The following is a 57532-nucleotide window of genomic DNA, read 5'->3' on the forward strand; positions in this document are numbered from 1 at the left end:
CCCTTCGGGTAGCCGACACCGGTATCATGCTTCTGAACGCCGCCAATGGCGTTGAAGTAGGTACCGATATCATCTGGAGCTACACCGAAGACTTCAGAACGCCCATGATCTTTGCTGTTAACAAACTGGACGACGACAATGCCGATTTCGATACTACTGTTGAAGAAGCCAAAACCCATTTCGGCAGTAAAGTGGTAGTGGTGCAGTATCCGCAGCAGGTAGGCGTGGGCTTTCATGCCATCATCGATGTGCTGCGCATGACCATGTATAAGTTCAGGGACGCCGGTGGCAAACCGGAGAAACTGCCTATTCCCGCAGAAGAAAAAGAGAGAGCCGATCTGCTGCACCGGGAACTGGTGGAAGCCATTGCCAGCAACGATGAATCGCTGATGGAAAAGTATTTCGAGAAAGGCGAACTCGATGAGGACGAGATGAAAGAAGGCATGAAGAAAGCCATGATCAATCATGATCTCTTCCCGCTTTTCTGCCTGTCTGCCGAAAGGAATATGGGCAGCGGAAGACTGATGGGCTTCGTAGATAATGTTTGTCCATCTGCCAATGAAATGCCCCCGCAGACCACACGCAAAGGAGACCAGCTTCCCTGCGATGCAAAAGGCCCTGCCTGCATTTTCGTGTACAAAACAGTCTCGGAGCCGCATGTAGGCGAACTCAGTTTTTTCAAGGTGTACAGTGGTTGCATTAAAAGCGGCATGGAACTCGTAAATGAAACCACCGGTGTTTCGGAAAAGCTCAACCAGTTATTTGTGGTGGAAGGAAATAAACGCAGCAATGTGAATGAACTTTGTGCAGGTGATATCGGCGCCACCCTGAAACTGCGGAACACGCATGTGAACAATACCCTGCACGAAAAAGGAAAGCATATCGAACTGGAGTCTATCATATTCCCCGGATCGAATATGAGCATGGCCATCGAATCCATCCGCAAGGGCGAGGAAGAGAAATTATCGGTGGCCTTGCACCAGTTACTGGAAGAAGATCCCACCGTGAAGATCGAATTTTCGCAGGAGTTAAAACAGACCATCATCCATTGCATGGGAGAACTGCACCTGAGCGTGATCCGCTGGAAGCTGGAACACCTGCACAATGTGGAAGTGAAATTTGTGCGGCCACGGATCCCGTATCGTGAAACCATCCGTAAGATGGCAGAAAGCAATTACCGTCATAAGAAGCAGTCGGGTGGGGCGGGGCAGTTCGGAGAAGTGTTCATGCGCATAGAGCCCTGGCACGATGGAATGCCCGATCCTAAAGGCCTGAATGTTAGAGCCCGTGAAGAGTATCCGCTCGACTGGGGCGGCAAACTCGTATTCTTCAATTGCATCGTTGGCGGCGCTATCGACACACGATTCCTGCCATCCATCCTGAAAGGTGTGATGGAAAAAATGCATGAAGGCCCCCTTACCGGTTCTTACGTGCGCGATGTACGTGTGAGCGTTTATGATGGAAAGATGCACCCCGTGGACTCCAATGATATTTCTTTCAAGATCGCCGGACTGATGGCCTTCAAACAGGCATTCCAGCAGGCTGATCCGCAGATCATGGAACCCATCTGGCATGTTGAAGTGCTCTGCCCTGAAGACCTTACAGGATCTGTGATCGGCGACCTGCAAACACGCCGCGCCATTGTGGAAGGCATGGAATCAGAAGGGCATTTCACAAAGGTGATCGCCAATGTTCCCTTGTCGGAAATGCATGATTATTCATCCTCGCTGAGGAGCATCACGCAGGGGCGCGCAAAATTTTCAATGAGGTTCAAAGAATACGCAACAGTACCCTTCGATATACAAAAGAAACTGCAGGAAGATTATATGAAACTGGCAAGGGAAGAAGTATAATCAATTCTGCATGCTGCTAGTTTTCATTCTGTATGTAGGGCTCTTTGGCGAGCGTAAAGAAGAAAGTGCTTCCTATGCCTGGCGTAGACTCCACCCAGATCTCACCGCCATGCAGTTCTACGATCTTTTTGCAATGGGCAAGACCGATACCTGAACCTTCATAGTCCTTCCTGTTATGCAAACGCTGGAAGATGATGAAGATCCTGTCCCGGTGCTGTTGATCTATCCCTATGCCATTATCGCTCACTGCAAATTTCCAGTAGTGGGGATATTCAGTATAAGTGATGCTGATCTCAGGCCTGATACCGGGCTTGCGGAACTTGATGGCATTGCTGATGAGGTTCTGGAAAAGTAATTTCAGTTCTGTTGGATAGGCGTACACAACAGGAAGTACTTCGGGAACGATATGCGCATTATTCTCCCTGATATTGTTACCCATATCCGCCAGTACTTCATGCAGCAGCACATTGCAGTCTGAACGCACAAATGCGATGGCCCTGCCTATGCGTGAATAATCCAGCAGATCCTTGATGAGCGTTTTCATCCGGTCGGATGCCTGCAGGATGAAGTCGAGATACTTATCCGCATTCTCATCCATCTTTCCCTTGTACTGTTTATTGAGGAGGCCAACAAAACCTGATACCGTTTTGAGCGGTTCCTGCAGATCGTGTGAAGCCACATACGCGAATTGCTCCAGCTCAGCATTCTTCCTGTCGAGGTCGATGGTGCGCAGCTCCACTTTTTTTTCCAGGTCTGCATTGGCTTCTTTGATCTCTTTCTGTAGTTTTTCCTGTTCGGAGGCCATGGCATTGAAATCATTGGCCAATGTGCCGATCTCATCTTTGGAGTAAACTTTAGCCTTCACGGTGAAGTCGCCCTTGCCTACAGCCCTGGCGGAAACCAGGATGGCATCGATGCCTTTGGAGATCCCGCGGCTTACTACGATGGCCAGAATGAGGCCTGTGAACTCAACGGTGATGGCGATGCCCAGCAGGATGCGGAGAATGAGTTTTTCCAACCACCGGGAGCCGTCGCCCAGTTGTTTGCTGAATTCATCCTCCAGGATAGTGACATGCGTATTGAGATGTTCAATATAGCGCATGACTTCGTTTATCCGTTCGGGTGATTTATCAGCACGGAAAATTTCTTTATGTAACTGCTCACCACCTGCAATGATATGTGAAAGTATGCTGTCTGCCTTGATCCAGGCAACGATAGCATTATTGATATAATGATTGGAATTGAAACGGCTGAAGAGGTTGATCATGCCCTGCGCATCATCGGGGTGGTTGCGGCCCTTGGCAAATCCTGCTTTGATGAGATCGTCATTCCTTTCATTTTCCGGTTTGCTGAATTCTACCAGCGCCTCGTGGTCCCCGAGCGGCACGGCCAGCTGTTTTTTGAATTTCAGGTAATCTTCTTCATCGTGGGTACGTGCATAGGCGGAAAGCTGGTACATAGCGTCTTTCTGGGCCTTGGACCAGAGTGCTTCGCCATTTACATAAGCACGAACAGAGGAAAGCGTGTGGATAGAGAAGGCAAGCGCGACCAGTTCCACTGCAATCAGAGCGGCCATAATCCCCACTGTGAAATACAGTTTTGTTTTGATCGATACATCCCTGAACCACCTGCCAAGCGAAAATTTTGCCATGGATAATCGTTGTTTAAACCCGGGTGGACAGAAAGGTATGGAAATTAAACGAAATGCCCAATCCTGCAAAAGAAAACCCGCTGCAAGAGCGGGTCTTCAATAGCGTATGTTTGACGCGCTTAATATTTAGCGCATTCCTGCATTTCTTTTTCCGTGTAGGCCACTCCGTATTGCTTGAGCACATCATCCGGAACGCCATTCCACTGGTTAGGCGCATTGCCTGCATAACCAACGTCTTTCACCCCGATCTCCGTGGTATAGAAACCGCTGGCAGTGAGGTTACGCATGAGGTTGAAGAAGGCCACGCCCTGTGCAAATTCAGGCTTTGCTTTGGCAGGGTAGGCGATATCATCAACGATCTGGATCCGCTGTTTTTCATCAGCATCCGCAAATGACTTCTCAAAGCGGGTGAGGCTCTGCATATCCAGCCATCGCAGACCGCCACGCATGGGCGTCTGGTGCTCGGGCATATCTTTCACAATGAATTCGATCCATTCAGGGACCTTCGCATCGGAAGCGCTGCCGCTCACTTCATCGCGTGGAATGATGATGTCCGCAAGAATTGTGATGGTAGCCATTTCATGTGCCGTGAAGAAGGTCTTTGAGATCACTTCTTTATAATGTGCCTCCTCTTCCTTCATACGGTCGAGGTTTTGCGCTACTGCTCCATTCGAAGGGGTGGTTTCAGCAGGCTTATCTGTTGTCTTTCCATCCTTACAGGCTTCCAGCAGAACGCCGGTGGCCAGAGAACCGATGGCAAGGGCTTTGAGTGATTTTCTTCTATCCATACAAAATCGTTTGTTGATAGTGGTGAGATGATGTATTTACAGTTGCTGCTTTTTCATTTCGTCCATAATGTATTCACTGGCGCGCATGGAGAGTGCCAGGATGGTCCAGGTGATATTCTTGTCGGCTTGGCTGGTGAACTGACCGCCATCCACACAGAATACGTTCTTACAATCATGCGCCTGGCTCCACTTGTTGAGGGCACTGCTTTTTGGATCGTTACCCATACGAACGGTTCCTGCTTCGTGGATGATACGTCCGGGAGTCTCAAGGCCGTAATTGCTTTCTTTGCCTGCAATGCCCCAGGTGATCACAGCGCCCATTTCATGCATGATCTCCTGGAAGGTCTCCTGCATATGTTTGGCCTGTTTGATCTCGTGCTCGCTCCATTTCACATCGAAGCGAAGAACAGGGATCCCGTATTTGTCCACAACATTGGGATCGATCTCACATTTGTTATGTTCGAAGGAGATGGCTTCTCCACGTCCTGCCATACCTACGCTGGCGCCGTAGAAGAAACGGAAATCCTCTTTGAGTGATTTACCATAACCACCAGCTTCTTTCTGCTGACCGTTAATGGTGTATTTGCCATTAAGGCTTTCCACGCCCCAGCCGAAACCGTATGCCGGCTGGCCCATGCCACCCCAGTATTCGATATGGTATCCGCGGGGGAAATCAAGTTTTTTATTGTCGAGCCACCAGGGGGAGTATACGTGCATACCACCCACACCGTCTTCGTTGTAGCGTTTGCGGCCGAAGAGCTGTGGCAATACGCCGCCCATGGCTACGCCGGTGGAATCGTGCAGGTATTTGCCCACTACATTGCTGCTGTTGGCGATACCGTTCGGATGGCGGCTGGATTTTGAATTGAGGAGGAGACGGGCCGATTCGCAGGCGCTGGCAGCCAGGATCACCACGCGGCCGCTCACCTGGTACTCACTCAGGTCGTCTTTGCTGACATAGGAAACGCCGGTAGCCAGACCTTCCTGGTTAGTGAGCACTTCGCGGGCCATGGCATTGGCAAATACATCCACATTGCCGGTAGCAAGGGCTGGTTTTACCAGTACGGAGCTGGAAGAGAAATCCGCATACATGGTACTGCAGGCCCTTGCGCACTGACCACAGTAGATACAAACACCGCGTTCGGGATTGCCCTCGATGGGCTTGGTAAGGATGCTGAGCCTGGAAGGGATCACGGGAACCCCTGCATTCTGTGCGGCCTTTTTGGTGAAGATCTCGTGCAGCCTGGGTTTGGGAGGAGGGAGGAAGAATCCGTCGGGATCATTTTCAAGCCCTTCATTGGTGCCGAAAACACCTATCAGTTTATCTACGCGGTCGTAGAAAGGTTTTACATCTTCATAACCGATGGGCCAGTCTTCACCGAGGCCATCGATGCTTTTACGCTTGAAATCTTTGGGGCCGAAGCGGAGTGAAATACGTCCCCAGTGATTGGTACGGCCACCCAGCATCCTGGCGCGGAACCAGTCCCATTGAGTACCGCTGGCCTTAGTGTAAGGCTCTCCTTCGATTTCCCATCCGCAATAGCAGGCGTCGAAATCACCGAAAGGGCGGAACTTGGTGCCGGCGCCTCTGCGGGGGGAGTCCCACGGATTTTTGAACTGGGTTACATTCGTTTTCGGGTCATACATCGGACCAGCTTCGATCAGGGCTACTTTCAGTCCGGCTTTGGCCAACATATAAGTTGCCATCCCGCCGCCTGCACCTGAACCCACAATCACTACATCGTATTTCTTTGCGCTTTTTTTGATCTGCAGATCTCCCATAATTGCAATTTGTTTGGGGGTATAATGTCCTTAAACTAACATGAGGGAGTAAATATAAAGGAAAAGGTTTTAAAATGCTGTAAAGCACGTACTAAATCCATTTAGCAGGCTCTGTTCCGTCCTTTGCGGAGTAGTACAGATCCATTGTTTTACTCCTGCGGATCCAATCCGGATCAGTAGTACAGCAGGGCTTCCGCCGGGTAAGGGGAAAAGCGGAAGAATTTGTGTTAAAAATATCATCAGAATTTGACAGAAAAATATCAGGCGTCAGGAAAATAAAATCAGCCGTTAACGGAATGGGACGGAGGTGGGATTCCGGCCTTTAAGCTACAATTTTTAATACAGATGATACAGGTAAACAATTTTATTTCAACCGGATCGTTGTAAATCAAGTCCCATATCTATTGAAAACCCAATGACCCTATGACCCCGTTTACCCAAAACGACCAGGACTACCTGGCTGAGCGATTTCAGATACTGGAAAACCATATCGTTCACTCCAGTAAGATTGCGTTATTGAAAATTCAGAGCTGGAAATTTGCCATGCGTACCCCCGAGGTGGGCAGCAATTACCAGCAGGCAGCCGAAGCGATGGTGCGTGAGTCGCTGCTGTCAGTTGTTCCCAATTCATTTGTATTGTGCGAAGAGGGCTATTACATGAGCCCCACGGATAACTGATCCGTATGAACCTTATTTGCTTCTGGCCGCTGTGGCCCTGTCCAAACCTTGTCCTATAAAATAGCCTGCAACTGCGCCCAGCAGTGCTCCACCAGCAAGCCAAACCGTATCGGCTCCTGCGGAGAGAAAGGCTATTCCCGTTCCGAAAATAGCCAGGAGCACCACCATAATGGTAACGGCGCTTTTCCTGGGAGCTGTTCTGGTTTTGACCGGGGCAAGTGTTTCTTTTTTCGCATGCACCTTCCTGTTAGGATGATACTGGTGCCCGTGCTTGTGCCTTGTTTTGCTGATAGGCATAGGTTTGGTTTTCTTATAAGTTACGAAAAAATATTGTCTTTTTTTAGTGTGTTGTGGCCACCCGCCTCCGGGGTGGCTTTTTTGCCTGCCCGCTTTGATGGAAAAGTTCCACAGCCGGAGGCAGGCAGGATTTTGGTATGTATACCGGCAAACAAACCTTTCAGTTATGAATCCCATCAAATCGATGTCTGACGATACACAGGAAGAATACAATGATAACGAGCGGATGGAAAACGTGATCAACGTAGGGGATACCGAGCGCGTTGTCTCAGGCGTTGTGGGCGGAGTGCTGCTGTACAATGGATTGACCAGCCTGGGCAAACATCCTTTAGGCGGATTGCTGAAGACCCTGATCGGCGGTTACCTGTTGTACCGGGGGGCATCCGGCACCTGTCCATTGTACAAGGCCCTGGGCAAAACGGACCACGTGACCAGAACGCCCACCGTGAGAATGCGGACTTCCATTGTGGTGGAAAAACCCAGGGAAGAAGTATATGCTTTCTGGCGGAAACTGGAAAACCTGCCGCTGTTTATAAAACACCTGCAAAGGGTACAGGAGCATGATGAGATGCACAGCACCTGGACGGCCGATCTGCCTGGTTATGGCCTGTTGCAGTGGAACGCTGAAATTGTAAAAGAAATCGACGGACATTTTCTCGGGTGGCAATCCGTGGAAGGAGCTCCTGTTGAAAACGCGGGAAAAGTGGAATTCCTGGATTTCGGGCCGGGGCGGACTGAACTGAAAGTGGTGATCGCCTACAGACCACCGGCAGGCGACCTCGGCGTGCTCATTGCAAAAGCGCTCAATCCCGCATTTACAAAACTGATAGAGAGCGATATTCATAGTTTCAAGGAAAGAATGGAAACGATGACCTGGTGACCGGTTTCTTTAAATTCAGGGGAGCAATACCAGACTGATCTTCCGGTCAATTGTAAAGGGCATGGTGTGCTGGCAACCGGTGTAATCCTTTTCGCAATTGAGTTTCAGGGTCAGGAAAAGAGTGTTGGTCATATAAGCTGACTGCAGTTTACCATCTTTTGAGCTGATGGTGCTGTTGATGTTGAATTTCTCACTTCCGTAAAAAAGGTTCACTTTATCATTGGCTGAAACCCGTACCATCTGGAAATTATTGATGGTTTCACCGGCAACCGGCTTTGTCATTTCCTGTGAGAGATATTGCAGGCATGGAACTGACGGTGGCATGAAATCGGTTTGAACAACCGCCTGGTCCCTGGTGCTTCTTTGTAAAACCGCGGTGACTTCCAGGCAGTCTTCTCCTTTCAGGATATCTTTTCCATTCGCAAAATTTCCTTTTACATTTTCCGGTTTAGTGAAATTGTCATGCGGCTTATGCAATTGCCCGATACCCAACTTTGGGCTGATGGCCACAAAAAAAGTATTGAGATCTGTGATCTCGCCCGTCATCCCGGACTCCTGGATCGGAGGGATATCCAGTTTGCCGTCGGGATGAAGAGAGATCCTGTATGGCGACGTATTCTTTATTTCTTCAGGATACTCGGTGCTGTCTTTTGCTTTGATCACTTTTTTGGAAATCCACTTTATTTCATCATAGGGAATTTTATTACTGTCCAGCACCACTTTCAGTTCGCAAACAGCAATGATAGTGCTTTGCCATTTATCATTATGTACCACATTGGTGGTCATGCGATACCTGTATACATCGCCTACTTTATATTTCCTGGTAAGATGAAGATTGTTTTGCTGGCCAGTTGATGAGCCAGGTATGATTAAGATCAGCCATAGCAGCATCCTTTACTTTTTCATCCGGATGAGGTTTAGGTTTTCACCAAATCTACACAAAGAATCGATAGCTTGCAGGTATGAAACCTGTTATCCCATCCAACATTTCCATCCGTCATGAGCTGCGTCCCGGCGATATCGGAACCGTAGTTCACCTGCATGGCGCTATCTACTCCAGTGAGTTCAATTACGGCATTGCTTTCGAATCTTATGTAGCGTCCGGGCTGGCTGAATTCCACCAGCATTACGATCCACAACTCGATAAAATATGGATAGTGGAAGATGAAGGAAAGATGGTTGGTTTTGTGTTGCTGATGCACAGGACTGAACGCACCGCGCAACTCCGGTACTACCTGTTAATGCCTGCTTATCGCGGAATGGGACTGGGTAAAAAACTCATGGAAGATTTCATGCAAAGCCTCGATGAAAAAGGATACGGCCATTGTTATCTGTGGACCACCGATGAATTGCCCGCAGCCGCTTCCTTATACAAACGCTATGGCTTCAACCTCACGGAGGAAAAGCAATCGGATGAATTCGGAAAAAGGGTGGTGGAGCAGCGGTACGACTGGTACCTTTCACCTGGCTACTGATTCCTCTATTTTTCACTAACAACTGTTAGCGGAATTGATTATCTTTGATCCTTCCGGACTTAATCGTAAACCTTCAAAAGCATTTATAAAGCTCTGTATATGAACAAACGTGAAGTATATATCATTGCTGCGGTACGTACTCCTATAGGCAGTTTCGGCGGAAAACTAAAAGACTTTACAGCTACCCAGCTCGGCGCCTTTGCCATCAAGGGAGCCCTGGAACGTGCTGGCGTAAAACCAGAACAGGTACAGGATGTACTGATGGGCTCTGTGATCCAGGCTAATCTTGGACAGGCGCCTGCCCGTCAGGCTGCAAAATTTGCCGGCCTTCCCAATGAAGTGAACTGCACTACCGTCAATAAAGTTTGCGCCAGTGGTATGAAAGCCATTTCCCAGGCTGCACAGAGCATCGCCCTCGGTGATGCCGATATCGTAGTGGCCGGCGGCATGGAAAGCATGAGCAATGTGCCTTTCTATGTTGACTCCATGCGCTGGGGAAACAAATACGGAAACACTTCCCTGATCGACGGTCTCGCAAAAGATGGTCTCACCGATGTATACGATGGTAAAGCCATGGGCAATGCCGCTGAATTGTGCGCACGTGAATGTGGTATCAGCCGCGCTGACCAGGACAATTTTGCCATCGAAAGCTACAAGCGTTCACAGGCAGCCTGGACTGAAGGACGATTCAATGACGAGATCGTTCCTGTTTCCATTCCTTCGCGTAAGGGAGATCCTGAGATCTTTGCAAAAGACGAAGAGCCATTCAATGTGAAATTCGATAAGATCCCTGATCTGAAACCTGCCTTCCAGAAAGATGGTACCGTAACTGCAGCCAACGCATCCACCATGAATGATGGTGCAGCAGCACTGGTGCTCATGAGCAAAGAAAAAGCAGAGGAACTGGGATTGAAACCTATTGCCAAAGTAGTGTCATATGCAGATGCAGAACAGGCTCCTGAATGGTTCACCACTACTCCTGCCATTGCGGTTCCCAAAGCAGTTGCCAAGGCCGGACTTACCATGGAAGATATCAGTTATTTTGAGCTGAACGAAGCATTTGCTGTGGTTGGTATAGAAAACACCAAACGTATGAAGCTGGATCCGTCCAAAGTGAATGTAAACGGTGGTGCAGTGAGCGTTGGTCACCCGCTGGGAGCCAGTGGCGCAAGGATCATTGTAACGCTGATCAATGTGCTGAAACAGAACAAAGCCAGATACGGTGCAGCCGGTATCTGTAATGGCGGCGGCGGCGCAAGCGCGATGGTGATTGAAAATGTATAAGAAAGATATACCAGATAAATGGAAATGGCCCCGGATTGGGGCCATTTCCATTAAAAGAAGTTACTCTTAATGGCTATAAGGATTTCCACTTCCGGTTACCAGCAGCTTCACCAGGCTGGCGAAAAATGAATTCCATCCAGCATTGCAGACCTCATAACACTCCACTTCCGGCGTAAGCCCTTCATGCGTCATGGTGATGATAGTGCCACTGTCCGTTGCCTCTGTGTTCCACACCATTCTTGTTCCGATCCATTCTTTCTTATTCTGCAGCTCAGGCAGATTGATGAACGCATCCGTGCATTCCCATATTACCTGTTTGCCTGCATCCAGCTTCACGATCTTCATTGTTTTATATGACTGATCATGCGTTCCGAAACGAACTGTAAATGATTCACCTTCTTTATTACCAGCTCCCTCGAATTTCCGGCTCCACCAATCCGCGATACGATCTGTTATGGCGCTAAAAGCCTCTTCAGGGCTGTTTTTTACAGTGGCATTGATGCTATAATCTGTTGTAGTCATATATTTCAGTTTGTTGTTTGATGGTATAAAATTACAGTTCGTATTAATTAATGACAGGGTGTAATACAGACTTTCGAATGGTGTGTTTTGGACAATCCATAAATTGTAATTTTATACAAATCAGTGAGCATGCGATCCCTTACTATCGTTATTCCGGCCGGACAGAACAATATCAGCAGTGTTGTAGGCCCTTACAAGTTTTTCACACTGGCCAACAGGCATTATGTAAAACAGGGCAAAGCACCCGTATTTGATGTGAAACTGGCTGGGGTAAAGGAGCAGGAACTGGCACACGACGGATTATTTTCCATCACACCACATCTTCATTTCAGGGAGATCCGTAAAACAGATTTCATTATCATTCCTGCATCTTCCCTGGAAAAGATCCAGGGAATAGTGAGTGAGAACCAGGAGCTGGTGCAATGGATCGGAGATCAGTACAGGGGAGGGGCGGAGGTGGCCAGTCTCTGTACAGGCGCATTCCTGCTGGCTTCCACGGGGCTGCTCAATGGAAGGATCTGCTCCACGCACTGGAATGCCGGTCATCTTTTCAGGCAGCAGTATCCGGAGGTGATCCTCCAAACGGACAAGCTTATTACAGATGAACAGGGAATTTACACCAATGGTGGTGCGTATTCATTTCTCAACCTCATGCTCTACCTGGTGGAAAAATTCTACGACAGGGAAACAGCGCTTGTGTGTGCAAAGGTTTTCCAGGTAGATATAGAAAGAAGCAGCCAGAGCCCTTTCACCATCTTCAACGGACAGAAAGATCATTCGGACGAAGTGATCCGCAATGCACAACTTTATATTGAACAGAATATCCTCCGCAAATTCTCCATGGAGGAACTGGCCACGCAATTCGCCCTGAGCCGTCGCAACTTCGACAGGCGCTTTATACAGGCAACGGGCAATACACCGCTTGAATACCAGCAACGAGTGCGGATAGAGCAGGCCAAGAAAATGCTCGAATCCGGAAGGCATGCAGTGGCGGATGTGATGTATGAAACAGGTTATTCGGATCAGAAAGCATTCCGTGCAGTATTCAAAAAGATCACAGGACTTACTCCGGCCGGTTATCGGAGCAAATTCAACAAGGATGCAGAAGTGTTGACAGATCAATAAAACAATTATCCTATTAGAAGCCAGCGCCGGTTGATAGGGTGATGCTGAACATTCATCCATTCTTTCCGGTAGCCCCGGTTGTAATCATGCCCTGAAATGCGCGCGGTAGCTGTATTTTCCGTAGATTCGGAATAACTTCACCGCTTCTGGTAAAAACTGATGTATTGTATGTCCGATATTTTTATTCGTTACGCAAAACGTGAGGATGCGCCTCTAATAGCTGCAATCAGCAGAGACACCTTCTATAGCACTTTCGCGGCGCAGAATAAGGAGGAAGACATGGAGAAGTTCATGTCGGAGCAATTCAGCACCCAGCGCCTGATGGACCAGGTGGGGACGCCGGGCAATACATTCCTGTTGGCGTACATCGAAAATAAACTGGCAGGGTATGTACGGTTACTGGAAGGTTTTCCGCCCCGCGAATTGCAGGAATATCCTACCATCGAAATTGCCAGGATCTATGCTGTAACCGATGTGATAGGTAAAGGGGTAGGGAGTGCTTTGATGCAACGTTGTATCGGGATTGCCGGGGAAAAGAAAAAGCGGAGCATCTGGTTAGGAGTCTGGGAAGAGAACCACAGGGCCATTGCATTTTATACGAAGTGGGGATTTGAGAAATTCGGGGAACATGATTTTGTACTGGGGAATGATGTGCAGCGGGACTGGATGATGAGAAAGTTATTATAACGATAAGAAAAATAATCTTCTATATTTACACTACCTCATCGCTCACCATTCCATTGAACCTTCCGATAATTCACGTTTTCGATCACAGATCAGGACTCCGTATTGCCCGAAATAAAACTATACAACGAGAAACAATTACTGCTGCAAATTGCTGCCGGAGATGCTGCCGCATACGCCAACATCTTCGATTTCTATTCAAAGCACGTGTATGTGCTCTCGCTCAAATTCACCAAGGATCCGGCCATGGCTGAAGACCTTACCCAGGAAATCTTCACACGCCTCTGGGTCAACCGCCAAAAACTTGCTGAGGTCCATAATTTCAAAGCTTTTCTCAATACCGTTTCCAGGAACCTGCTCAGGAATTACCTGCGTAAAAAAGTATTGTCGCCCGAAAACGAGACCTACCTCGCTGGTTATTTCCGGGAATCCTCCGCCAATGCCCAGGACCGCCTGGAGTTCAAAGAGCTGGAAGCTGCGCTGAATCAGGCTATCGGCACTTTGCCTGAACAACTGAAAAAAGTCTTTACCCTGAGCAGGGTGGAAGGGCTCAGTCATGAAGAGATCGCCAACCGCCTGGGCATTTCCAGGATCTCCGTTAAAAGTTACATCTTCCGCGCCCTGCTGATCATCCGGGAACATCTCGGCCGCAGGCATCCTTTCCTTCTCCATGTGCTCCTGGTTTTTCTCGGCTCAAAATAAATTTTGATTTTACTGCATACCAATTCACTTTTTATGTGTCCGTATGAATGCAGGGCAATGCCCGCCACTAAACCATATGGAAAAAGAACAATTTGCTGAATTATACCAGTCCTTCCTGGAAGACAGGATCGGACCCGCAGAACTGGAACAGTTCCGGGAACTCTCCGGTCAGCAGCCTTATGAACAATGGCTGGATGTGTTACTGGATCAAACCGTCACCCTTCAGTTCACGGAACAGGACGCCAACGAAATAGACCTTAGCCGGATGCGCAGCCATCTTCTTGAGAATGTGGTTGGCATCAAGCCAAAACGAACGCCTGTGAAATACTACTATGCTGCAGCTGCATCCCTGCTGGTGTTGCTGGCTGCGGCATTTTACATCTGGTTAACGCCGGGTAAAACAGAACAAACGGCAGGCAATGAACCTTCACCGGTGCAGCAGATCCTTCCCGCAAAGGATATCGCTACACTCACCCTGGCCGATGGTACAACCTTACTGCTCGACAGCGCCGGATTATCAAAACTGAAAAACAGTGCAAACCTGCCGGTAACCACTGATGCGGATGGAAGCCTGGTGTACCATGCCGGTAAACAGGCAGGCAACAGCATCGCAATGAACACGCTCTCAACACCCCGTGGTGGCCAGTTCCGCATCACGCTTCCTGATGGCAGCCGGCTCTGGTTGAATGCAGCATCCTCCGTAACCTTTCCTACATCATTCAATGCTCAAAACAGAAATATAAAACTCACCGGGGAAGCCTATCTCGAAGTGAGCAGTAACCAACGTCAGCCATTCAGCGTGGAGCTCCATAACAGCTCCATCGATGTACTTGGCACCAGCTTCAATGTGCAGGCCTATGCAGATGACAAGAATATTACCACCACCTTGCTGGAAGGAAGTATCAGGATGAACTCCGTTGTGATGAGACCCGGCCAACAGGCGATTCTCAGTAATGAAGCAACAGACAAAACCCCGGAAGTATTGAATGGCGCTGATCTTCAGAAAGTGATGGCCTGGAAGAACGGCTTCTTCAATTTCGATAATGTGCCGCTTAAAGATGTGATGAAACAAGTTGAACGTTGGTATGATATCGACGTAATATATGAAGGCGCCCCACCGGCTGTTGTATTCAAAGGGGGAATGGACAGAGGCGTACAGCTTTCCGGCATCATCCGGTTCCTGCAGAATTTCGGGATCACTGCAACCATGAACGGAAGAAAAATGATTATCTCAAAAAAATAAATACCTCTTCAACATCATGAACACATAAACTGCATGGAGCGGTCAGAAAAAAAGACCGGAAATGCTGGACACATTTCCGGTTGAACATTCGGGCCGATCCCATAAACAATCATTCTGACAGAACTCTGCTTATTACATCAACCCAAACTACTGTAAAGTTATGGATTACATCGTTATGCCCCTAAGGGCCGGTGCCGGATTGCGAACACACCGGGAAAGGATGCGCCGGCTGATCATCAAAACCCTATTAGTGATGAAGCTCACTGTAGTTCTCCTGACTGTTTTTCTGCTGCAGGCCAGCGCTGAAGGCCTGGGTCAGCAGGTAACTGTGAATGCCCGGAACACTTCGCTGCCGGCCATTTTCAGGCAGGTGGAGAAACAAACGGGTTATATCTTCCTGTATACTGATCAGACATTGCAAGGTGCGAAGCCTGCCACCATCAATGTGGTGAATATGCCGCTGCCGGATTTCCTCCGGAAATTACTGGAACAGCAGCCACTGCAATTCATGATCGAAAGCAAAACCATCATCATTGCCGTAAAGCCATTCGGCACAAAAACCAGTGAGGATATCAATTTCCTGCAATTGCTCTATGCCGCCATCACCGGTAAGGTTACTGACAATAACGGGCAGCCACTTTCAGACATCAACGTACTGATCAAAGGCACCAAAACAGGAACTGCCACCGATGCTGCAGGCAGCTTTTCCATCAATGCAAAAAAGGGAGATATCCTGGTCTTTTCCGGTATCGGATATGAAACACAGGAGATCACCGTGAAGGAAGAGAATATTCAGACAGTGATGACCATTGCCGAAACAAGTCTGCAGGAAGTAGTGGTCAACAAAGGGTATTATACCGATAACAAAAGAACAAGCACAGGTAACGTATCGAAAGTTTCAGGAGATGATATTGCCCGGCAGCCTGTATCGAATCCGCTTGCTGCGCTGAGCGGCCGTGTACCCGGCATGTTCATTTCACAGAACTCCGGCGCACCCGGAAATGCTTTCCAGGTGCAGATCCGCGGCATCAACAGTATTGCCAACGGAAATGATCCGCTCTATGTGATCGATGGCGTTCCGTTCTCTATCGCCCCTGAATTACAGAACAACAATAACATGAACCCCGCAGGCGGTAATCCGCTCAACCTCATCAATCCGAATGATATCAGCAGTATCGAGGTACTCAAAGATGCCGATGCCACTGCCATCTATGGAAGCAGGGGAGCCAATGGCGTTGTGCTGATCACTACCCGCAAGGGAAAATCGGGCAAAGCAAAAGTAGACCTGAACTTTTATCAGGGCATTGCCAAAGTAACCAACCAGGTGAAATACCTGAGTACTGAACAATACCTCGAAATGAGAAGGGAAGCCTTCAAAAATGACGGTGCAGTTCCTGATCCGGCAATCGACCTGGATATACTGGGTGGCAGCACCTGGGAACCCAACCGGTATACCAACTGGCAGGACCAGCTGATCGGGAACACTGCTCAGTACACAGATGCGCAGGCTTCCGTTTCAGGAGGATCCGATATGATGCAATACAAGATCGGTGGTGGCTACCATCGGGAAACCACGGTGTATCCGGGAAAGAACGCCATGGAAAAAGCTTCCATGCACCTCAGTCTCTCCGGCGGCTCCAAAGACCAGCGACTGAAATTCAATTTCACGGGAACCTATGTGAGCGACAATACAACTTTGCCTGTTACCGATCCCACATCCGTGATGAGTTATTTTGCACCCAATGCGCCACGCGCCTTCAACGAAGACGGTACCCTGAACTGGGCCGATGGCACCTGGCTGCAAGGCAATCCATATGCCTTTCTGCTGCAACCTTACAAGGGCAGGGCTACCAACCTGCTGGCAAACCTGATGCTCACCTACAGGATCATGGATGGCCTGGACTTCAAAACCAGCCTGGGTTACACCAACGTAAACATGAACCAGCGCAAACTGATCCCATTCTCCACCATCGATCCCCTCAAAGGAGAGACCTCCGGCACCAGCAGTTTCAACAATGCCGATACCCGGTCATGGATCGCAGAGCCACAGATCGATTACCGCCGCAATATCGGACGCGGCAAACTGTCCGCGCTAGCAGGTCTTAGCTTTCAGCAAAGCCGTAACCAGGGCACTCGCCTGAACGCAAGAGGTTTCAGTTCCGACCTGCTGCTGGAAAATATTCAGGCAGCATCTGCCATCACGGTTGACAGGCTCACCGATATCTTTTACAAATACAATGCGGCATTCGGCCGTATCAATTACAGCCATGAAGAAAAGTACATTCTGAACGTAACAGCCAGGCGGGATGGCAGCAGCCGTTTCGGTCCCGGTAAACAATTCGCGAACTTCTATGCAGCAGGCGCGGCCTGGGTCTTCTCAAAAGAATCCTGGACAGAAGAGCAACTGCCATTCCTCAGCTTCGGCAAACTGCGCGTCAGCTACGGCACTTCCGGTAACGACCAGGTGGCTGATTACAGTTACCTCGACCGCTACAATTCCACCATCAATACCTATGGCGGATCACAGGGGCTCTCGCCAGTGAGCTTCTTCAATCCCATGCTTGCCTGGGAACAGAACAAAAAGCTGGAAGGCGCGCTGGAACTGGGTTTCCTGAACGACATGATCAACCTTTCCATCAGCTACTATACCAACCGTTCAGGTAACCAACTGGTGGAATCTCCATTATCTGTGGTCACAGGCTTTCCATCCATTTCGGAGAACCTGCCCGCCGTTGTACAGAACAGGGGCCTGGAGCTTGCATTCAATTCAGTGAATATCCGTAACGCGAAACTGAAATGGACTTCTTCTTTCAACATTACATTCCCGAAGAACAAACTGGTGTCATTCCCCAATTTTGAAGCCTCCGGATATAGTGAAAGACTGATCATCGGTCAGCCGCTTACCGCTGCTAAAACATACAAGTATGCAGGCGTGGATCCCGAGACCGGTCTCTATCTCTTCATGGGCCGTGATGGCAAACCCACCATTAACCCCATTCCATTGGTGGATGATATCGCCTTACTTGACTTCGGCCCGAAATTCTACGGAGGTCTACAAAACAGTGTGAGTTATGGAAATGTCAGTCTTGATTTTCTCTTCCAGTTTGTAAAGCAGCAAGGCATGAACTACTACTATGAACATGTAGGTGGATTACCGGGAACATTCAGTGCCAACCAACCGGTGGATGTACTCAACAGGTGGCAGAAAGAAGGAGATATCGCTAAGTTCCAGCGTTACAACCAGGACTATAGCACTATCGAATCTTCCAATAATGCAGTGAACAGTGATCTTCAATATGGCGATGCCTCTTATATCAGGCTGAAGAATGTTTCACTGTCGTACACTTTACCGGCAAGATGGCTCAGCCGCCTGTACATGCAGAATGCAAGGGTTTATTTCCAGGGACAGAACCTCATTACCATCACCAATTACAAAGGATACGATCCTGAGAACAGGAATTACCTGGTGCTTCCTCCTTTGAAAGTTTTCACCCTTGGTTGTCAATTCACCTTCTAAAAAGCTTACTATGTTATCAATCATATCCAACATAAACAGGAAGATGGCAGCAGCTGCTGTAGCTGGCTCCTGCATTGCATTTCAGGCCTGCAAGAAAGCGGTGGAAGTACCGCCGCCCACTAACAGCCTGGTAGGATCAACGGTCTTCGCTAACGACAAAACAGCTACAGCAGTAATGACTGGTCTGTACAATACCATGCACTCCGCAGCAAATATTGCGGATGGCACCTGGAGCATCGGTAAATTCATGGCCACTGCTGCCGATGAGCTCAACAATCATTTCATTGGTGTGGCGGCCACCCAGTTTTACAGGAATGATCTGTCGTCAAACCCGGGAACTTATTTCTGGGGACATTTCTTCAAATACATCTATATTTCCAATTCAACCCTGGAAGGAGTGGAGCAATCCACCACTTTAAAACCTGCCGTTAAACAACAGTTGCAGGGAGAAGCCAGGTTCATGCGTGCCTTCATAAATTTTTATGCAGTGAACCTGTATGGAAATATTCCGATCGTCACCACTACCGATTACAAGATCAATAACAGGCTGGAACGCAGTCCACAAGCGGAAGTGTACAAGCTTATCGTGGAGGATCTGCTGGAAGCAAAGAAGCTGCTCAGGGAAGAATATATGGACGCCAACAACCTGGTGACAACTGAAAAGATCAGACCGAACAGGGCTGCCGCCACAGCCATGCTGGCGCGGGTCTATCTATACCTGCAGGACTGGAGGAACGCAGAGCTTCAGGCAACCGAACTCATCGGCAACGCATCCTATGAGCTGTTACCCCTGAACAGGGTGTTCCTGAAGAACAGCGCGGAAGCCATCTGGCAGCTGGCAAGTTCAAATCCCATCTACACCAACACCATGGACGGATACTTTTATACCCTTCGTACAACGCCTGGCATATCCTTTCATAACAGCATGACCAACTGGTTGTTCAATGCGTTTGAAACAGGTGATGCCCGCAAAACCGGATGGGTGGGGAGTTACAATACAGGTACTACCATTTACAATTTCGCTTCCAAATACAAGAACAGTGAAAGAAGTTCAGCAGTGACAGAATATTTCATGGTGCTGAGACTGGCAGAACAATACCTGATCCGTGCGGAAGCTCGTGCACAGCAGGACAAGGCAACAGCCCTGGATGACCTCAACGAGATCCGCGACAGGGCTAACCTTGATGATTACAACGGTCCAACTGATAAGAACTCCGTACTGAAAGCCATTCAGCACGAACGCCAGGTTGAGCTCTTCACAGAATGGGGACATCGCTGGTTCGATCTCAAACGTACAGGCGCACTGGATGCCCTGATGAGTGGTGCAACAGGTATCACTGCGCAGAAAGGAGGTAACTGGAATAAGAATGACACTATTCTTCCGCTCCCTCTCACCGAAATAGCTGTCAACCCCAAACTGACGCAGAACAATGGATACGACCCACAATAAATTATAAGCCATGAGATTGCCGATAATAATAATGCTGTGTGTTACATGGTATAACAGTAATGCACAAACGAAACCATTTATATTGAAGGGTAAGATCGGAGCATTGAATTCGCCTGCAAAAGTATACCTCCGGTATGCTACACAGGATGGGCCGGTTATCGATTCCGTTACCCTGAAAAAAGGAAATTTCCAGTTCAAAGGCCGGGTGACAGAACCATTGATGGCTTCTCTTTTTCTCAGCAGGGATGGAAACCCTATTAAATGGCCTTACGACGAACTGATGTTTTATATCGATCCCGGTACTGTTTTGTTCAGCAGTAAGGATTCCATGAAAAATGCGGTCACATCAGGATCAGTACTGAATACTGATTTACAGCATTACGATGCGCTGATGCAGCCTTTGCGTGCTAAAGCCATGCAACAGGCAGAAACCCTGCCTGACAGATCAGACAGGAAACAGGATCCCCAAATGACTTCACTGAAGAAGGAAATGGCAGCAGCAAACCAACGTTTCATTAAAGAACATCCTGCTTCCCTGGTTAGCCTTAATGCCATCCGGTATATGGGAAATGAAACAGAAACAGTTAAAGGCTTCGATTCTTTATTGATGCTATTCAGTGGACTGGAAGCCGGATTGCGGAATAGTAAGAAAGGAGAGGAGTTGCTGAATTCCCTGAACAAAAAGCGCATGCTCCTGCCTGGTATGTTGGCGCCTGATTTCAGTCAGCCGGACAGCAGCGGAAAGGAATACAGTCTTTCCTCCCTGCGCGGTCGTTATGTGCTGGTTGATTTCTGGGCATCCTGGTGCAAACCCTGCCGGGCAGACAATAAAGAGCTGGTTCGTTTGTATGCTGATCTGAAAGACAGGAATTTCACTATTCTCGGAGTATCGGTAGATACCAAACGGGATGCATGGCTGAAAGCGGTGCATGACGATAAGCTAAGCTGGTTGCAGGTTTCGGATCTGAAAAAGAAGAACCCAGCCGCAGATCTGTACCAGATCACCGGCGTACCAACAACCTATCTGCTGGATCCCAATGGGGTGATTATTGCGAAGAATATCCATGGAAAAGAATTGGAGAAATTGCTGGAAGGGATTTTGAGATAAAACAGGGGGTAACAAAAAACGGTGTGCAATTTCCACTGCACACCGTTTCCATTTTATTCAATCTCCGCTTACCTCGTAAACGAATAATTAATATAAACCGTTTTCCCCTCAAAATTCACCGCACTCTGCAACATCATGGAATTTGCTGTCAGGGATTTCAGCTCCAGCCTGTACCCATCTGTTACTTTGTTCGGTTTAACACCTGTTCCCAGGTTCTTGAACTGGAAATATTTCACACCACCAATGGTCTGAACGCTCCAGTAAATATTTCTTTGTCCACCCGTGCACTCTGATCCCGCCGGAACAGTATAAGAACCATTTCCATTAGGCACCAGGTTCCACTGACTGCCTACATAACAGGTGTAAGGCGCATCATCAAATACAGTTACTTTAAATCCGGTCTTGGAAACACCATCCAGGTCAATATTGCTCACCGTCCAGGTACCTTTCAGGTCTACCTTGGCTCCATCAGGACTTGCTACCTTACTGGGGGAACAGGCTGTGAAGAACAGAACCAGGCTCAGGGAGGCTGCGGCTAACAACTTAAATCTTTTCATAGTCGTCTTGTTTTTGTGATTAAATGAGATGCAAATCTGATACCAGTTCTACTGGACATTACAAAGATAAAAGAAATTCAATGTGTTAGAAGTAGAGGAGGAGGGATTTAGGGGAGGTTTCCCAAACACGAAGGCGGATATGGAAATATCCGCCGGTAAAAAACTGACTGTATTGTTATTAGATTGTGCTACGTCAGGAATTGTTCCTTAAGTAGTATCAGAACAGTTTTCCTCATGCACATGCTAAAAGTAGCCATCCATCTACAGCACCGGAAACTTAATCAACCAACGGGCATTTCCGGGCATCAGACAACAGTTCCCCTGAAACCGGCTGCATTAGTAGTGTGTGAGCCCGCATTGGTAAGCATTACCCTGCCGTTTATTTCTTCAACAGGCGGTTATTGATGATCTTTTCCATTACCGCATCCCGCAGATATTTGGATACAGGCACCTGGTACTGCTCAATATGCAGTATATTTCCTTCAATGGCCCGGATCGCTTCCAGGTTCGCCAGGTACGACTTATGAGGTTGGATGAATTGACCCGCAGGCAGGCTTTCCTGCAAGGCCTTCAAAGTGGAATGAATGATAAGCTTTCTTTCACGAGTGTAAATGCCCACATAGTTTTCCATTGCTTCAGCAAAAAGGATATCGGCATAAAAGACCTTTTCCAGTTTATTATCAGCCTTCACAAAAACAAAATCTGCCGGCTCAGCCCGTTGCAGCAAGCGGAAATAGTCATACGCTTTATTGGCCGCTTTCAGGAAACGCTCAAATGAAATGGGTTTCAGGAGATAATCCAGCACATCCAGCTCATAACCCTTCAGTGCATATTGATCATACGCCGTAGTAAAGATCACACGGGGAGGGTTACTGGCATTCTTCAAAAAATCTATCCCGGATAAATAAGGCATTTCTATATCCAGGAAAAGCAGGTCAGCAGGCTGCTGTTTCAGCAACCCGTTCAGTTGCAAAGCATCTTCGCACACGCCCGAAAGCGAAAGGAAATTCACCTTACTGATATACCCCTGCAAGCCTTTGCGGGCAATGGGTTCGTCGTCTGTAATGATGCATCTGATGGGAGTGGACATACTTTCTATTCTAATGGTAGCTGCAATGTTGCAATAAATCTGTCTGAATCTTTTACCGTATCAAGCAATGCCATACCTGGATACAGCAGATCAAGCCTTCTTTTTACATTTTCCAGCCCGATACCTCCGGCGTTTGTCTGTGCAGGAACAAGGTCCGCCAATGAATTGATCACTTCAAAATGAAGTTTGCCTTCCGTAAGCCGGGCAGTGATTTCGATGGTCAGGTTGCCTCCAGCATATTTAAATGCATTCTCCACCAGTGGCAACAGGAGTAAAGGGTAGAGTTGTTGCTGCTGCAGTCTTTCATCAAATTTACAATTCAACCTCAGCTTTTCGGAGCTCCGTAGTTTTTGCAGGTTGATGAACTGTTGCAGGTATTCAAGCTCCCGTATGACTGGTACCAACTGCTGCTGATCATACAACTGATAACGCAGTAATCCGCTGAACTGCTCGATACTTTGTTTGGCGCCCGGAAGGTCTTCATCCATCTGAAAATAAATTGTATTCAAGGCATTGAAAAGAAAATGCGGATGGTACTGTGCTTTCAGGAATTTCAGCTCGGTCTGTAACTGGTCATTGGTGATGCGTTCCAGTTTCAGCTGTTGCCGGATATAAGCCTGAACGAATTTATTCCCGCGGGCAATGGCATAATATAACAGTATGTACAGGATCACTACAATATTGGCGATGCTGAAATTGCTCCAGTTCACGGGATCGTTCAACAGGTAGTGGATCAGGAAGAACATCGGGTTCACACTCAGCAGGGCAACCAGCAAAATGATACTGAATTCACGGATCACAATGTTTGCATGAAAGACGGCTGCCTGCCGGCTGAAGCGAAGCACCAGCCAGTTCAGTACAGGTAATGTGATACAGGTTGTACCGGTAACGAAAAGGATCTCGATGAAATTCTGCTGCCAGGGGCGCTGCCAGAACCGGGTGCCTTCTGTAGTATCAGTTACCACCCTGATGGTAAAATAAATCAGGAGGCCGAATACCACGGATAATGCCAATTTCCAGATCCATTTCATTCAGGTTGTTTTAAGGTAGTATTCTTCATTCCGAATAACCAGCGGCTGAACCCGAACGGCCTGATGAATACATGTATTAAAATTATACTAATCAAAAACGTCAGCAAAACAGTGAACCCGTATTTCAGGAGAATGGTATCCGTGGTGCGGATCACATAGAAGGTCAGGATCACGATCACGGTCTGATGCAGAATATAAAACGGGTAAACGGTCTGGTTGAGGTATCGCAAAGACGGATGCGGCCTGTTCAGGTATTTCTTTCCATATCCTACCAGTGTAAACACCCATAAATAGGCCGTAAAAGCATATAGTGCAGTATAGAAAGGAGAGGTGATATCATCATCCAGTCCATTCCATCTGAAATAGTTGATCAGCACTATACTCACAAACGCAAGCGCCAGTGAAAACCTGCGGTTACGTTCCAGGCTACCGGTCAGTGCCGGAAAGCACATACAGACAAAGCCCACCAGTAAGAAACAAAGCCAATAGAAGAAATTACAATAATCATGAATAAGATCATTGGTACCGGGAAACAGGGGCGCAAGGAAAGTGAAGATCAGGGTTCCGGGCAGTATCAGCAGGTAAACCCAGGCACCCTGGGACAGCCGGTCGAAGAAAAGGATCGATCCTGCATCCTTTGATTTCCGGATCAGCCAGGTAAAAAATGGCGTGAACAGCACATCATATAAAAAAAGGTAAACGATGAACCAGAGATGGTGCCAGCTGAAATTTCCGGAAGGATAAGGCTCGAACCTGAAAATGGAAGGGTAGAAGTCCCAAAAGCTACCGGTATACCCCTGGCTAACCCTTTCCAGGTATACCTGTGGCGGAACCACAATCAGGATACCCGCCACAAGGGGAATGAAAAGCCTTTTGAAGCGGAGCGCGATAAAGGCAGCTCCACTGTTTTTTTGTAATATGAACCAGGCAACGGCCCCGGAAACGAAGAAAAGCAGGGGCATCCGGAACCGGCTGAGCCAGAAATTCAGCTCCATCAGCAGATTACTGGTTTCTTTATTCTTGAGGTGCCAGCCCCATTCGGCCACATAAGGCATGGCGGAATGGAAGAAGAGAACGCCCAGGATGGCGAGGATCCGGAGCCAGTCGAGCCAGGCCTGGCGGGAGCTGTGGATTTGCATAGTTGGTTGTTTCAGCAAACTTAGCCGGGGGGTGAGGGGGATTAAAATTTAGTTGACCACTGGATGGTTTGGGCTGACAACCCGAAAATGTATTGTGTACGATTTGTTTATCTCCCCTCCAAGCGATAATTTTGCCACTCTTTAAAACCATAATACCGGATGGCAAGAACAATAGCATTTCGTGATGCACTGCGTGAAGCAATGAGCGAAGAGATGAGAAGGGATCAGAATGTATTTCTGATGGGAGAGGAAGTTGCTGAGTACAACGGTGCATACAAAGTAAGCCAGGGCATGCTGGATGAATTCGGCCCCAAGCGCGTAATCGACACCCCGATCGCAGAATTGGGCTTCACTGGTATCGCAGTGGGAGCCGCTCAGAATGGACTCCGTCCGATTGTTGAGTATATGACCTGGAACTTCGCTGTACTGGCGCTGGACCAGATCCTGAATACAGCTTCCAAGATGCTGGCCATGAGTGGCGGGCAGATCAGTTGCCCGATCGTTTTCCGTGGAGCAAACGGTTCTGCCGGACAGCTCGGCGCTCAGCACTCTACCGCTTTTGAAAGCTACTATGCCAATATCCCCGGCATCAAAGTGATTTCCCCCTCCAACCCATACGATGCAAAAGGCCTGCTGAAAGCAGCTATCCGTGACAACGACCCTGTTGTTTTCATGGAAAGTGAAGTGATGTATGGCGAAAAAGGCGAAGTTCCTGAGGAAGAATACATCATCGAGATCGGAAAGGCTGATATCAAGAAACCGGGTAACGATGTTACCATCGTGAGCTTCAATAAAATGATGAAAGTGGCACTCGGCGCTGCCGCTGAACTTGAAAAAGAAGGCATCAGTGCAGAGGTGATCGACCTGCGTACGATCCGTCCGCTCGACTGGTTCACCATCCTCGAAAGCGTTAAAAAGACCAACCGCCTGGTGATCGTTGAAGAGCAGTGGCCCATGTGTGGTGTTTCTGCCGAGATCGCCTACCGTATCCAGAAAGAAGGTTTCGACTACCTGGATGCTCCGATCCGCCGTATCACTGCCGCCGATGCTCCGCTGCACTACGCGCCCAACCTCGTGGCCGCCGCCCTTCCTGACGTTCCCCGCACCGTTAAACTGGTGAAAGAGGTAATGTACATGAAAAAATAATCAGAAATTGTCAGCACCCAATAAAAAATCCCGGATCATTCCGGGATTTTTGCTTTAATACGTTTACGGATTACTGTTAGCATCAGATTGGTTGCAACTTAGACTCCACCGGATCACCCCATTCCGTTGTATCCAGACAATTCAGAAAATTCGGATACTCTTGTCCCACCCATTCTTTAAACCCATCCGCACTATTCACCACCAGCCTCTCCAGGGTGGCATCATTCACAATGGTCAGCTTGAAATCTCCCGTCCTCAATACCTGGTAAACCGTAAAAAACCTCCTGGCGCCTGTTGAAAAGAAAACTCGTTTGTTGTTGTAATACTCTGCGGGGAACAATGATTCCAGCCACACATCATTAATGTACAATTTGTACTGAGGGTTTAACATGGGATGCTTACGGGTTATTGGTGGTTATAAATAGAAACATGCCGAAGCTGCTTCGCATCCCGGCATGTTTTGCTTGCTGATATGTCAGACCTGCTATTCTAAGATCTTGAAAGCGGATGAACACAGTAAGAGGAATGCATACACGCATCCCAGTACAATTCCGCCTAATAATGTCAATCTCATAACAACCTTGCCAACACGTGGTTGTGGCTGAACGCTCAATTGGTGTGCTTTCATAAGGATTTCTTGGGGTTAATAATTGTTTTCAAAGGATTTCGATTCTTAACAGCACTAAATTAATAAACCGCCTTCGTTTGTGCAAGGGAGTTTTACTAACAGATTGCTGCATTTTTTACGGTTTACCAGGTCTTCAGTTCGGCTTTACGGAAACTCCATTCCGGAGTGGTAATGAGTTCGTTAGTCTGTCCGGCATCATACCAGGGTCCGCCTTCAGGGTCTGCCGGATTTCTCAGAATATGGATGCTTTGCGCAGGCATATAGCTCTGGGCCAGCATATAATATTTGTGTCCCAAATCATTCACTGCCACATCCATCACTATTACGGCATGTCCGGGAGAGCCACCACGGATCAATACATCGCCGGGCTGCAGGTCCTTCCACCTGGTGGCGCGTAATTGCTGAGCGAGAGAAAGGGTGCCGCAATAGGCAAAGACCGTTTCCAGGTACCTCTCGAAAGCGATGGAATCAGGCCTGGGCGGACAGGCATACATCCGTCCGTTGTTATCGGAGAACCTGATCTCGGAATAACGCCCCTCACTGTACAGCCAGGAAGCGCGGAGACGCATCACGGCATCGGCGCATTGCTGCAGGTCCTTTTTCCCTACAGGCAGGTCCAGCACCACAAACTGGGCTCCCTGGTAACTCTTCGGCTTACCATTGTAGAGATACACGGTATTGTCTTTTCTGACCGGGATATTCCGCAGCCAGGTGGCAAAATCAGGTCTCTCACCGCCCACCCGCTTACAGCCTTCCGGAGGCTGAATGTCTGAAACCTTTGCCGGTAGCGGCTTTGATTGAATGGAATTTATACGGGGCCGGGGGGTGGTGCCTGCATCCTGGCAGCACAACAAAACCGGCAAAATAATTGATAGGTAGAAGAGCTTCTGCTTCATGGAGGTTCGTTATTTTTACGCACCCTGAAGGATCATTAACCGGCATTATTCCACAGCATTAACCTGTTAATTATTATGTCAAATATTTTAATCATCGACGACGAAAAAGCGATCCGCAAAACACTCTCTGAGATCCTCAGCTATGAGGGCTATAAGATTGAAGAAGCAAGTGACGGAGAAGAAGGATTGAAGAAGTTCAAGGAAAAGACCTTCGACGTGGTGCTCTGTGATATCAAGATGCCCAAACTGGATGGCATCGAGTTCCTCGACAAGGCCCGTGAAGCCAACCCGGACGTACCGGTGATCATGATCTCCGGTCATGGTACCATTGAAACCGCCGTGGAAGCTGTAAAGAAAGGCGCCTATGATTATATCGCCAAACCACCGGACCTCAACAGGCTGCTCATCACCATCCGCAATGCCACCGACAAAACCAACCTGGTGGCTGAAACCAAAGTGCTCAAACGAAAAGTGAGCAAGGTGGATGAAATGATCGGGGAGTCCGGTCCCATTGTACGCATCAAAGAGACCATCGATAAAGTAGCCCCCACCGATGCCCGAATCCTGGTAACGGGAGAGAACGGGGTAGGTAAGGAGCTGGTAGCACGCTGGGTGCACGAAAAGAGCAACCGCGCCACCGGTCCGCTCATTGAAGTGAACTGTGCGGCCATCCCCAGTGAGCTGATCGAGAGCGAACTCTTCGGTCATGAAAAAGGCTCTTTCACCTCCGCCGTTAAACAAAGGATCGGAAAATTTGAGCAGGCGCATGGCGGCACTCTCTTCCTGGACGAGATTGGGGATATGAGCCTGAATGCACAGGCCAAAGTACTGCGTGCATTGCAGGAAGGCAAGATCACCCGTGTGGGTGGCGATAAAGATATCAGTGTGGATGTTCGTGTGATAGCGGCCACCAACAAGGACCTGCTTACGGAAGTGGATGATAAGAACTTCCGTCTCGATCTTTACCACCGCCTCAGTGTGATCATCATCCACGTGCCATCGCTTAATGATCGCCGTGATGATATTCCTTTACTGGTAGACAAATTCCTGTCCGATGTATGCTCCGATTATGGCATCGCTAAAAAGTCCATCGATCCCGATGCACTGGATGCGCTGAAAACCCATAACTGGACCGGTAATATCCGTGAGCTCAGGAACGTGGTGGAACGCCTGATCATCCTTTCCGGAAAGAATATCACGGCTGAGGACGTTTATGCATATGTGTTACCACGAAAATAACCGATCATACAGCAGCGAAATTCAGGAGTGCTTCCTTTCCGTTGAGCAGTTTCACGTTCGGCGGAATGGAATGCACCAGACTGCTGGATGAAAAATAGATCTGCTGCGATGGAAACATCGCAGATATTCTCTGCAGATAGGTTTTAAGATCGCAGCGGATCAGGTTGGTCACCAGGTGAAAATACACCTGTGTAATTCCTTTCTGAGAATCTGCTACGCCCTGCAATACTTCCAGCGAAGCATTCCTTCCCACATATATTGTTGGTACGCCCTGCTTCTTCAGCAGGTACTGCATGAAGAGAATGGAAATTTCATGGAATTCCATTTCCGGTGTAAAAAGCAACACTTTCCTTTTTGTATTTACATGGGCCGGACAATCGAGTCCGTCGATAGACAAATGAATTTTTTTGATGATAAGGGCGCTGGCGAAATGTTCCTGGCAGGGATGGGCCTTACCCGCCAGCCAGAGCAGGCCGATATGCTTCAGCAGGGGAAAGACCACATTGAACATGCTCCGTTCAAAACCCGCATGGAGTAAGAGCGTGTTCAGGATCTTTTCGAACAGGGGCTGATCAAAATCAAGTGCGGCCTCCGTCAGCTGGTTCACATAAATTTCGTAATTCTCACTGTCGGGCTGCAGCTCCAGCGCACGCTCGCGGATCTCTTCCTGGGTCATACCCGCGATCCGGCTTATCTTGATGCCGCGGTTATACAGATAAGCAACACGAAGGATATATTTCAGGTCCTCACAATCGTAGAAACGGTGCTTGCTCTCCTTTCTTTTTGGATTGAAGATATTGTGGCGTTGCTCCCAGATGCGCAGGGTATGGGCCTTGATGCCCGTCATATTCTCGATATCCCGAATGGAAAAAATGTTCATAATAATGTAACAGGGCGGAATTTATTACAACTAATGTGAATGGACAAATTCTGTTTATCCCCGGTATTGCCTGCAAACCAATGGCCAGGGGGTAAGTATTACCTTCACAATCAGGCTTTGGTGATACAGGATATAGCGTTATTTTAGCAAATAATTGGTTTTTATCCTCCCGCCAACCTGTGGCGGAGTGGTAATTTTGTAAGATTCTCTATAAATAAAGACAGCATGAGTTTACATGATCTGAGCATTATTATCCTGATATCCCTTCTAATTGTGCTGCTGCCTGCCATCGGCCTGGCAAAACTGTTCGCTAAAGCAGGTATTCCTTCCTGGAAGGCCTGGGTTCCTTTTCTCAATACCTGGGAAATGCTCAAGGCTGCCCGTTTCAAAAAATACTGGTTCTGGATCCAGTTCATTCCGGTGATCGGCTGGTTCATCAGCATCTGGATCCTTGTAGAGTTCATCAAGCTGTTCGGCAAATACAGTTTTCTTCAACATGCTGCTGCCGTTCTTCTTCCTTTTATCTATTTCCCGCTTATCGGTTACAGCGATAACACAAAATATCTTGGTTACGAAACTGCCCGCAAACACCGCAAGTCCGCTGTTCGCGAGTGGGTGGATGCAGCCGTGTTTGCCATTGTGGCCGCCACGCTGATCCGCACTTTCGTGTTTGAAGCCTATACCATTCCCACAGGCTCCATGGAAAAGACACTGCTGGTGAATGATTTCCTTTTCGTAAGTAAACTGAGTTATGGCCCACGTATTCCCAATACACCACTGGCATTTCCCTTTGTGCACCATACAATGCCACTGGTAGGCGGAAAATCTTACACAGAAGCTATCCATCTTCCATACACACGCTGGTTCTCCAGCCCTGTGAAAAGGAATGATGTAGTGGTGTTCAACTTCCCTGCAGGTGATACGCTTACCACCGAATGGGATTCACAGAAAACATATTATGATCTCGTGCGCGACCTCGGTCGTAACCAGGTTTGGGACCAGTACCATATTGCTACCCGCCCTGTTGACAAGCGCGAGAACTATATCAAACGTTGCGTGGCCATTGCCGGAGATACCATCGAAATAAAGAATGGTATCCTCTTCGTGAACAACGAACCTGCGTATGTAAGCCCCACTGCCGCCACTTTCTATCATGTCCGCTTCAACAACGTGATCCTCGATCCGGAAGAGATGCGCAGCCAGGGTATCCTGCTCAATACAAACGATGGCGATCCCGATCTGCAACCACAGGGTGGCTTTGATTATCGCATCAACCTTACTTTGAATGAACTGGAGATCGTGAAAAAGATGCCGGGTTTTGTAAGCGCGGATAAAGAGATCCTTCCGGGTTCAACAGATATCTACCCGAATGCTCCTTCCCAGTATCCATGGACGCCTGATAATTTCGGGAAAGTATGGATCCCCAAGAAAGGCGCTACCATAAAGCTTACTCCCGAGAATATTCTCTTTTACAAAAGGGCCATCAATATTTATGAAGGCAATGAGTGGGAAGAGAGCAATGGAAAGATTTACATAAATGGACAACCCGCTGACACCTATACATTCAAAATGGATTATTTCTGGATGATGGGTGACAACCGCCATAAATCACAGGACAGCCGCTACTGGGGCTTTGTACCCGAAGACCATGTGGTGGGAGAAGCCTGGATGATCTGGATGAGCTGGGATAAGGGTGTACGCTGGAACAGGTTGTTCAAGACCATCCATTAATATGAAATCAGAAAATTACGAGTTTTCTTATACCGTTTACGACTCCGTAGCTGAACTGGAGCCACAGGATGCCTGGTTGCTCAATGAAGCCAGGACTGTGAGTCAGTATGCTTACGCACCTTACTCGAATTTCCTGGTTGGAGCAGTGGCCAGGCTCGCCAATGGTGAGATTGTTGCAGGTTCCAACCAGGAGAACGCGAGCTATCCCGCAGGGATATGCGCAGAACGCGTTCTTCTCAGCGCCGCTGCCAGCATGCATCCCAATATTCCCATCGAATCGATGGCCATCAGTTACCAGCAGCCCAATGGCCCGAGTGATCACCCGATTGCGCCCTGTGGCATCTGCAGGCAGAGCTTGCAGGAGTTTGAATCGAGAGTGAAAAGGCCGGTGAGATTGATTCTAGCAGGAATGGAAGGAAAGATCATTGTGATCCCGGAAGCCAGTTCCCTGTTACCACTTGCATTTACGCAGGACGAGTTGTTGTGATTTTTACCAGGTCAATATTTATCAGTTAGTTCCCCGGAGCAGATCGCTTTGATCTGACATGTTTCCATGCAGCAAACAAAAGTAATAGTGCATATGCCATTACCATGGCGCCACCGGCAATAAACAATGCAGAAGATTGCTTCACTCCATCAGAGACGATCAGTAAAGACATCCAGACAAATGCAATCATCACCAGTAAGAGTATGGGAAGCGTATCATAACCGATCGATTGAATTGTCTTGTGTTTCCTGTAAATTATGAAATGCCTGCCGAATAACACAATTCCAAGCAGTAGGGCGGCAATGATGTAAACATGCTCATGTATGCCCAGAAAAGTCTTGCTGGCCGCAACTTTTGCTGACCTGTACCCGTAACCGATGCCGGCTACTAGCAGTAATAACAATGTGCGAAGAAGCGTATTCAAGGAAAAGGAATGTATATCCTTTAAATAACGAAATTTTCTACAGACTTCCAAGCTCCAGCCGAAGATCTGTTGCCGCGAAGCCAACGCAGGTCAATATCAGCCCCTTCTCCAGGTCTTTCTCCGTAAGCACTTCATTATTGCTCATCTTCACTTCACCACTGATACAGCGTGCGGTACAGGTGGCGCATCTGCCGCCCTTGCAACTGTAAGGCAGCTCAATGTTCAGGTCAAGTGCCGCCTGCAGAATGGAAGTAGGGTAGCTGACATTGTATTCATACTCCTTACCGTTATAGTGCAATTGCACTTTTTTAGGTTGAGGATCGATCACCAGGGCAGGAGGTGGTAAAACCGGAATGGTAAAATGTTCTTTGAATAACTGCTCTTCGTCAAAACCCATCACACGCAAAGTGAACTGTACCATGCGCATGAACGAGGGCGGGCCGCAGGTGTAGAAAAGGGTAGCGGGCTTATCTTTTTTATGAGTGAAAGGCCTGGGCTCGTGGATACCAACGAGCTGCTCCAGCAAACCGTTGTTCAGCCTGCGCGCAGGCAGCTCATGCAGCAGCGGATGACTCAGCAGATCGATGCGGGTGAACTGTTTGGGATATTGCTCTTCCAGCAATTGCAGCTCCCTGTGATAAATGATAGTGGTCTCATCGTGGTTCTGGTAGAGCAGCGTGATATGGGAACGGGGTTTCGCTTTCAGCAAGGATTTAATCAGAGAGAATATCGGAACGATGCCGCTGCCGGCAGCGAGAAAGAAGAAATGTCTTTCTTCCGGAACGTCCATCTGAATAGTGAAACGGCCGGAAGGAGGCACTGCACGAATGATATCGCCGGGCTTCAGGTGCTCCAGTAAATGCCGGGAGATCTCTCCGTTCTCTTTTCTCTTAACGGTGATGTATAAGCGATCATCTATGCCAGGCGCGGAGCCCATGGAGTAGGAGCGACGCACTTCATGCCCGTTGTAGTCCAGAACCAGGGTGAGGAATTGTCCTGCTTCATAATTGAATGAAGTACCATCAACATTTTCCAGCACAAAGGTTTTGGCTTCTCTTGTTTCAGGTACCACTTCTTTAACAACCAGTTCCAGGAAATCCTTCATTATTTATCAGCGAGTTTAACAACCACACGTCCCATGGTTTTCCCATCCAGGATAGCATCAATATAGGTGGTGTTGAGGTCTTCAAGACTTACTTCTTTGGCAATGGCATGGAGCTTATCCTTCACATTCCAGGTGGTGCTGAGTTTGTCCCAGATGGCCATCCGGCGCACCATCGGAGTTTCCGCTGATCCCACACCCAGCAGGCTTACACCATTCAGGATGAAGGGATACACGGTGGTGGCCAGTTGTGAACTGCCAACAAGCCCGGTGCTTACTATACTGCCTTCTATAAAACAGCCTTTGAGGAGCGTAGCGAGTGTATTACCACCTACGGTATCAATTGCGCCTGCCCACTGTCCGCGCAGCAGGGCTTTGCCGGTAGTATCGTATACCCATTCGCGTGACTGGATCTGTGAAGCGCCTAATGTTGTGAGATAACCTTCAGCATTGGGTTTGCCGGTAATGGCGATCACCTCGTACCCCGCCTTGCTGAGAATGGCAACAGCCATGCTGCCAACGCCGCCGGTAGCACCTGTGACCACTATGGGGCCCATCTGAGGGTTTTGCCCCATCAGTTCCATCTTGAACAGGGCAGAGGCGGCTGTGAAGCCCGCTGTACCCAGGATCATGCATTCCCGGAGCGTATAACCATCCGGTTTACGTACCACCCAGGCGGCCGGTACACGGATGTATTCGCCGAAACCACCGCAGGTGTTCATGCCCAGGTCGTACCCGGTAACGATCACTTCTTCACCTACCGTAAAGAGTTCGCTTCTGCTGATCTCCACAATGCCTGCGGCATCGATACCGGGCGTATGCGGGTATTTCCGGGTGATGCCCTTATTACCGGTGGCGGATAGAGCATCCTTATAATTGAGTGCCGAATACTGGACCCGGATAACCACTTCGCCGGGAGGCAGGTCATCTATAAGTCTTTCAACGATTTTCCTTTCGAAAGTTCCTTCTGCTGTTTCCGTGATCCATAGTGCTTTGAATGGCATAAACTTATTCCTCCTTACTGATTTTTTAGATTTAACTGCAAAATTCAGACCTGCCTGAAACCCGCTCAGAAAAGGGTTTGCACACCGTTGGCTATCCTGTTCTCCAGTGCAAGCAGCCATTTCTTGCGCCACAATCCACCAGCATACCCCACCAGTTCACCGTTTGAGCCGATCACCCGGTGACAGGGCACGATGATGGCCACATTGTTCCGGCCATTGGCCGATGCAGCTGCGCGGATGGTCTTTACGTCGCCCAGCCGCCTGGCCATCTCCTGGTAACTGCTGGTCTTCCCGTATGGGATATGCATGAGCTCACTCCAGACCCTCAGCTGGAATTCCGTACCTTCCTGATTCACAGGGATCTCAAATGTACGACGGTGGCCCTGAAAATATTCTATCAGTTGTTCCGTAACCTGTATGGCAAGGGGAGGGAGCTCTGCAGAAGCAGGACGGCCGGCATCTTCCTCGTTATCTATAAAATGAAGTTCACTGAGATAATGTTCCGTACCCGACAAGCGGAGTAAACCCACGGGGCTCTGGTAATATGTGGTGAATGTGGCAGGCATCGGGGCGATGCTTACCCGATCTTCCAGCCGTTTTCCACTTTCCGTTCGGGTTGTAATAAAACTACATCTTTTTTATCAGTGTAAACTCCCATGATCAGGCACTCGCTGAAAAAATTAGCGATCTGCTTGGGAGGAAAATTCACGATAGCCACTACCTGCCGCCCGATCAGGCTTTCACGGTCATACAGGGCCGTGATCTGGGCGGATGTTTTTTTAAGTCCCAGTTCCCCGAAATCCACTGTAATTTGGTAGGCAGGCTTTTTCGCTTTGGGAAAATCTGTAACTTCCATGATCGTTCCGATACGCATATCGATTTTTTCAAAATCATCCCAGGTTATATTCATCACATTTATTTTAATCAAATAAACGACAAATATTATGAAAAGAACAGGCACAGCCGTTTGGAACGGCTCCGGAAAAGAAGGCAGCGGACATCTCACCACTCAAAGCACTACCCTCAATAAGACCCAGTATTCTTACAAATCAAGGTTCGAAGAAGGTGTTGGCACCAACCCTGAAGAGCTGATCGCGGCTGCACATGCAGGCTGCTTTACCATGAAGCTCGCTTTCGTACTTGGTGGTGCAGGTTTCACGCCTGACAGCCTCGAAACTACCTCCACCATTACACTCGACAATGGCGTGATCACAACTTCACACCTGGTAGTGAAAGCATCGGTTCCCGGGATCACTGCCGACAAATTCCAGGAAGCAGTTAAAGACGCTGAGCAGAATTGCCCGGTGAGCAAGGCCCTCAACGTGACCATCACTACCGAGGCTACACTCGCTTGATGCATTGCTTTATCACCCGGAGATCAGGCATTTGCTGATTAAGTTTTTGTGAAATGTATGATCCGTCCGGTAGAAAATACAGGAAGCTCCGGACCGAATGAAATGAACGGTTGTTCGTCATTCGGTCCGGAGCTTCTCTTTGCGGCATGTACAAAAATTAATGCCTTCCATTCTTTGCTAAATCGTTATACCTCCGTATTTTCAGTGCTTCGTACACTTATCACGATTCACTAAACACAGATCAAACTGTAACATGAAGAATAAGCAATCCTCAGACCGCGCACGCCGGGATTTTATCCGGAACACCTCCCTGGCGGCAGCCGGATTTTTCATTGTGCCCCGTCACGTGCTTGGGCGCGGTTTTGTGGCCCCGAGCGATAAACTTCGCATAGCCGGTATCGGTGTAGGCGGAAAGGGCGCCAGTGATCTATCCGAATTTGTGAAAAGTCCCAATGCGCAGGTAGTGGCACTCTGCGATGTGGATGACCGCGAAGCAGCCAAAACACGCAAGCGTTTCGACAAGGCCCCATACTACCGCGACTTCCGCGAAATGCTGGATAAGGAGGGAAAGAATATCGATGCCGTTTCAGTATCAACTCCCGATAACACACACGCCGTGGCAGCCATCGCCGCCATGCAGCTCGGCAAACACGTATACGTTCAGAAACCGCTCGCTCACGATATCTACGAAGCACGCATGCTAACGGAAGCGGCTAAGCGCTATAAAGTGGTTACCCAGATGGGCAACCAGGGCGGCTCCGGCGACGGCGTCCGTAAAATGAAAGAGATTGTGGACGCAGGCATGATCGGCCAGGTGCACACCGTGCATTGCTGGACCAACCGCCCTGTTTGGCCACAGGGACTTCCCACACCTTCGGGAACGCATGAGATCCCCAAGGAGCTCGACTGGAATCTCTGGCTCGGACCAGCCAAACATATCGACTTCAACCCTGCCTACCTGCCCTTCAACTGGCGAGGCTGGTGGGCATTCGGTACCGGCGCCCTCGGTGATATGGCCTGCCATATCATGGACCCCGTTTACCGCATCCTGCCGATCCTGTATCCCTCCGATGTGGAGTGCAGTGTAGCCACTATCTGGAAAGAAATGTGGAATGACAGCATGAACCCCGACAGTTGTCCTCCTTCCACTATCATCCGCCTTTCTTACCCCACCAACGATGGTAAACATACCATCAAGGTGAACTGGTACGATGGTGGCCTGATGCCTGCACGCCCCGACGAACTGCTGCCTGATGAAGAAATGGGCAACTGGGATGGCGGCGTGATCTTCGAAGGCACCAAAGGAAAGATCATGGCGGATTGTTACGGAGCCAATCCAAGACTGCTTCCTACCAGGCTGATGAAAGAAAAGAAGATGCCGAAGGAAACCATCAAACGTGTGCCCGAAGGCCACTACGTGCAATGGGTGAATGCCTGCATCGCCGGTCATGGCAAAGGGGAGACCAGCTCTCCGTTTGAATTTGCAGGTCCTTTCACTGAAAGTATCCTCATCGGTAACCTGGCTATCCGCAGCTTCATGATGAAGAACCCCAACCTGAAAGGATGGGGCGATAAATACCTTGGCAGAAAGAAACTGCTCTGGGATGCGAAGAATATGCGCATCACCAATTTTGAAGAAGCCAACCAGTTTGTGAAGAGAGAGTACAGGGAAGGCTGGACACTGGGCGTATAAAGCATACAGTTCAACTTTCATATCTGCAGGCCGCACATGACTTGTGCGGCCTTTGCATTTCACGAAATATTCCATCAAATAAAAGATCCCGGCTGCAAAACAGCCGGGATCTTTTATTAATACCAATTCCATTATTTCTTACCCAGGTAAGAACGCAGCATCCACGCTGCTTTCTCATGCTTCTGGATCAGTTGTGTGAGATAATCAACCGTGCCCACATCCTTCAGCTTGTCTATTTCCTCAATTTTGGTACGGATATAACGCGCCATTGTTTCATGGTCATCCAGCAGGTTCCTCACCTGCTCCCCCTGTTTAGTGGTAGCGGCAGGCTCTGTGAGATCGGTGAGCTTCAGGTATTCTTTCAGACGGCCTTCTGCATAATGGCCGATCTTGCGCACTCTTTCTGCCAGTTCATCGATCACATCTTCCAGTTCAGTGTATAAGCCTTCAAAGAATTTGTGCATTTCCATGAAATTATCACCTTCATAGTTCCAGTGATAGTTCCTGGTTTTTGCATACAGCACAAATTCGTCGGCGAGCAGTTTGTTAAGGATCAGGGCTACTTGTTGTGCATTCTTGTCAACCAGGCCAATGTTCGCTTTCATGTCTTCATTTTTTTTAGTGTAATGATAATTGTTAGTTCCGCTGCTTCAGGGAAGTTTTACAAATAGCGGGCCATCAAAGTTTGCATTAGGAGTTACCAAATGTACTAATTACATCAATATAAAAAATGAATTATGCGGAGGGGTCGTCGTCCCCGGCGATTTCCCCGGTAAAAGGATTTTCATCCGGCGTATCCAGCAGGGCAGCCAGGTCCTGCAGTTCGGTTTGCTTGTAACGGTATTTGTCGTTATCAAAACATTTGCTGAATTCCTGCAGCAACATCCTGATAACGGCCTTGTTGGAGAGTGGTTTGAAGTAGGATTCGGCCGGAGGTACGTTGATGCGTTTGAAATAATTCTCAACGTCTTTGTGCGTGAATACCTGTCCGCTCATGGGATCGATGAAAAATTCCGTTTTGTACTCGGGATTTTCAGTCACCCTCGTAAAGTCGTATTCCGGCTTGAAATAGCCCAGAACAAACTGGCGGGGGATACTGATGGCGCGAACGGGAACATCCAGCAATTCGCTCACAATGAGGTACAGGATACCATTGGCAATGGCGTTACCCCGCTTTGCCTCCAGTTGCTTGTTGATGAGGAATTCCTCAGGCTGCTGGTAAGCGATCTCCGTACCACGCAGATTATAATAATTGTACAGGATGCTTGTAAGCACATTCACCTGTTCCAGCGGGGTCAGGTAATTGTTGAGCTCCAGCCAGATATTGCGGCGGAGTTTTTCTATTTCCTGGTAGATAGTGCTGGTAGTGAGGTCGGGATATTGAAAACGGGCTACCAGCAGGGCGCCCGTCAGCAGATCCTGGTGCTGGTTCTTACCCCATTGCAGGGTTTCCTCGGTGAGATCGCGATAATGTAAACGATGAATGAGGAGTTCGATCCTCTCCTGCACATCTTCACTGACAGTATTCTCCCAGAGATGCTCGAGGTTGGGAATAATGCCTTTTCCAAAATCGATGATGCGGGTGGATACCACATTGAATACCTCTTCATCCGGATCATCAATCAGGTGGAACAACGCTGATATTTCTTTATTTTCCTCCATAAACCGGGTATTCTCCCTGATATTAGACAACGCAATCACGTTGTCAATTTCGGAGAAATGATTAAAAACAGGACAATAATCTTTTCCACAAATTCACACAAAGTTCATCTTCATGATTATCAAAGCAATTCGCTTGCCAGCGGGAGATGCTGATCGAGCAAACGTTTCAGCTCCTTTAGTTCTTCCGGTGTGCTGAGTGCACGCATGGGGATAAGAATTGCATGGTATGAACTGGTATAGAGGTAGTAACAGTCTTTAGTCTCCACTTTTTTTACGATCGCCTCCCAATTATAGCGGCTTTCCGAAGCGCTGTCCTTGTCGATAATGCCCTGATCATTCAAAGTAATCTCCGAAGTCTGCAGTATATGCTGGTTCTCTGCTTCTTTCAGCATGGCATTCACCCTGCTTTTGATGGAGCGTTTCACCAGAACGGGAACGATCAGCGCATAGATAAGACCGATAGCACTGAATACAAATACATCTACCAGCAATTCATGCCGGTTACGGTTGATATACACATAACCGGCCGCTATCAGGCCATAGAGGGCCAGTACGCGCATAAAGTACCTGAAACGGTAACTGCGCCGGTCGGGTGAGGACCAGCTGGTGTAATAATTGTATTCCAGGAATTCTTCCCGGCTGAGGTTGAATTGGAGCGTAAGCACTATTTTTTCCTGGCAGCCTTCTTAGGGGCAGCTTTTTTGGTGGCAGTTTTCTTGGCTGCGGCCTTCTTTGCCGGTTTGGAAAATGCATTGGGCACCTGAGCCTCGATCATCTTCTTTACATCCTCCAGCGAAATAGCAGCAGCTTCTTCAGCTGTGTATTTGCTGTCGTCCGCCTTCTTGCCCAGCTTCAGCATCTTCTTGCCGAATTTGATCAACGGACCCCAGCGGCCGTTCTCGATAGAGATCTTCTCTTCAGGCCAGTGCTGGATATAACGGTTGGCTTCCTTGCTTATCTTGGCTTCGATCAGCTCATTGATATCAGCCTGCGAAAGGTTATCGAAGTTGTAACGTTTAGGTACGTTGATGAACATTTCGTTCCATTTGATGAACGGGCCGAAACGCCCTTTCCCCTTTGTTACCCCCTTGCCTTCATACATGGCGACAGGAGCGTCTGCCTGTTGTTTTTCGCTGATCAGCTCGATGGCCCTTTCCAGCGAAACGTCCAGGGGATCTTCGCCACGGGGTATGGAAATGAATTGTTCTCCGAATTTAACGTACGGACCAAATCTTCCCACGTTCACCACCACTTCCTGCTCTTCATACGTGCCCAGTGTTTTCGGCAGTTTGAAAAGGTCCATGGCTTCTTCATAAGTGATGGTCTCGATGCTCTGATCACGTTTCAGGCTGGCGAATTTAGGCTTCTCTTCATCACTCACATCGCCGATCTGCACCATAGGACCAAAACGCCCCATCCTGGCAACGATCTTCTTACCACTCTCCGGATCCAGTCCCAGTTCACGCTCACCTTTGATGCGCTCTGCATTCACGATAGTATTGTCCACTTCCTTTTTGAAAGGAACATAAAAACTATCGATCATGGTGTTCCACTTCAGTTTGCCTGTTGCCACTTCATCGAACTCGTTCTCGATGCGGGCAGTGAAACCGTAGTCCATGATATCATCGAAATACTGTTTCAGGAAGTCTGTCACCACCAGTCCGAGATCGGAAGGGAAGAGCTTTGATTTCTCTGCACCTGTATTTTCAGATTCCGTGATCTTGCTGATATCATCATTCACCAGGCGGAAGATGCGGAACTCGCGTCTGGTACCTTCTTTATCGCGCTTCTCCACATAACCACGTTTCTGAATGGTGGAAATAGTAGGGGCGTAGGTAGAAGGTCGTCCGATCCCCAGTTCTTCCAGCTTCTTTACCAGCGAGGCTTCCGTGTAACGCGGTGAAGGTCTGCTGAAACGCTCGATGGCCTTCATTTCCTTCATCGGCAGTTGCTGACCTACAGCGAGTGGCGGCAGCATGCCTTCAGCCTGCTCATCATCATTGATATCTTCCTCATCGCGGTCTTCGCGATATACTTTCAGGAACCCTTCGAACTTCAGCACTTCACCGCTGGCACTGAGCTCTTCCTTATTAGTGGAGATGGAAATTTTTGCGATGGTCCTTTCCAGTTCCGCATCGGCCATCTGAGAGGCCATGGTGCGTTTCCAGATCAGCTCATATAATTTGCGGGTATCAGGATCGTCCACATTATGGTTGTCCATATAAGTAGGACGGATCGCTTCGTGCGCTTCCTGGGCCGACTGATTTTTATTCTTGTATTTGCGTGGCTGGTGGTAACGTTCTCCGTACTGGCTGATGATCTGGTTGCGGGCATCTCCCATGGCGGTATCGGAAAGGTTTACACTGTCCGTACGCATATAGGTGATCTTACCGCTTTCGTAGAGTTTCTGTGCCAGCTGCATGGTGCGGCTCACGGAGTAGCCGAACTTGCGGGAGGCTTCCTGTTGCAGGGTGGAAGTGGTGAAAGGCGGGGCGGGCGATTTACGGGCCGGTTTAACCTGCACATCGTTCACCTTGTAATCCGCGCCGATACAGCTTTTCAGGAAGCTTTCGGCATCGGAGGCGCCTGAGTATTTTTTGCCTTCGGCTGAAAACGTAACGGGCTTGCCGCTAAGATCGTTGGCAGTGAAGAGGGCTTCTATCTTGAAGGTGCTGGTAGCAGTGAAAGCATTGATCTCTCTTTCCCTTTCGGCAATGAGTCGAACCGCAACACTCTGCACACGTCCCGCACTGAGGTTGTTCTTCATGCTCATCTTGCGCCAGAGAACCGGGCTGAGCTCAAAACCCACGATCCTGTCCAACACGCGGCGTGCCTGCTGGGCATTTACCAGGTTCATGTCCACAGTACGCGGATTATCTACCGCCTTGCGGATGGCAGGCTTGGTGATCTCATGGAAAACAATCCGCTTTGTATTGCGTGGGTCCAGTCCGAGTACTTCGCAAAGGTGCCAGCTGATGGCTTCCCCTTCGCGGTCCTCATCCGTTGCCAGCCAGACCTCGTCGGATCTTTTGGCTAAAGTGCGTAACTCTTTAACAACCCGTTCCTTATCGTCTGGTATGATATATCTTGGTTGGTAATTGTTCTTGAGATCGATTCCCATATCGTCCTTCTCGAGGTCCCTGATATGGCCATAGCAACTCTTCACCTCGAAATCTGATCCCAGGATCTTTTCGATGGTTTTGGCTTTAGCAGGAGACTCCACTATCAGTAAATTCTTCGCCATACGTTGATTAAGCGGTTTAAAATAGGCCTGTTGGCGTGCAAGTTTAGTGTATAACGGTGAAAACAACAAATTGCTGCCAGCAGGGTGGGCAAGAACCGGGCCTGTTTTGGAAAGAAGTTGACCCCGGACAAGTGGTCTGATAATCAACGGGGAAACAGGTCAGGGCGACTGGCACTATGACAATTTTGCTAATTTTTTTCGGATGGGCCGCAAAGATCATAAGGTGAGCCCGGTCGCTCGCGTCCCCGCGAGTGACTTCAATTTGCTCGCTTCCGGCGAGTTCAGCGTTCGCCAGAGGCGAACCAATATAAGTAACTCGCCAGAGGCGAGCTACCGGGCACACTCTGAGCCTCCTTCCTTATAAATTCTGTAAAATGGAAAGTTTTTGAATTTTGAATCGGAATTTTCAGCATATTTGATACCATATTATTAATAACACTGAACACTTTCCCGGTTATATTCCCGCTCGGCGATGCCGCAGCATCATTTGATCTTGGCAACCGGTTGGATGAAGACCTGAACAGGAAAGTGATGGCAATGGCAGCATGGTTCGGGAATCATGCTTTTGAAGGGCTCAAAGACATCATACCGGCATATAGCTCCCTTACTGTTACTTACGATCCATTCCTTATCAAAACAACGTATCAGCCTCCTTCTACCGTTTTTGCATGGGTAAAGGAAAAGCTGGAAGAAGCTTATCACCAGTCCTCCGGAAATTCCGCAGTGCCATCTGCATTCCACCGGGTACCTGTTTGTTATGAACAGGAATATGCACCGGACCTGACGGCACTGGCCTTACAACTCAAAACAACCACAAAAGAAATCATCGCCCTGCATACAGCAGTGGTATACCGGGTATTCATGATCGGGTTCCTTCCCGGCTTTGCCTACCTGGGCTCAGTGGATGAGCGGATAGCCGCGCCACGTAAGCCGAAGCCATCCCCTGTGGCGGCAGGCAGCGTGGGCATAGCGGGTAAACAAACAGGCATCTATCCACTGAACAGTCCCGGCGGATGGAATATCATCGGCCGTATACCACTCAACATGTTCGATCCACAAGCCGAACAACCGGTTTGGATGAAGCCAGGTGATGAGATCCAGTTCTTCCCGATCACTGCCCGGGAATTCAGTACGTGGCAGTAACCAGTTTGGTTTAACGTTGATCCTTAACCGATATTAGTCCTGAACTCCAAACAATTCCTGCAATGTCCCTCACCATCATCAAACCAGGCCTTTGCGATACCATCCAGGATGCAGGCCGATCCGGTTTTGCCCATCTCGGCATCAATGCCGGGGGCGCTATGGACCCGTATGCCGCCGGTGTGGCCAACCTGCTGGCCGGCAATGCAAGAGGCGAAGCTGTAATGGAAGTCCATTTTCCCGGCCCGCAGATCCTCTTCGAGCAGAATGCACTGATCAGTATTACGGGAGGCGATTTCACCCCCATGCTCAACGATGAGCCCCTGCCACTCTGGAAACCTATTGTGGTCAGGAGAAACACCATCCTGCATTTCGATAAACTGCAGCAGGGCGCCCGCTGTTATATTGCTATCCATGGCGGCTTTTCCGTACAACCCTGGCTGGGCAGTTACAGTACCAACCTCAAAGCCGCCGCCGGTGGCCATGAAGGACGCATGCTGCGGAAAGGGGATGAGCTCAGCTTCCGCGAAAACACCATCTACTTTGCCGGACTGCTCCGCGAAGGAAGGGAATACCAGGTGCTCAACTGGCGGGTGGATATGCACCGCATATACCAGGATCCGCACGAGATCTGCTTCACCAAAGGCCATGAGTTCAACGATCTCTGTCCGAATTCACAGAAAGATCTTCTCCAGAATAATTTCATCATCCATCCGTTCTCCGACCGCATGGGCTACCGCCTCAAAGGCACTGCACTGAAACGCAAACATGATTCGGAACTCGTTTCTTCCGGGGTCAGCTTCGGCACCATCCAGTTGCTGCCAGACGGGCAACTGATAGTTCTCATGGCGGATCATCAGACCACCGGTGGCTATCCCCGTATCGGTCATGTGGTAAGCGCGCATCTTCCCAAGCTGGCGCAGTTACGGCCCAGTGATACCATCCAGTTCAGGTGCGTTGATCAGCAGACAGCTGAAGATTTATTATATTCACAGCAACAGGAAATGGTGATCCTTCAAAGGGCCTGCCATGATCACCTGAATGAACTGGTATGCTGAAAACTGATATCAACTGCGATATGGGCGAGAGCTCGCCATTATGGGATTATTCACTCGAAAGAGACCTGAGCATACTCCCTTTCATAAGTTCGGTTAATCTTGCCTGTGGGTACCATGCCGGTGATCCGGGTACCATGCATACCATGGTGGAAGCTGCTCTGAAGGCAGGCGTTGCCATCGGCGCTCATCCATCATTTCCCGACAGGGAGAATTTCGGGCGGAGCAATATGCAACTAACCCCTGAACAGATCTACGATATAGTGCTTTATCAGCTGGGAGCACTCAACGCCTTTCTGCAGGTAAACGGCGCTATCCTGCATCATGTAAAACCACATGGCGCACTGTACAATATGGCCGCCAAAGACCCCATCATGGCAAAGGCCATTGCAGATGCCGTGTATGATTTTGACGGATCACTGATCCTGTACGGACTGAGCGGCAGCGAGCTCATTGAAACCGGCAGACATGATTTCCTCTCCACCTGCAGCGAAGTGTTTGCAGACAGGACCTACCAGGACGATGGCAGCCTTACGCCACGCTCACACCCCGATGCCATGTTGCATTCACAGGAAGCCTCCGTTGCGCAGGTTTTGCAGATGGTGCAACAGCAGACGGTGCAGTCACTTTCCGGCAAGACCGTTCCCGTAAAAGCGGAAACCATTTGTATACATGGCGACGGGTCCGATGCCGTTTCTTTTGCAAAAGCTATACATAATGCTTTGTCAAGTGCCGGGATCGCTGTAACTTCTCCCGCTAAAATCTGACTGCTTGAGTTCTTCCAGTACTAAATCCGCCCTGCTGGGCGCAGCCTTCCTGATGGCAACATCCGCCATCGGTCCCGGTTTCATTACACAGACCACGGTATTCACTCAACAGTTGCTGACCAGTTTCGGCTTTGTGATCCTCATATCCATTCTGCTTGATATTGCGGGACAGCTGAATATCTGGCGCGTTATAACGGTATCGGGTATGCGCGCACAGGACCTGGCCAATAACCTGCTGCCGGGATCAGGATTTTTCCTGGCTGCACTGGTAGTATTGGGGGGAATGGCATTCAATATCGGTAATGTGGCAGGAGCGGGCATGGGTCTGGATATCCTGTTTCCGCTGGATGCAGATCCAACAAGGCCCGTTACCGGTGCCTGCCTCTCCGCTGCGCTGGCACTGGTGATCTTCTGGGTAAAGGAAGCAGGCAAGGCCATGGACTGGTTCACCAAAGTGCTGGGATTTGTAATGATCGGACTTACACTTTATGTAGCCATCGCATCACATCCTCCGGCAGGAGAAGCTGCGTTGAGGACCTTCGTTCCAACACAAATAAATACCACGGCTATCGTAACCCTGGTGGGTGGAACCGTAGGAGGTTATATCAGCTTTGCAGGCGCACACAGATTGCTGGATGCCGGTATCAGAGGGCAGGACAAACTGCCTCAGGTCACCAGAAGCAGTGTGAGTGCCATCCTCCTGGCATCAGCCATGCGGATCCTGCTCTTCCTGGCATCCCTGGGCGTAATTGCAAGCGGCGGCATACTGAACCCTGACAATCCTGCGGGCTCCGTGTTTCAGCTGGCTGCCGGACAAACCGGATATTATATTTTCGGGATCGTGCTCTGGGCCGCTTCCATCACTTCGGTAGTTGGCTCGGCTTATACCTCCATTTCCTTCCTGAGAACTTTCCATCCTTTCCTGGAAAAGAACTACAGGATGCTCACCACTATCTTTATCGTTTTTTCCGCTTTCATATTTGCCATGATGGGTAAGCCACCGGTGAAAGTGCTGGTACTGGCCGGTGCACTGAATGGACTGATCCTGCCTTTCGCCCTGGCGCTGATGCTGCTGGCTGTGTACAAACAAAAGCTGGTAGGAAAGTACAGGCACCCACTCTGGATGAGCTCAATGGGCTGGCTGGTAGTGGCAGTAATGACCTGGATGGGTGTCCGGACCATCATCGGGGACCTCGGCAAACTCTGGTGAATACACGCTGACAGAAGATTGCATCAGGGAATACCGCCTCCCATAAAATAATGGGCTGCTTTAGCTTTTCATTTACAATTAACGGCCTATTTTGCCGTTCAATAGTTCGTTCCTCCACTTCAACCACCAATATTCAGCATTTATACTCTTAACTCCGTGTTGCGTTAACTGAGCTCTTCCGGAGCACTAAAAACGTATTTACTATGACTGACAACAATCAGGGTCATCAGGGTGACTTGTATAATTACGAGTCGTTCGGTGCCGGTTCAACCCGTAAATCAGACAAGCGTTTTTTATGGTGGTGTGCAGGCGCACATCAGGATCTACTCAAACAATTTCCATCAGAGCACAGCAAGTACAGCGGGCTGGGAGGCGTGATACTCGCCACTTTTGTGCTGGCTTCCATCTCAGCCGGGTATGCTATTTACAGCGTTTTCGGTAGCTGGGGCTGGACCATTCTCTTTGGTCTCATCTGGGGCATCATCATCTTCAACTTCGACCGGTTCCTTGTTTCCACTATGCGCAAGTATGGCGTAAGCAAGCGAAAACAGGTTTGGATGGCCATTCCACGTGTATTCCTGGCATTACTCATTGGAGTCACCATTGCACGCCCGCTTGAACTGAAGATCTTTGAAAAGGAGATCGATACACAGGTAACAAAGAACCTGCACAAAAAAATGCAGGAGAACGACAGCCTGCTACGTATCGAACACCAGGTGCAGATTAATAATGCGCTAGCTGAGCGGGACCGGCTAAATGCCCGCAAGCTAGCTATCGAAGACACCCTGCACCGCCTGCAGGCTTCCTATATCCAGGAAGCGGATGGAACGGGCGGTTCACAACAACGCGGCATCGATCAGCTGGCCAGGCTGAAGATGGAAGCATTCAATACAGCGCTCTCGCAGTTCAAGCCGGAAATGAGTTCGCTTGATCAAAGCATAAAACAGCAGGACAGTCTCCTTGCAGCTACCAACACAGGGCTGGAAGCCAAACGAAAAGAATATGAAACTGCAGCAAAGAACAATATCGGTTTCCTGGAAAGAAACAAGGCGCTCAGCGACCTGGCAGGTGAGGAGAGCAGTGTATTCTGGACCAGCCTCTTGTTATCACTGCTGATCATTCTGATAGAAGTGGGCCCCATCCTTTCAAAGCTCATTATGCCCATCGGGCCTTATGATATAGCACTGGCTAAAGAAGAGCTCACAAGCATGGCCGCTGCGGAAAATGAAATGCGGAAAGACAAGGAACTTACTTCCGAACGCAAGCGCAGCTTCTACCGGAAGCAGAAAGAAATGAGCGATCAGCTGGTAGACAAACTCAGTGAGCTGCAGAAAAAACATATAGATGAAGAACTGGAAAAATGGGAGCGGGGCGAATGGAACCCGAAGGACCATCGTGCCAGCATGGACGAAGTGATGCGCAAACTGAAAGAGCGCTACCAGGTCAATGAAGACGATGTACTCTGAAAATAAGCGGTTACTGTAACAGGAAAAAGACCGCACCTATAGCCAGGAGAAAAACCAGGGTTGGCAGTATCGTTTTACTGCTGACCCTGTATTTTTCACGGGCTGACGGAAGCAGTAAAAAGATCAGGGACATTATAACCAGCAACAATGCAATACCGGGTGCAATGCTCATCATACCCATCCCGGTTGTTAATGTGAGGTATAAAAAATAACCGGCAATCACACCGATGATCAGCAGGAAAGGAACAGCCAGCATCCAGCCTAGCTGCTTTTGCCGAAGCAATCCCAACGCACCTGCTATTGCAATAAGGATAGAAGTGATATTCCTGATATGGCGGAACAATGCTGCCCTGTTTACCGTTATGGCGTCTGCATTTGAAGTAACATCACTTGATCTTGACGTGAACAGCTCCATTACAAACAGGATCATAAAAATGAGTCCAAGAACAAGTATGAATATCCCTGCGAATTTCTCGCGCCAGCTGAGTGGTTGCATAGGGTGCAAAATAAGAATTTCCTTTCGCAGTGCCCAGTCGCCCGCGTCCCCGTGAGTGACTTTTATTCCGTCGCCTGCGGCTACACGGTGTTCGCCGGGAGGCGAACAAATATTCCTCACTCGCCGGGAGGCGAGCGAGTGCTCCCCGATTACCGGGCACAGGCTGATTATTGCTGCTGCTCCAATTGCTTTTCAATCCCCGCAGCCAGCTGCCTGGCCCAGATCTCATACTCCTTTCCGGAAGGATGCAGGTTATCCGCCGCTACCAGGGTGCGGTCTGTTGCCGCCACCCGGGTTCCGGGAGTGATATCATAATAGTGAACATGATATTTATCTGCCAATACCTTATTGGCATTGTTGTAATCATCGATCTCACGCGCGATCTGTTCCCGGTCGCGGCCTTCAGCGAAAGGAGTAACGCCCCAGTCCGGTATGGATAATACAAAAACATGTTCCGGGTGATTGCCTGCAAACCCGATGGCCTGCTTCAGCAGGGATTCAAACTCTTCTTCATACTGGGAAGCCGAACGGCCGCGATACTGGTTATTGACCCCGATCAGCAGGGAAACCATATCGTATTGCTTCCGCAGCAGGGTACTGTCGATCCCTTTTTGCAACTCATCCGTGGTCCAGCCGGTTTTGGCTACGATCTCAGGTGCATGGAAGTCGTGCCCCGAACGGCGCAATAACTGAACGGTCTGATACGGGAAATTTTCGGCCACAGCTACACCTTCTCCAATGGTATATGAATCGCCGAGCGCAAGATAGGTATGAGAAATTGCCAACATACTGGGTGTTAATGTGGCTGGAAAAATAAGGAAACTAATGTAAAGCAGGAGACACTTTCTTCGCATACCTGAATCTTTTCTTAACTTATATACGTAAATTGTCTAAGAATTGATTTGCCCTCCCTTTACCCCTTACAACAATAATTCCTAATCTCTGCACTCGTTTTTATTCGTACCCTGTCCCTTTTTAACTCCCCCTCGTACAGGTCAGCTACAAAAAAATCCGGGAGATTATCACTTTTGTAATAGTCTTCCGGACTTTTGAAAAATCCAATATGTTGTGATGCCAGGCTATTGCTGCATACCCTGCATGCCGTTCTGCATGCCTTCCTGCTCGCCCTTGGTATTCTTTCTCTTGAAAAGACCAACATCAAATTTGCCGAAGCGGTAGCTGAAGTTTACACGCACGATCTGCGGATCACGACGTCTGAAATCGTCCTGCACAAAACCATCCGCTTCAGAATGCACCAGGTTACGGCGCGTACGAAGCACATCACTCCAGTTGATGGAGATGGATGCCGTATTCTTTTTGATCTGGAAGTCTTTTTTCAGTCCCAGGTCCATACCATAATTGTCATCGATATATCCCTGTGTAGTGGATACCGGTCCACCACCGAAACCACCTCCGCCGCCGCCAAAGCCGCGTCCACCCTGACCGCTGTTGCTGGTGCTCACGGGCAGTGCACTGCGACTCTGATAATCACCGCTCAGCTGGAAACTCCATCCCTTACCGAACTTGAAAGTATGGTTGGTTTTCACGTTCCAGGAGGTGCGCTCATTCTCCAGGTTCTTCACCACATTATCCCCTTCTATCTTTGAATAATAGATATTGGTGTTGAAATTCATCTCCCACCATTTGGTCCAGTTATTACGGAAGATCAGCTCCAGGCCGCTCGCATACGCGTTGCTGGCGTTCACCCAGGTAGAGATATAAGCGGAATCCCCGCTGCCGCCCAGCTGTTGCCAGTTCTGGTAACGGCTGATAAGATTGGTGGTGTATTTTCCGAAGAGAGTTGCCAGGAAGGTATGGTTCTTCTCGCCGTAAGTTTTTTGATAACTCAATTCCAGTGAATGAGTGAACTCGGGTTTCAGGTCCGGGTTACCGGTCTGGTAGTTGAGCGGATCCGTGTAATCCGTATTTGGCATCAGCTGAAAGAAATTCGGACGGTTGATCCTGCGGCTGTAATTCAGTTGCAGGTCCTGCCTGTTTTCAAAACTGCGCGTTAAGAATACGGATGGAAACAGACTGATCGGAAAATCGTTGGAATAGCTGCCTTTACCGATCTGCTTTCCATCGTAACTGGAACTCTCTGCTCTCAGTCCTACCTGGTAGCTGAAATTATCTTTAACTTTTTGAGAGAAAGTAGCATATCCCGCATATACATAATCGGTATACTCGAATTCATTGCTGAGCTCAGGTTTATAACTTCCATCGAGGTAGTTCAGCTGCCTGCTCTCGAAATTCCTGATCTGTGCCCGCAGCCCGGCTTCCCATTTCATTTTATCATTGATGGGATTTATATAATCCGTTTGTGCAACCAGAGAATTATTCTTGCCACCACCTGCTGTCGTTTGTACAAAAACAGGGCTCACGCCGTTCTGCTGAAGGGGATCATCGAAGTACTGGTAACGGATATTTGTACCGTTATCGTTCTTGCTGGTATTGAAGTTTACATCTGCCGTCAGTTCTTTGCCGGGTTTGGCGAAGTTGTGTTTGTATGCGAGCTGTGTGCCGTAGTTGCGGAAATTATTGTCGTTTCCGTTGATGCGGCGCTGAGAGAGGAATGCATTACTTACGCCCAGGGTATCAGTGTTGATATTCTGATTATTGGCGCCGTTGAAATTACCGTTCACGATGGATTGTGAAAGGGTGATGGTATTGCGGTTGTCGATGAAGTAATCAAGACCGATCCTTCCGAAAGCGAAACTTCCATCGAACGCTCCCTTGCTTTCCTGATCCGTGGAAACTGTTTTGCCACGTTCTTCACTCAGCCTGTCCATTTCACCCCAGCTCTTCGATTTGCGCTGGTTGTAATTTCCATTGGCAAATAAATTCACTTTACCCTGGCGCATATTGATATCTCCACCGCCATTGAAACGGCCGCGGGAGTCTACGCCGGCCCGGACACTGCCGCTATAGCCAGCCTTTCTGTTCTTTTTTAAAACGATATTGATGATCCCGCTCTGTCCGCCACTTGCATCGTATTTAGCGGATGGGTTGGTAATCAGTTCAACGGTGGCGATGGCGTCCGCAGGGATCTGATCGAGCGAGAGGGTAGTGGGTCTTCCATCTACAAAGATGGTGGGCGCCGCATTGCGGAGGCTCACGTTTCCGTCTATGTCTACGTTCACGCTGGGTACATTGCGCATTACATCGATGGCGGAACCACCGGCGGCATTGATATTTTTCTCAACGTTGATGATCTTTCTGTCGATCCCCATCTGAATGAGGGGTTTGGAAGCGGTGACTGTAACGGCGTCCAGGCTTTGAGCATCCTGCTCCAGTTTGATATTACCCAGGTCTTTGTCAACGGCGTTCATGGCCTGGCTCATATCCTGGCCAGGGGTCATTTTGAGGTCGAAATTCACTTTCTGGTCGATGGTCTTGTAACCGATGGCCGTGATAGTCAAACGGAACTGACCGAAGATAGGGAGGTTTTCCAGGCTGAAATCGCCATTGGAACGGCTGAGCATGCCGGCGAGTATGGTATCTTTTCTTTTGCGGGAAGCGGAATCGAATTTGGTGCCGATCAGTTGAATGGAAGCCGCTTCGAGACCTTTATTGGTTTTTCCATCCACCACTTTCCCGTAAAAATGTCCGATGGCCGGCACCTGACCGCCGCCTCTGCGGGCGCCTCCGCCCATGCCGCCCATTCCGGGCATTTGTGCAAAACTGGCTATACTACTAATGATAATGACCGAGGTCAGTAGAAATAATCTCATGATAATGTGGAATATGTACGGTTAGACGTAAAATAACCAACCGGCTTGCGAAGGGTTCGTTCAATTTGATGAGCGGTAAGGGATCAGGCGAAAGCCAGGAAAATCAGGACTTGAATGATTCCCGTAACCAGGCCTATGCCGGCGCCCGTCAGCTCAAAGCTCCGGAGTTGCCTGGCCAGTTGCTGCCTGATGGCGGTTTCAACCTTTGCAGGAGAGAGGGAAGCGATCTTCTGGCTGACCATCTTTTCTACATCCAGGTCGGAACGCAGGTTCTTTGCATAACTCTGCATGAGTTGGGGGAAGATCTCTTCCAGTTCTTTCATGAAGATCTCTTTCAGCTGGCTAATGGTTTTCTCTCCAATGAACATACTGATCATGGGAAAAGCCTGTCCCAGCTTGTTCCTGAGGAAATGATCGATATGTCCTTCCACCTGTGGCATGATCTTCTGAATGGCTTCGGGCCCGGAGATCTTTTGTTCAATTGCATCGAAGTCAACGAATGCAGCAGCGGCTTCTCCTGCCAGTACCGCCACTTTGGGTTGTTGTTGGGGCAGAATGCGTTTGAGCAGGGTATTCACTACCATGCGGTTTCCAAGCCATCCGATAAATGCGCCGACAACAGGAACAAGAATAAGCCACCAGTTCATATGATCATAGTTTTAAGTACAACGAAAAACGGTGAAACTCTCAGAAGAATTTCACCGTTTACTTAAGTGGGTACCCAACCGGGTTCGAACCGGCGACCCTCAGAACCACAATCTGATGCTCTAACCAGCTGAGCTATGGGTACCATTTGGGACTGCAAATGTAGAGCAAAAATAAATTCCACCAAAAAAACTTGTTTATTTTTTTGATTCACAGTGTGCTAGGTACTTTTTATTGGGGCTGGGATGCTGTTTCCACCTGCATTTGGCTGTAACCGGAGGCATACGGGCCATTCACCAACCGCAGTATGCAAACCAACAGCCAGGTGTTAAGAAGGAAGTGATCATATGAATGTACACGGTGTGCTATATCTGAATGTTTTACCCGATCGGGAGATCCTCAATGCATATTGTTTTTAATTGGTAATTCAGCGGGAAAAACAACGCTGGATGGCGGGATTTTTCCCGCTGTTCTTCACAAGGGCACGCGTAGCATTGTGGTGATAAATATACCGGTAACGAATAATCGAAATATCCGTACTGGTACTGATTTTTTTAAAGATTATCATCAAATATTTTGTAACCCCAGGGGTTACGCCTACCTTTATGATCGTATCAATAAAACACAAAGGACTGCAGTTGTTCTGGGAGAAGAATGATGCTTCGAAGCTGCCGCATGCCTATGTCAAAAAGATCCGGGCATGCCTGGATCTCCTGAACCGGTCCGGTAATCTTTCTGAGCTGAGAAACAGAAGACGTTATCGTCTTCATCAATTATCAGGAAGCCTTATAGATTACTGGGCCATCACTGTATCAGGTAATGACCGGATCATTTTCAAATTTGAGAATGGCAACGTTTACCTCCTGAACTATCTTGATTACCATTAAACATCAGAATATATGCCACAAAAACCATTGAAGCGGGGCATGGCGCCCTCACACCCGGGCGAAGGGCATCTCCGCGAATTGCTGGAAGACTGGGAGATCACCATTACCGAAGGAGCCAGGCTTCTCGAGATCAGTCGCAAAACATTATCCGAAATTGTCAATGGCAAAGCTTCCATTACACCGGTTATGGCCTTGCGCCTCGAAAAACTGTGGGGCATCCGCGCAGAAACATGGCTTGGTATGATGAACGACTATGATCTCTGGTTCGGCCGCCAATCAGGAAAATTTGATCATATCAAACCAGTAAAGGCCCCAAAACCAAAAGCTTCCGCCCGCTGATCCTTCCGTACTGCCTTTGTTAATATTGTTTTCTCCCCGCAACAACCCAACCTAATTATCGTTATTTTTGGTACCAATGACCAAAGTATTCAAGAATATGTTTAATAAAAGGAATCTGCCCGTTGTGTTGATCCTGGTTGGCCTCGGGGTATTTGTAGCTTTCCGTACCCTCGGACTCAATGGTGGTGGCAAGAAAGATGAAACAAAGAATGAAAAGATCCTTCATACAGTAGGAGAGATGCTTACTCAAATTCACTTCAGCCCCCGCAAAGTGGACGACGCCTTCTCCAAAGAGATCTTCAGGAAATACCTCGGAGAAAAGATCGATGACCAGAAGAATATCCTGCTCGCCTCCGATGTGGAAGAGCTGAGAAAAGCATATGAAACCAAACTGGATGACGAGATCAACGGCGGATCCGTTCATTTCGTTCCCGCAGTAAGCCTGATCTTCAAAAAACGTATTGCCGAAGCGGAAGCAGTCTATAAAGAGATCCTCGCCAAACCATTTGATTTCTCCAAAGAAGAAAACGTAAACCTCAGCACCGAAAAGGCTGAATTCCCCAAAACTCCGGCAGATCGCCAGGAAGCCTGGAGGAAACGCCTGAAATATATGGCGCTCGAGCGCTATGCGGAAGGCGTGTCAGAACGCGAAAAGAACAGCGGCAAAGCCGGCTATGTGAAAAAGACCGACGCCGAACTGGAAGCAGATGCCCGCGAAAGAGTGCTCAAGATCCTGAACAGAAGCTTCGACCGTCTCAAAAATAAAGTCACCGACGACGATCGTTTCAATGAATATGTGAAAACAGTGTCTGAGTCCATGGACCCGCACACCACCTTCTTCCCGCCAGTTGACAAGCGCTACTTTGATGAGCAGATGAGCGGCCAGTTCTTCGGGATCGGCGCCTCCCTCCGCGATGAGGACGGCTTTATCAAGATCGTTACCCTGGTAGCCGGCAGCCCGGCCTGGAAATCAGGCCAGTTCAATGTAGGTGATATCATCTTCAAGGTGGCGGAAGGAAAAGACGGGGAGTGGGTGGACCTCACCGGTTATATCGTGGAAGACGCCGTGAAACTGATCCGTGGTAAAAAAGGCTCCGAAGTGCGTCTCACCCTGAAAAAGACTGATGGTTCACTGAAAGTGGTGACCCTGATCCGGGATAAGATCCTGCAGGATGAGACCTTTGCCAGGAGCGTGGTGATCAACACCGAGCGTGGTAAAGTAGGTATGATCTACCTCCCTGAGTTCTATGCCAATTTCGACGATCCCCAGGGCGCCCGTTGCTCTGAAGACGTTCGCAAAGAGATCATCAAACTCAAAGAGCAGAAAGTGGATGGCATCATCATGGACCTCCGTAATAACGGCGGCGGCTCCCTTTATGATGTGGTGCAGATGGTAGGCCTCTTCATCGAAGGCGGCCCGATTGTTCAGGTGAAAGACCGAGACGGTAAACAACCCCAGGTGTATTTCGACCGGGATAAATCCGTTCTGTATGATGGTCCTCTCGCTGTAATGGTGAATGAGTTCAGCGCATCAGCTTCTGAGATCTTCGCAGCCGCCATCCAGGATTATGACCGTGGACTGATCATTGGCAGCACCTCCACTTACGGCAAAGGAACAGTACAACGCAATATAGGTCTGGATAAAACAATGGGCATGCTGGACGCCAACAGCGATCTCGGCACCCTAAAGGTGACCTTACAGAAATTCTACCGTATCAACGGCGGTTCCACCCAGCTTCGTGGAGTGAGCTCCGATATCACCCTGCCCGATATCTACGAGTTCTCCAAACTCCGTGAGAAAGACAATGAGGATGCACTGCCCTGGGACGAGATCCAGAAAGCCAGCTACAGCCGCTGGAAATACGGACTTGACCTGGCGCCCATTCAAAAGGCCAGCGAAGCAAGGCTGAAAGGCAATGATGCCTTCAACCTGATCCGCACCAATGCAGAATGGCTCACCAAGCAGAATGATAAAGTGGTTTCTCTCAACCTCACTAAATACCAGGACGAACAAAAACAGATCAAAGCTACCGTTAAGCAGATCGAAACCCTCAGCAAGTCTTCTCATGAACTGGATGCCCAGGCCCTCACGGAAGACCTGAAGAAATATGAAAGCGATACAGCCAAACTGGAACGCTTCAAATTATGGGTGAAGAACCTGCGCACCAACGATATTTATCTCAATGAAGCAGTGAATGTGGTGAATGATATGATCGTACAGAAGAACCTTGTTTACAGCGGTAAATAATCATTAACCATTTTGTTTTCATGAGCATTTTAGCGCATTTCAAAGCGGTCACTACTTTTATATTCGATATGGACGGTGTGCTGACTGACGGCACACTCATGATCCTTGACAATGGTCAATTCATCAGGCGCATGCATATCAAGGATGGATATGCGCTTCAGCTGGCCGTGAAAAAAGGATACAGGGTTGCCGTGATTTCGGGCAGCACCTCCGATCCTGCGGTTATCCGTCTGGGAAAGTTAGGCATCACCGATATATTCATGGGCGTGCACAACAAACCGGAAGTATTCCGTCAATACCTTGCCCAACACGGGCTTCAGCCTGCTGAAGTACTTTATATGGGTGACGATATCCCCGATCTTGGTGTGATGAAACTGGTGGGAATGCCCTGCGCGCCAGCCGATGCCGTAACAGAGATCAGGCAGGCAGCACGGTTCATATCCAACCACCCTGGCGGAATGGGATGCGTGAGAGAAGTGATAGAGCGCGTTATGAAACTGAATGATCACTGGGACCTCGACACAGATGTGGCGAGTAAATAGTTCTTTCTTATCTTAGCGTTGCATGAAACTTCTGGTCGCATTTTTTAAGCTCGTCAGAACCCTGAACCTCCTGTTCATAGCGGTTACCCAGTTGTTGTTTTACTATTGCGTGGTGAAGCCTGTATTTGTGCAGGCCAATGCTATACTGCCACTGACATTACCACTTTTTCTTACCTTGATGATTGCTTCTGTGCTCATTGCAGCAGGCGGTTATATCATCAATGATTATTTCGACAGGAATATCGACCAGGTGAACAAACCCGGCAAACTGGTGGTGGAAAAGATCATCAACCGCCGCTGGGTGATCTGGTGGCATATGGTCCTTTCCGTGGCCGGCATCCTGCTCAGCGCCATTGTTGCCTGGAAAACACGAGCGTGGTGGCTTGCATTTGTGAATATAGGTTGTGTGATAGCCCTCTGGTTCTATTCCACCAACTTCAAACGCAAATTGTTATCAGGTAATATCCTGATCTCCCTGCTCACTGCCTGGGTGGTACTGGTTGTTGGTTTCCTCAGTCATTTCATGGCCAATATACATCCCGATATCTGGCTTGGTTACAATGCTTCCAAGCTCTTACGCCTGACCTTTCTCTACGGAGGATTCGCGTTTATCATATCCCTGATCCGTGAAGTGATCAAGGATATTGAAGATATGCATG

Annotated in this window: 54 protein-coding genes and 1 tRNA gene (1 of these 55 cut by a window edge); 28 read left to right on the forward strand and 27 right to left on the reverse strand. The window is 48.8% G+C overall.

The window, feature by feature from the left end; all coding sequences use genetic code 11:
• A partial coding sequence (locus ACTHMC_RS10935) for an elongation factor G (protein WP_440413154.1) occupies nucleotides 1–1853 on the forward strand: 1853 nt, incomplete at its 5' end.
• A gap of 16 nt (nucleotides 1854–1869) precedes the next feature.
• Here the strand turns inward: ACTHMC_RS10935 and ACTHMC_RS10940 are convergent.
• From ACTHMC_RS10940 to ACTHMC_RS10950, 3 genes are all read right to left on the reverse strand, one after another.
• Nucleotides 1870–3504 carry a sensor histidine kinase gene (locus ACTHMC_RS10940; RefSeq protein WP_440413155.1) on the reverse strand — a complete coding sequence of 545 codons (1635 nt, stop codon included), beginning with the start codon at nucleotides 3502–3504 and terminating at the stop codon, nucleotides 1870–1872.
• A gap of 119 nt (nucleotides 3505–3623) precedes the next feature.
• The gene (locus ACTHMC_RS10945) at nucleotides 3624–4292 is read right to left on the reverse strand and encodes a gluconate 2-dehydrogenase subunit 3 family protein (RefSeq protein WP_440413156.1); all 669 of its coding nucleotides are present in this window, start codon (nucleotides 4290–4292) and stop codon (nucleotides 3624–3626) included.
• A gap of 36 nt (nucleotides 4293–4328) precedes the next feature.
• Nucleotides 4329–6074 (reverse strand): GMC family oxidoreductase, encoded by a 1746-nt coding sequence (locus tag ACTHMC_RS10950; protein ID WP_440413157.1) that lies wholly within the window; start codon nucleotides 6072–6074, stop codon nucleotides 4329–4331.
• A gap of 423 nt (nucleotides 6075–6497) precedes the next feature.
• Here ACTHMC_RS10950 and ACTHMC_RS10955 point away from each other — a divergent pair, with 423 nt between their 5' ends.
• The gene (locus tag ACTHMC_RS10955; protein ID WP_440413158.1) at nucleotides 6498–6752 is read left to right on the forward strand and encodes a hypothetical protein; all 255 of its coding nucleotides are present in this window, start codon (nucleotides 6498–6500) and stop codon (nucleotides 6750–6752) included.
• Nucleotides 6753–6764: 12 nt separating this feature from the next.
• On the opposite strand, the gene ACTHMC_RS10960 is transcribed toward ACTHMC_RS10955, so the two are convergent.
• Nucleotides 6765–7049, reverse strand: a complete 285-nt coding sequence (locus ACTHMC_RS10960) for a hypothetical protein (protein WP_440413159.1) — start codon at nucleotides 7047–7049, stop codon at nucleotides 6765–6767.
• Between the two features lie 166 nt (nucleotides 7050–7215).
• Between ACTHMC_RS10960 and ACTHMC_RS10965 the strand changes: the two genes are divergently transcribed.
• Complete coding sequence (locus ACTHMC_RS10965) at nucleotides 7216–7929, forward strand: YgaP-like transmembrane domain (RefSeq protein ID WP_440413160.1); 714 nt, start codon at nucleotides 7216–7218, stop codon at nucleotides 7927–7929.
• A 15-nt stretch (nucleotides 7930–7944) separates the two neighbouring features.
• On the opposite strand, the gene ACTHMC_RS10970 is transcribed toward ACTHMC_RS10965, so the two are convergent.
• On the reverse strand, nucleotides 7945–8820 hold the full coding sequence (locus ACTHMC_RS10970; protein WP_440413161.1) for a hypothetical protein: 876 nt from the start codon (nucleotides 8818–8820) through the stop codon (nucleotides 7945–7947).
• Nucleotides 8821–8891: 71 nt separating this feature from the next.
• Here ACTHMC_RS10970 and ACTHMC_RS10975 point away from each other — a divergent pair, with 71 nt between their 5' ends.
• Both ACTHMC_RS10975 and ACTHMC_RS10980 read left to right on the forward strand, forming a co-directional pair.
• Nucleotides 8892–9404: a GNAT family N-acetyltransferase gene (locus ACTHMC_RS10975; protein WP_440413162.1), complete on the forward strand. Its 513-nt coding sequence runs from the start codon at nucleotides 8892–8894 to the stop codon at nucleotides 9402–9404.
• A gap of 99 nt (nucleotides 9405–9503) precedes the next feature.
• On the forward strand, nucleotides 9504–10688 hold the full coding sequence (locus ACTHMC_RS10980; protein ID WP_440413163.1) for a thiolase family protein: 1185 nt from the start codon (nucleotides 9504–9506) through the stop codon (nucleotides 10686–10688).
• 66 nt (nucleotides 10689–10754) lie between these two features.
• On the opposite strand, the gene ACTHMC_RS10985 is transcribed toward ACTHMC_RS10980, so the two are convergent.
• The gene (locus ACTHMC_RS10985; protein WP_440413164.1) at nucleotides 10755–11210 is read right to left on the reverse strand and encodes an SRPBCC family protein; all 456 of its coding nucleotides are present in this window, start codon (nucleotides 11208–11210) and stop codon (nucleotides 10755–10757) included.
• Nucleotides 11211–11339: 129 nt separating this feature from the next.
• On the opposite strand from ACTHMC_RS10985, the gene ACTHMC_RS10990 reads away from it, so the two are divergent.
• The 7 genes from ACTHMC_RS10990 to ACTHMC_RS11020 all read left to right on the forward strand — a co-directional run bounded on the left by ACTHMC_RS10990 (nucleotide 11340) and on the right by ACTHMC_RS11020 (nucleotide 21039).
• A complete protein-coding gene (locus tag ACTHMC_RS10990) occupies nucleotides 11340–12335 on the forward strand; it encodes a GlxA family transcriptional regulator (protein WP_440413165.1) in 996 nt (331 codons plus the stop codon).
• Nucleotides 12336–12503: 168 nt separating this feature from the next.
• The gene (locus ACTHMC_RS10995) at nucleotides 12504–13022 is read left to right on the forward strand and encodes an N-acetyltransferase family protein (RefSeq protein ID WP_440413166.1); all 519 of its coding nucleotides are present in this window, start codon (nucleotides 12504–12506) and stop codon (nucleotides 13020–13022) included.
• A 102-nt stretch (nucleotides 13023–13124) separates the two neighbouring features.
• Nucleotides 13125–13721, forward strand: coding sequence for an RNA polymerase sigma factor (locus tag ACTHMC_RS11000; protein WP_440413167.1), 597 nt, complete (start codon nucleotides 13125–13127; stop codon nucleotides 13719–13721).
• A gap of 76 nt (nucleotides 13722–13797) precedes the next feature.
• Nucleotides 13798–14964 carry a FecR family protein gene (locus ACTHMC_RS11005; protein ID WP_440413168.1) on the forward strand — a complete coding sequence of 389 codons (1167 nt, stop codon included), beginning with the start codon at nucleotides 13798–13800 and terminating at the stop codon, nucleotides 14962–14964.
• Nucleotides 14965–15124: 160 nt separating this feature from the next.
• On the forward strand, nucleotides 15125–18481 hold the full coding sequence (locus tag ACTHMC_RS11010; protein WP_440413169.1) for a TonB-dependent receptor: 3357 nt from the start codon (nucleotides 15125–15127) through the stop codon (nucleotides 18479–18481).
• Between the two features lie 10 nt (nucleotides 18482–18491).
• On the forward strand, nucleotides 18492–19931 hold the full coding sequence (locus ACTHMC_RS11015; protein WP_440413170.1) for a RagB/SusD family nutrient uptake outer membrane protein: 1440 nt from the start codon (nucleotides 18492–18494) through the stop codon (nucleotides 19929–19931).
• A 10-nt stretch (nucleotides 19932–19941) separates the two neighbouring features.
• A complete protein-coding gene (locus ACTHMC_RS11020) occupies nucleotides 19942–21039 on the forward strand; it encodes a redoxin domain-containing protein (RefSeq protein WP_440413171.1) in 1098 nt (365 codons plus the stop codon).
• 68 nt (nucleotides 21040–21107) lie between these two features.
• On the opposite strand, the gene ACTHMC_RS11025 is transcribed toward ACTHMC_RS11020, so the two are convergent.
• The 4 genes from ACTHMC_RS11025 to ACTHMC_RS11040 form a co-directional block, all read right to left on the reverse strand.
• Nucleotides 21108–21596: a hypothetical protein gene (locus ACTHMC_RS11025; protein WP_440413172.1), complete on the reverse strand. Its 489-nt coding sequence runs from the start codon at nucleotides 21594–21596 to the stop codon at nucleotides 21108–21110.
• A gap of 379 nt (nucleotides 21597–21975) precedes the next feature.
• A complete protein-coding gene (locus tag ACTHMC_RS11030) occupies nucleotides 21976–22686 on the reverse strand; it encodes a LytR/AlgR family response regulator transcription factor (RefSeq protein WP_440413173.1) in 711 nt (236 codons plus the stop codon).
• Nucleotides 22687–22691: 5 nt separating this feature from the next.
• Nucleotides 22692–23717: a sensor histidine kinase gene (locus ACTHMC_RS11035; RefSeq protein ID WP_440413174.1), complete on the reverse strand. Its 1026-nt coding sequence runs from the start codon at nucleotides 23715–23717 to the stop codon at nucleotides 22692–22694.
• Complete coding sequence (locus tag ACTHMC_RS11040) at nucleotides 23714–24856, reverse strand: acyltransferase family protein (protein WP_440413175.1); 1143 nt, start codon at nucleotides 24854–24856, stop codon at nucleotides 23714–23716. Before ACTHMC_RS11040 ends, ACTHMC_RS11035 begins: the two co-directional genes overlap by 4 nt.
• Before the next feature lie 159 nt (nucleotides 24857–25015).
• Here ACTHMC_RS11040 and ACTHMC_RS11045 point away from each other — a divergent pair, with 159 nt between their 5' ends.
• On the forward strand, nucleotides 25016–26002 hold the full coding sequence (locus tag ACTHMC_RS11045) for a pyruvate dehydrogenase complex E1 component subunit beta (protein ID WP_440413176.1): 987 nt from the start codon (nucleotides 25016–25018) through the stop codon (nucleotides 26000–26002).
• Nucleotides 26003–26084: 82 nt separating this feature from the next.
• Here ACTHMC_RS11045 and ACTHMC_RS11050 read toward each other — a convergent pair whose 3' ends face one another.
• Together ACTHMC_RS11050 and ACTHMC_RS11055 are read right to left on the reverse strand one after the other, a co-directional pair.
• On the reverse strand, nucleotides 26085–26393 hold the full coding sequence (locus ACTHMC_RS11050) for a hypothetical protein (RefSeq protein ID WP_440413177.1): 309 nt from the start codon (nucleotides 26391–26393) through the stop codon (nucleotides 26085–26087).
• 359 nt (nucleotides 26394–26752) lie between these two features.
• Nucleotides 26753–27526: a DUF4846 domain-containing protein gene (locus tag ACTHMC_RS11055; protein ID WP_440413178.1), complete on the reverse strand. Its 774-nt coding sequence runs from the start codon at nucleotides 27524–27526 to the stop codon at nucleotides 26753–26755.
• Nucleotides 27527–27601: 75 nt separating this feature from the next.
• On the opposite strand from ACTHMC_RS11055, the gene ACTHMC_RS11060 reads away from it, so the two are divergent.
• A complete protein-coding gene (locus ACTHMC_RS11060; RefSeq protein ID WP_440413179.1) occupies nucleotides 27602–28765 on the forward strand; it encodes a sigma-54-dependent transcriptional regulator in 1164 nt (387 codons plus the stop codon).
• Between the two features lie 4 nt (nucleotides 28766–28769).
• On the opposite strand, the gene ACTHMC_RS11065 is transcribed toward ACTHMC_RS11060, so the two are convergent.
• A complete protein-coding gene (locus tag ACTHMC_RS11065; RefSeq protein ID WP_440413180.1) occupies nucleotides 28770–29645 on the reverse strand; it encodes a MerR family transcriptional regulator in 876 nt (291 codons plus the stop codon).
• 225 nt (nucleotides 29646–29870) lie between these two features.
• On the opposite strand from ACTHMC_RS11065, the gene lepB reads away from it, so the two are divergent.
• Both lepB and ACTHMC_RS11075 read left to right on the forward strand, forming a co-directional pair.
• On the forward strand, nucleotides 29871–31376 hold the full coding sequence (gene lepB, locus ACTHMC_RS11070) for a signal peptidase I (RefSeq protein WP_440413181.1): 1506 nt from the start codon (nucleotides 29871–29873) through the stop codon (nucleotides 31374–31376).
• 1 nt (nucleotide 31377) lies between these two features.
• Nucleotides 31378–31863: a cytidine deaminase gene (locus ACTHMC_RS11075; protein ID WP_440413182.1), complete on the forward strand. Its 486-nt coding sequence runs from the start codon at nucleotides 31378–31380 to the stop codon at nucleotides 31861–31863.
• Between the two features lie 25 nt (nucleotides 31864–31888).
• Here the strand turns inward: ACTHMC_RS11075 and ACTHMC_RS11080 are convergent, their stop codons facing one another.
• From ACTHMC_RS11080 to ACTHMC_RS11100, 5 genes are all read right to left on the reverse strand, one after another.
• The gene (locus ACTHMC_RS11080) at nucleotides 31889–32287 is read right to left on the reverse strand and encodes a hypothetical protein (protein WP_440413183.1); all 399 of its coding nucleotides are present in this window, start codon (nucleotides 32285–32287) and stop codon (nucleotides 31889–31891) included.
• 37 nt (nucleotides 32288–32324) lie between these two features.
• Nucleotides 32325–33392: a 2Fe-2S iron-sulfur cluster-binding protein gene (locus ACTHMC_RS11085; RefSeq protein ID WP_440413184.1), complete on the reverse strand. Its 1068-nt coding sequence runs from the start codon at nucleotides 33390–33392 to the stop codon at nucleotides 32325–32327.
• A complete protein-coding gene (locus ACTHMC_RS11090; RefSeq protein ID WP_440413185.1) occupies nucleotides 33392–34393 on the reverse strand; it encodes a YhdH/YhfP family quinone oxidoreductase in 1002 nt (333 codons plus the stop codon). The genes ACTHMC_RS11085 and ACTHMC_RS11090 overlap by 1 nt, the downstream gene beginning before the upstream one ends.
• A gap of 65 nt (nucleotides 34394–34458) precedes the next feature.
• Nucleotides 34459–34959, reverse strand: a complete 501-nt coding sequence (locus ACTHMC_RS11095) for a methylated-DNA--[protein]-cysteine S-methyltransferase (RefSeq protein WP_440413186.1) — start codon at nucleotides 34957–34959, stop codon at nucleotides 34459–34461.
• Nucleotides 34960–34970: 11 nt separating this feature from the next.
• The gene (locus ACTHMC_RS11100) at nucleotides 34971–35303 is read right to left on the reverse strand and encodes a tRNA-binding protein (protein ID WP_440413187.1); all 333 of its coding nucleotides are present in this window, start codon (nucleotides 35301–35303) and stop codon (nucleotides 34971–34973) included.
• 34 nt (nucleotides 35304–35337) lie between these two features.
• Between ACTHMC_RS11100 and ACTHMC_RS11105 the strand changes: the two genes are divergently transcribed.
• Both ACTHMC_RS11105 and ACTHMC_RS11110 read left to right on the forward strand, forming a co-directional pair.
• On the forward strand, nucleotides 35338–35748 hold the full coding sequence (locus tag ACTHMC_RS11105; protein ID WP_440413188.1) for an OsmC family protein: 411 nt from the start codon (nucleotides 35338–35340) through the stop codon (nucleotides 35746–35748).
• Between the two features lie 253 nt (nucleotides 35749–36001).
• Nucleotides 36002–37441, forward strand: coding sequence for a Gfo/Idh/MocA family protein (locus ACTHMC_RS11110; RefSeq protein ID WP_440413189.1), 1440 nt, complete (start codon nucleotides 36002–36004; stop codon nucleotides 37439–37441).
• 131 nt (nucleotides 37442–37572) lie between these two features.
• Here the strand turns inward: ACTHMC_RS11110 and ACTHMC_RS11115 are convergent, their stop codons facing one another.
• From ACTHMC_RS11115 to topA, 4 genes are all read right to left on the reverse strand, one after another.
• The gene (locus tag ACTHMC_RS11115; RefSeq protein ID WP_440413190.1) at nucleotides 37573–38046 is read right to left on the reverse strand and encodes a Dps family protein; all 474 of its coding nucleotides are present in this window, start codon (nucleotides 38044–38046) and stop codon (nucleotides 37573–37575) included.
• A 130-nt stretch (nucleotides 38047–38176) separates the two neighbouring features.
• Nucleotides 38177–39103: a transglutaminase-like domain-containing protein gene (locus ACTHMC_RS11120; RefSeq protein ID WP_440413191.1), complete on the reverse strand. Its 927-nt coding sequence runs from the start codon at nucleotides 39101–39103 to the stop codon at nucleotides 38177–38179.
• Between the two features lie 119 nt (nucleotides 39104–39222).
• The gene (locus tag ACTHMC_RS11125) at nucleotides 39223–39768 is read right to left on the reverse strand and encodes a YcxB family protein (RefSeq protein WP_440413192.1); all 546 of its coding nucleotides are present in this window, start codon (nucleotides 39766–39768) and stop codon (nucleotides 39223–39225) included.
• A complete protein-coding gene (topA, locus tag ACTHMC_RS11130) occupies nucleotides 39768–42347 on the reverse strand; it encodes a type I DNA topoisomerase (protein ID WP_440413193.1) in 2580 nt (859 codons plus the stop codon). The genes ACTHMC_RS11125 and topA overlap by 1 nt, the downstream gene beginning before the upstream one ends.
• A 456-nt stretch (nucleotides 42348–42803) precedes the next feature.
• On the opposite strand from topA, the gene pxpB reads away from it, so the two are divergent.
• From pxpB to ACTHMC_RS11155, 5 genes are all read left to right on the forward strand, one after another.
• Nucleotides 42804–43490 (forward strand): 5-oxoprolinase subunit PxpB, encoded by a 687-nt coding sequence (gene pxpB, locus ACTHMC_RS11135; protein WP_440413209.1) that lies wholly within the window; start codon nucleotides 42804–42806, stop codon nucleotides 43488–43490.
• Nucleotides 43491–43552: 62 nt separating this feature from the next.
• Nucleotides 43553–44545, forward strand: a complete 993-nt coding sequence (locus ACTHMC_RS11140; protein WP_440413194.1) for a biotin-dependent carboxyltransferase family protein — start codon at nucleotides 43553–43555, stop codon at nucleotides 44543–44545.
• Nucleotides 44539–45309: a LamB/YcsF family protein gene (locus tag ACTHMC_RS11145; protein WP_440413195.1), complete on the forward strand. Its 771-nt coding sequence runs from the start codon at nucleotides 44539–44541 to the stop codon at nucleotides 45307–45309. Before ACTHMC_RS11140 ends, ACTHMC_RS11145 begins: the two co-directional genes overlap by 7 nt.
• A gap of 4 nt (nucleotides 45310–45313) precedes the next feature.
• Nucleotides 45314–46519, forward strand: coding sequence for an NRAMP family divalent metal transporter (locus ACTHMC_RS11150; protein WP_440413196.1), 1206 nt, complete (start codon nucleotides 45314–45316; stop codon nucleotides 46517–46519).
• A gap of 203 nt (nucleotides 46520–46722) precedes the next feature.
• Complete coding sequence (locus ACTHMC_RS11155) at nucleotides 46723–47985, forward strand: DUF4407 domain-containing protein (protein ID WP_440413197.1); 1263 nt, start codon at nucleotides 46723–46725, stop codon at nucleotides 47983–47985.
• A 10-nt stretch (nucleotides 47986–47995) separates the two neighbouring features.
• On the opposite strand, the gene ACTHMC_RS11160 is transcribed toward ACTHMC_RS11155, so the two are convergent.
• From ACTHMC_RS11160 to ACTHMC_RS11180, 5 genes are all read right to left on the reverse strand, one after another.
• On the reverse strand, nucleotides 47996–48481 hold the full coding sequence (locus ACTHMC_RS11160) for a hypothetical protein (RefSeq protein ID WP_440413198.1): 486 nt from the start codon (nucleotides 48479–48481) through the stop codon (nucleotides 47996–47998).
• Nucleotides 48482–48648: 167 nt separating this feature from the next.
• Entirely contained in the window at nucleotides 48649–49269 is a 621-nt protein-coding gene (locus ACTHMC_RS11165; protein ID WP_440413199.1) for an SGNH/GDSL hydrolase family protein, read from the reverse strand.
• A gap of 291 nt (nucleotides 49270–49560) precedes the next feature.
• Nucleotides 49561–52212, reverse strand: coding sequence for a TonB-dependent receptor domain-containing protein (locus tag ACTHMC_RS11170; RefSeq protein ID WP_440413200.1), 2652 nt, complete (start codon nucleotides 52210–52212; stop codon nucleotides 49561–49563).
• An 83-nt stretch (nucleotides 52213–52295) separates the two neighbouring features.
• Nucleotides 52296–52859 (reverse strand): DUF445 domain-containing protein, encoded by a 564-nt coding sequence (locus ACTHMC_RS11175; RefSeq protein WP_440413201.1) that lies wholly within the window; start codon nucleotides 52857–52859, stop codon nucleotides 52296–52298.
• Between the two features lie 69 nt (nucleotides 52860–52928).
• Nucleotides 52929–53002, reverse strand: a tRNA-His gene (locus tag ACTHMC_RS11180).
• A 460-nt stretch (nucleotides 53003–53462) separates the two neighbouring features.
• Between ACTHMC_RS11180 and ACTHMC_RS11185 the strand changes: the two genes are divergently transcribed.
• The 5 genes from ACTHMC_RS11185 to ACTHMC_RS11205 form a co-directional block, all read left to right on the forward strand.
• The gene (locus tag ACTHMC_RS11185) at nucleotides 53463–53744 is read left to right on the forward strand and encodes a type II toxin-antitoxin system RelE/ParE family toxin (protein ID WP_440413202.1); all 282 of its coding nucleotides are present in this window, start codon (nucleotides 53463–53465) and stop codon (nucleotides 53742–53744) included.
• A gap of 12 nt (nucleotides 53745–53756) precedes the next feature.
• Nucleotides 53757–54083: a HigA family addiction module antitoxin gene (locus ACTHMC_RS11190; protein ID WP_440413203.1), complete on the forward strand. Its 327-nt coding sequence runs from the start codon at nucleotides 53757–53759 to the stop codon at nucleotides 54081–54083.
• Nucleotides 54084–54159: 76 nt separating this feature from the next.
• Nucleotides 54160–56331 (forward strand): carboxy terminal-processing peptidase, encoded by a 2172-nt coding sequence (locus ACTHMC_RS11195; RefSeq protein ID WP_440413204.1) that lies wholly within the window; start codon nucleotides 54160–54162, stop codon nucleotides 56329–56331.
• Between the two features lie 20 nt (nucleotides 56332–56351).
• A complete protein-coding gene (locus ACTHMC_RS11200; protein WP_440413205.1) occupies nucleotides 56352–56873 on the forward strand; it encodes a KdsC family phosphatase in 522 nt (173 codons plus the stop codon).
• Nucleotides 56874–56895: 22 nt separating this feature from the next.
• Nucleotides 56896–57532, forward strand: the 5' portion of a protein-coding gene (locus tag ACTHMC_RS11205; RefSeq protein WP_440413206.1) for a geranylgeranylglycerol-phosphate geranylgeranyltransferase. It continues 308 nt past the right edge of the window; only the first 637 of its 945 coding nucleotides appear in the window; the start codon lies at nucleotides 56896–56898; the stop codon falls past the right edge of the window.

Source organism: Pseudobacter sp., from assembly GCF_051955275.1.
Classification (GTDB): domain Bacteria; phylum Bacteroidota; class Bacteroidia; order Chitinophagales; family Chitinophagaceae; genus Pseudobacter.

What these genes read in the sequence shown, in the direction of transcription:
- lepB (WP_440413181.1), top strand. Translation starts at nt 29,871, where the DNA reads ATGAGTTTACATGATCTGAGCATTATTATCCTGATATCCCTTCTAATT.
- ACTHMC_RS10950 (WP_440413157.1), bottom strand. Translation starts at nt 6,074, where the DNA reads ATGGGAGATCTGCAGATCAAAAAAAGCGCAAAGAAATACGATGTAGTG.
- ACTHMC_RS11190 (WP_440413203.1), top strand. Translation starts at nt 53,757, where the DNA reads ATGCCACAAAAACCATTGAAGCGGGGCATGGCGCCCTCACACCCGGGC.
- ACTHMC_RS11050 (WP_440413177.1), bottom strand. Translation starts at nt 26,393, where the DNA reads ATGTTAAACCCTCAGTACAAATTGTACATTAATGATGTGTGGCTGGAA.
- ACTHMC_RS11020 (WP_440413171.1), top strand. Translation starts at nt 19,942, where the DNA reads ATGAGATTGCCGATAATAATAATGCTGTGTGTTACATGGTATAACAGT.
- ACTHMC_RS11120 (WP_440413191.1), bottom strand. Translation starts at nt 39,103, where the DNA reads ATGGAGGAAAATAAAGAAATATCAGCGTTGTTCCACCTGATTGATGAT.
- ACTHMC_RS11115 (WP_440413190.1), bottom strand. Translation starts at nt 38,046, where the DNA reads ATGAAAGCGAACATTGGCCTGGTTGACAAGAATGCACAACAAGTAGCC.
- ACTHMC_RS10945 (WP_440413156.1), bottom strand. Translation starts at nt 4,292, where the DNA reads ATGGATAGAAGAAAATCACTCAAAGCCCTTGCCATCGGTTCTCTGGCC.
- ACTHMC_RS11015 (WP_440413170.1), top strand. Translation starts at nt 18,492, where the DNA reads ATGTTATCAATCATATCCAACATAAACAGGAAGATGGCAGCAGCTGCT.
- ACTHMC_RS11060 (WP_440413179.1), top strand. Translation starts at nt 27,602, where the DNA reads ATGTCAAATATTTTAATCATCGACGACGAAAAAGCGATCCGCAAAACA.
- ACTHMC_RS11045 (WP_440413176.1), top strand. Translation starts at nt 25,016, where the DNA reads ATGGCAAGAACAATAGCATTTCGTGATGCACTGCGTGAAGCAATGAGC.
- ACTHMC_RS10985 (WP_440413164.1), bottom strand. Translation starts at nt 11,210, where the DNA reads ATGACTACAACAGATTATAGCATCAATGCCACTGTAAAAAACAGCCCT.
- ACTHMC_RS11155 (WP_440413197.1), top strand. Translation starts at nt 46,723, where the DNA reads ATGACTGACAACAATCAGGGTCATCAGGGTGACTTGTATAATTACGAG.
- ACTHMC_RS11110 (WP_440413189.1), top strand. Translation starts at nt 36,002, where the DNA reads ATGAAGAATAAGCAATCCTCAGACCGCGCACGCCGGGATTTTATCCGG.
- ACTHMC_RS10970 (WP_440413161.1), bottom strand. Translation starts at nt 8,820, where the DNA reads ATGCTGCTATGGCTGATCTTAATCATACCTGGCTCATCAACTGGCCAG.
- ACTHMC_RS11075 (WP_440413182.1), top strand. Translation starts at nt 31,378, where the DNA reads ATGAAATCAGAAAATTACGAGTTTTCTTATACCGTTTACGACTCCGTA.
- ACTHMC_RS11140 (WP_440413194.1), top strand. Translation starts at nt 43,553, where the DNA reads ATGTCCCTCACCATCATCAAACCAGGCCTTTGCGATACCATCCAGGAT.
- ACTHMC_RS11105 (WP_440413188.1), top strand. Translation starts at nt 35,338, where the DNA reads ATGAAAAGAACAGGCACAGCCGTTTGGAACGGCTCCGGAAAAGAAGGC.
- ACTHMC_RS10940 (WP_440413155.1), bottom strand. Translation starts at nt 3,504, where the DNA reads ATGGCAAAATTTTCGCTTGGCAGGTGGTTCAGGGATGTATCGATCAAA.
- ACTHMC_RS11095 (WP_440413186.1), bottom strand. Translation starts at nt 34,959, where the DNA reads ATGCCTGCCACATTCACCACATATTACCAGAGCCCCGTGGGTTTACTC.
- ACTHMC_RS11085 (WP_440413184.1), bottom strand. Translation starts at nt 33,392, where the DNA reads ATGAAGGATTTCCTGGAACTGGTTGTTAAAGAAGTGGTACCTGAAACA.
- ACTHMC_RS11145 (WP_440413195.1), top strand. Translation starts at nt 44,539, where the DNA reads ATGCTGAAAACTGATATCAACTGCGATATGGGCGAGAGCTCGCCATTA.
- ACTHMC_RS11065 (WP_440413180.1), bottom strand. Translation starts at nt 29,645, where the DNA reads ATGAACATTTTTTCCATTCGGGATATCGAGAATATGACGGGCATCAAG.
- ACTHMC_RS10955 (WP_440413158.1), top strand. Translation starts at nt 6,498, where the DNA reads ATGACCCCGTTTACCCAAAACGACCAGGACTACCTGGCTGAGCGATTT.
- ACTHMC_RS10995 (WP_440413166.1), top strand. Translation starts at nt 12,504, where the DNA reads ATGTCCGATATTTTTATTCGTTACGCAAAACGTGAGGATGCGCCTCTA.
- ACTHMC_RS11170 (WP_440413200.1), bottom strand. Translation starts at nt 52,212, where the DNA reads ATGAGATTATTTCTACTGACCTCGGTCATTATCATTAGTAGTATAGCC.
- ACTHMC_RS11005 (WP_440413168.1), top strand. Translation starts at nt 13,798, where the DNA reads ATGGAAAAAGAACAATTTGCTGAATTATACCAGTCCTTCCTGGAAGAC.
- ACTHMC_RS11185 (WP_440413202.1), top strand. Translation starts at nt 53,463, where the DNA reads ATGATCGTATCAATAAAACACAAAGGACTGCAGTTGTTCTGGGAGAAG.
- topA (WP_440413193.1), bottom strand. Translation starts at nt 42,347, where the DNA reads ATGGCGAAGAATTTACTGATAGTGGAGTCTCCTGCTAAAGCCAAAACC.
- ACTHMC_RS11010 (WP_440413169.1), top strand. Translation starts at nt 15,125, where the DNA reads ATGGATTACATCGTTATGCCCCTAAGGGCCGGTGCCGGATTGCGAACA.
- ACTHMC_RS10965 (WP_440413160.1), top strand. Translation starts at nt 7,216, where the DNA reads ATGAATCCCATCAAATCGATGTCTGACGATACACAGGAAGAATACAAT.
- ACTHMC_RS11040 (WP_440413175.1), bottom strand. Translation starts at nt 24,856, where the DNA reads ATGCAAATCCACAGCTCCCGCCAGGCCTGGCTCGACTGGCTCCGGATC.
- ACTHMC_RS10975 (WP_440413162.1), top strand. Translation starts at nt 8,892, where the DNA reads ATGAAACCTGTTATCCCATCCAACATTTCCATCCGTCATGAGCTGCGT.
- ACTHMC_RS11090 (WP_440413185.1), bottom strand. Translation starts at nt 34,393, where the DNA reads ATGCCATTCAAAGCACTATGGATCACGGAAACAGCAGAAGGAACTTTC.
- ACTHMC_RS11195 (WP_440413204.1), top strand. Translation starts at nt 54,160, where the DNA reads ATGACCAAAGTATTCAAGAATATGTTTAATAAAAGGAATCTGCCCGTT.
- ACTHMC_RS11175 (WP_440413201.1), bottom strand. Translation starts at nt 52,859, where the DNA reads ATGAACTGGTGGCTTATTCTTGTTCCTGTTGTCGGCGCATTTATCGGA.
- ACTHMC_RS11035 (WP_440413174.1), bottom strand. Translation starts at nt 23,717, where the DNA reads ATGAAATGGATCTGGAAATTGGCATTATCCGTGGTATTCGGCCTCCTG.
- ACTHMC_RS10960 (WP_440413159.1), bottom strand. Translation starts at nt 7,049, where the DNA reads ATGCCTATCAGCAAAACAAGGCACAAGCACGGGCACCAGTATCATCCT.
- ACTHMC_RS10990 (WP_440413165.1), top strand. Translation starts at nt 11,340, where the DNA reads ATGCGATCCCTTACTATCGTTATTCCGGCCGGACAGAACAATATCAGC.
- ACTHMC_RS11160 (WP_440413198.1), bottom strand. Translation starts at nt 48,481, where the DNA reads ATGCAACCACTCAGCTGGCGCGAGAAATTCGCAGGGATATTCATACTT.
- ACTHMC_RS11200 (WP_440413205.1), top strand. Translation starts at nt 56,352, where the DNA reads ATGAGCATTTTAGCGCATTTCAAAGCGGTCACTACTTTTATATTCGAT.
- ACTHMC_RS11025 (WP_440413172.1), bottom strand. Translation starts at nt 21,596, where the DNA reads ATGAAAAGATTTAAGTTGTTAGCCGCAGCCTCCCTGAGCCTGGTTCTG.
- ACTHMC_RS11055 (WP_440413178.1), bottom strand. Translation starts at nt 27,526, where the DNA reads ATGAAGCAGAAGCTCTTCTACCTATCAATTATTTTGCCGGTTTTGTTG.
- ACTHMC_RS11030 (WP_440413173.1), bottom strand. Translation starts at nt 22,686, where the DNA reads ATGTCCACTCCCATCAGATGCATCATTACAGACGACGAACCCATTGCC.
- ACTHMC_RS11100 (WP_440413187.1), bottom strand. Translation starts at nt 35,303, where the DNA reads ATGAATATAACCTGGGATGATTTTGAAAAAATCGATATGCGTATCGGA.
- ACTHMC_RS10980 (WP_440413163.1), top strand. Translation starts at nt 9,504, where the DNA reads ATGAACAAACGTGAAGTATATATCATTGCTGCGGTACGTACTCCTATA.
- ACTHMC_RS11165 (WP_440413199.1), bottom strand. Translation starts at nt 49,269, where the DNA reads ATGTTGGCAATTTCTCATACCTATCTTGCGCTCGGCGATTCATATACC.